Genomic DNA, 54,774 nt, shown 5'->3' with positions numbered 1-54,774 from the left:
GGACTTCCGAAAAGACGATCCGTGACACCTACGGGCACCATTCACCGCATCACTTGGAAACCGCCAAACGGCGATTTCATGGGCGAAACCTGGGCAAATAAAATAAGGGAGGACAATGGGTTATGTCGTCAACCTCATAAACGCCTGCACGGGCAGGGGATCCGGATGGTGGGCGTGACAGGGATTGAACCTGTGACCCCTACGATGTCAACGTAGTGCTCTCCCGCTGAGCTACACGCCCATCCGTGGCGGCGCATAGACCATAGACTGGTCGGGCCGTCAACAGGTTTTTGCCATGAAATGCGAAGGTTTTTTGAAGGCCTTGCAGATCAGGGCTTTCGGGGCCTCAGGCCGCGAGCAGCTTGTTCACTTCATCCACCAGATCGCGCAGGTGGAAGGGCTTCGACAGGACCTTCGCGTCCTTCGGAGCCTTGGAATCAGAATTCAGCGCGACGGCCGCAAAGCCGGTGATGAACATCACCTTGAGATCCGGGTCGAGTTCGGTCGCCCGGCGGGCAAGCTCGATCCCGTCCATTTCCGGCATGACGATGTCGGTCAGGAGCAGCGAGAAGGGCTCTTCGCGCAGGCGGTCATAGGCGCTCGCGCCGTTGTCGAAGGACGCGACCTTGTAGCCCGCCTTTTCAAGCGCCTTCACCAGGAAACGACGCATGTCGTTATCGTCTTCGGCGAGAAGGATTTTCTGAATCATCTCCAGGACCGTTATCCAATGCAAAATTTTAGAGTTGTCGGTATCTCTTACACTGCCAACGCGCGGTAAACATCCGTTTAATGGGGGTGGAAGAGGATTTGGTAGGGTATAGATAGTATGGACTTCGCGTCGGGCAACTGGCAACATGAGTTCCTGAACAAGTTCGTGACATGGTAAAGGCAGGATGGATTGCAACGCAGGTGATTTTGCACAGTTCGAAGTGATGGAGCCCGTCACGCAGACCATCCCCTTCGTCTTCAATTCGCCTCACAGCGGCAGCTTCTATCCGCCTGAATTTCTCGCCGAGAGCGGGCTCGATTCACTCTCCATCCGCCGCTCCGCAGACCATTATGTCGACGAGCTTTTCGCCGATGCGCCGGAGCTCGGTGCGCCGCTGCTTCGAGCCCATTTCCCGCGTGCCTATCTCGATGTCAACCGCGAACCCTACGAGCTCGATCCGCGCATGTTCGACGGGCCTTTGCCGCCTTTCGTCAATATCGGTTCGATGCGGGTCGCGGGCGGGCTCGGCACGATCCCGCGCATCGTTGCGGAAAACATGGAAATCTATCGCCGCCGCTTGCCGGTCGACGAGGCGATGTCGCGTATCGAGACGATCTACAAGCCCTATCATGCCTGCCTGCGCAAGCTGATCGCCCGCACCCACGCCCGTTTCGGGCTCGCCATCCTGATCGACTGCCATTCGATGCCGGGCAATATCCGGCTCTCCGGTTCGGACGTGCGGCCGGACTTCATCATCGGCGACCGCTACGGCACCAGCGCGTCTGCCGAACTCTCTCGGGCGGCGATGCAGTTCCTCGACGGCATGGGGTTCTCGGCGGTGCGCAACAAGCCCTATGCCGGCGGCTTCATCACCGAACATTACGGGCGGCCGGTGCGCGGCCTGCACGCGCTGCAGATCGAGATCAACCGGGCGCTCTACGTGGATGAGGCGACGCTCGACAGGCGACCGGAATTTCCGGTGATCGCGGCCTCGCTTTCCACCTTCATGCGGCAGATGGCCGACTTCGTCGCCGATTTTGCCGGCGGCGACAGCGCGCTCGCGGCCGAATAACTCCTCCGAAGTTTTCCACAGGTTTGGTCTGTCGCCGGCATTATGGCCGGCTGCCGGCTCGATCGCGGGCAAAAAAAACCGCGCTTGTGGGCGCGGCTAAGTCTAGGGAGGAAACACCCAAGGAGGGTATTTACAGTCAAAGACTGTGCATCAAAGCTACGAGTGCGATGCACAAATGTCAAGCAACTTTTTCAACTGATTAAATATGCGCCATTTTTAGGCGGATTGATGAGTTTTTCGGCGGCGGCAGGTTGTTTTTTGATTTTCTGGCCGTGGGCGCGCGAATCCGGTTTTCAGGTTTCGGCGAGTATCCTAGAAAGGATCACCCTCCATCAGCGGACCTTTCCCATGCTTCCCGATCGCGATTTCTTCCATGCGCTTGCCGATGCCGCCAAGGCCGAGACCCTGCCGCGCTTCCGGACCGGACTTTCCGTCGTCAACAAGGAGCAGGGCGGGTTCGACCCGGTGACGGAAGGCGATCGCGCCGCCGAAACGGCGATCCGGGCGCTGATCACCGAGACGTTTCCGCAGCACGGCATTCTCGGCGAAGAGCACGGCAATGTCGGCCTCGACCGCGAACATGTCTGGGTGATCGATCCGATCGATGGCACGCGTGCCTTCATTTCCGGCCTGCCGGTCTGGGGGACGCTGATCGGCTTCCAGTCGAACGGCCGCGCCGCGATGGGCCTGATGGACCAGCCGTTCATCGGCGAGCGGTATTTCGCCGATGGCAGGAACGCCTGGTATTTCGGCCCGGACGGCGAGCGGCAGATTTCGGTGCGCGACTGCGGCAGCCTTGCCGACGCCACCCTGTTCACCACTTCGCCGCATATCTTCGGCGGCGAGGACCTGGCGAAATACCGCTCCGTCGAGGAAAAGGTGCGGCTGTTCCGCTACGGCTGCGACTGCTACGCCTATGTGCTGCTCGCCTCGGGGCATATCGACATCGTCGTCGAGAACAACCTGAAACCTTACGACGTCGGCGCGCTGATCCCGATCATCGAGCAAGCGGGCGGTATCATCACCACCTGGGACGGCGGGCGCCCGGAAAACGGCGGCAATATCCTGGCGGCCGGCAGCAAGGCCGTTCATGCGCAGGCGATGAAGCTGCTGTCCGGCCAATAGGTCGCAAGATAGGCCGGCGTCAAGCCGCGGTTTCGGAAAGCCCCAAGCCGCCGTCCTGGCCGGGCATGAAGGCCTCGATCGCCGCAAGCGCCTGGGCGCGGTAGATATCCCTGTCGTGGAAAAGCTCGTGGCGCGCGCCGTTGATGGTGATGAGCTGGCCGGCGCGGAAATTGCGCGACAGCTCCTCCTGCGCCGCATAGGGGACGATGGCGTCGAGGACGGGCGCGAGGATCAGGGTCGGGATGGTGATTTTCGTCAGGTGCGACTGGGAGGACACGCGGCGCGCGGCCTTGAAGGTCTCATGCAGCCAGCGGGCCGTCGGCGGGCCGATCGCGAGCTCCGGATGGGTGGCGGCGATCTCCATGTTGCGGGCGTAACGTTTCGGATCCGAGGTCAGCGGATTGCCTTCGAATGGGCGGTTGCTGCGGTTGGCGCCCATCGAGAGCCGGCCGAAGCCGGTCCAGCTTGCTAGGCCGGCGAGCGAGCGGATCAGCCCTTCCGGCAGGCCCTGGCCGGACAGCGCGACATAGGGGGCGGCGAGCGCCATCCGGTTGATGCGGTTGGACAGGCGCGGGGCGGCCGACAGCGCGATCAGGGCGCCGGTCGAGTGGGCGACCAGGAAAAAGGGCAGGCGGGCGTCCGGCAGCACGATGTGCTCGAGGAAGATTTCGAGATCCCGCTCATAGTCGAAAAAGCGCCGGACATGGCCCTTGCGCGGATTTTTCGTCAGCCGCTGCGAGCCGCCCTGGCCGCGCAGGTCGAAGGTCGCGACCCAGAGGCCCATGGCGTTCAGGTCGCGGATCGTCTCGAAATATTTCTCGATGGACTCGTTGCGGCCCTGCATGAGCACGATCGTGCCGATCGCCGGCGATATCTCGGAGCGAAACAGGCCGTAGCGCAATCTGGTGCCGCGATGGCCGGTGAAATAGCCGGCCGTGTGGTTGGCCGGGGCCGGATTGCCGGGCGTCGGGTGGAGAATGTCGTCGATGGAATCTGCCGCTTCGCTCATGCCGGTCAGCGTCAGGCAGAGGCGGCGGGACGTCAAGGGAAAAGCGCGGTGAGTGGCATTCAATGAGGCGCCGGGGCGATTTCGGAGAAACCGGAGGCTTGCACCCTGGCGGTCAAACATGTGTATTCAACCGTATTTACAGATTTCAGGATGTTTGTCGGTCCGCCTGGGCAATGAAGTGTGCGTGAGGAGGCCGGATCGGCGCCAGCCGATGGATCATGTGGGAGAGAAACCGATGTACTACGCAATCCTTGCCTATCACCAGGAGGGGGTGGTCGAATCCTGGACACAGGAGGAGGACGAGGCCCTGATGGTCGATCTGCTGCAGATCAACGACCGCCTGGTTGCGCAGAAGGCCTTGGGGCCAGCCGCACGGCTCGGCCCGACGGAGGGCGCCGTGACCCTGCGTGGCAAGGGCGAGGGCATGGTGATCGACGGTCCGTTTGCCGAGACCAAGGAACAGCTGCTTGGCTTCTACGTGGTGGATTTTCCGACCATCGACGGAGCTATTGCGGCGGCGCGGGAGCTTCGCCGCGCCAATCCTACGGCTATCTACGAGATCAGGCCGATCCTGCTCTATCTGCCGGGTGCTTCGCTGGAGACGCGGGACGAGAGCTGAAGGTTCTCTTTTGGGAGAGGGCGGTAAAAAGAAGCCGGAATCGCGGGTCTAGGGATACCCAAAGCGATTCCGGCAATTGATGACCGAAGCGAAGGGACGAATGGAGCTTCGGTCGCGAGAGACAGTCTGCCTTCCACGGTCTGTTCTATCAAAACGATCCTGAACCGGCCCGAAACGGGCTGTTCATGTCAGGTTCACGCGTAAAACCGCGTCGCGAACCGGGGTCTTGAAGCCGCGAAAACCAATCACCATCTGAACTCTGCGGGCGCCACAAAGGGCCTGCTGAACGCAACCGACATCGCCATTACGGGATGCGGGAGCATAGTTTAACCGCAACGTCGCTTCCCAAGGAGGACACCATGCGTCACGTCGATTTCTCTCCCCTTTACCGCTCCACCGTCGGTTTCGACCGCCTTTTCAACCTGCTCGACAGCCGTGGCCCGGCCGACCAGACCCCGAGCTATCCGCCCTACAATATCGAGCGGACCGGCGACAACACCTATCGCATCACCATGGCCGTTGCCGGTTTCGACGAAAAGGAACTGAGCCTCGAAGCCCATGCGAACGTGCTGACGGTGAAGGGTGAAAAGAGCGAAGACGAAGCCGCTGCCGACCAGAGCGAATACCTCTATCGCGGCATCGCCAAGCGCGCCTTCGAGCGCCGCTTCCAGCTCGCCGATCATGTCGAAGTGCAGTCCGCTTCGCTGAAGAACGGCCTGCTCCATATCGACCTCCTCCGGAACATTCCGGAAGCCATGAAGCCCCGTCGCATCGCGATTGCCGCAGACGCAGTCGCTCCGAAGACGATCGAGGCTCAGGTCACCCCGCAGCAGGTCAACTGACCCGCTGCCGGGTTGCCGGCCGATATACTGAGCACGCCCAATGCGGCCCTTCCTCTTGGGGGAAGGGCCGTTTTTCGTTCTGGGGGTTAATTTGCGGCGATTTTTCGCGGGCGTCCGCCCTTGCGGCCATTTTCTCGGGCCGCCGCCGTTTTGGTCGCCGAGCGGACCTTGCCTCCGGCGGCACCCAGTTGAGAGGCCATCCAGCGTTTCGATCCGAAAATGCCTTGCAGGAGGCCGGGGACGTACACGTCGGCGTCGAGTTTCGGCCAGTGAAGACCCAGGCCCGTAGCGCTGATCTCGATCTCAGAAAGCTCTTCCTCCGAAGCTTCGGAAAGCCCTTCGATCTTCCTTGCCGGGATTGCCACCTGGACATCGGTGTTGAGACCGATGACGATGCGGGACGAGCGTCGATCGTAGCGGGCAGAGACGGCATAACCCGCTTCGCGCTGAGCCTGCATGCGTTCCTCGGCTGCTCTCAGTTCCTGTTCAGAAATCGCCATGATGGGCACTCCATGCCGCACAAAGAGCGGCTATTTCTTCTGCGACTGTTTCCTCGATGTGGCGGAGTTCCGCGAGCTTGAAACCGTAGCTCTCCCGCAACTCCAGTGGTCCGCCGGGACAATTCAGGATGAAGACCGCTTCTCCGCCGGCTCCCTTGACGTGGACATGCGCGGGGCGGTGATCGTTCGGATAGATTACGACGCGCAGGCCAGCGAAACGTAGAATGGTCGGCATGACCCAATATAGTAAAACCCAAGCGCTTTGGAAAGCGCCTGGGTTTCAATCTCGTGTCAGGAAAAGGTGAGCAATGCCAGGCCCTCAGGCGGCAGCCGGTGCCGCAACCGTATCCTTCTTCACCTTCAGGCGGTTGGCGTATTTCTGGGCGATGACGGCGCAGGCCATGAGCTGGATCTGGTGGAAAAGCATCAGCGGCAGAACGATGGCACCGATCGAGGCGGACTGGCCGGCGAAGATGGCGTTGGCCATCGGCACGCCGCTTGCCAGCGACTTCTTCGAGCCGGCGAAGGTAATGGTGATCTCGTCTTCCTTGTTGAAGCCGAGCGCCCGGCTGCCGAACATGGTGATACACAGTACGACCGCCAGAAGCGCCATGTCGACCACGATGACAACGCCGATATCGAGCGCCGAGAAGGTGTGCCACAGGCCTTCCATCACCGCTTCCGAAAAGGCGAGGTAGACGACCATCAGGATCGAGCCGCGGTCGACGGGCGCGAGGATCTTCTTCTTCGAGCGGATCCAGTTGCCGATCCAGGGCTGCAGGATCTGGCCGACGACGAAGGGGGCGAGAAGCTGCAACAGGATGCTTTCCAGCGCATCCCAGGAAAAGCCGGCGTCACCAGTGGTCGACAGCAGGAGGCCGGCGAGCAGCGGCGTCAGGAACATGCCGAAGATGTTGGAACCGGAGGCCGCGCAGATCGCCGCCGGCACGTTGCCGCCCGCCATCGAGGTGAAGGCGATCGAGGACTGCACCGTCGAGGGCAGCACGCAGAGGAAGAGGATGCCGGCATAGAGCGGCGGGGCAAGAATATCCGACGGAATGAAGCCGATCATCAGTCCGAGGATCGGGAAGATCGCGAATGTCGTCAGCAGGATCGTCAGGTGCAGGCGCCAGTGCAGGATGCCCGCCACCACGACATCGCGCGACAGGCGCGCGCCGTGCAGGAAGAACAACAGGCCGATGGCGATGTCGGTCGCGATGTTGAACCAGTCGGCATAGACGCCGTGGATCGGCAGGACCGAGGCGAGGATGACGGTGCAGACGAGAAGGACCGTAAAACGGTCCGGCAGAAAACGGCTCATGGGGCAGGTTCCTCGAATTTGAGGATTTACCTCTCCCTTATCATGAAGCAGGATGCAAACACTAACAGTTATCACGATATCGGATAGCCATGCTGAACCTTCATCACCTGAATAGTTTCGTCATGCTGCAGCAGACCGGCAGTTTTACCGAAGCGGCGGCGCGTCTGCGCATCGGCCAGTCCACCGTGACCCAGCATATCCAGCGGCTGGAAAAGTCGCTCGGGCGACAGCTGGTGTTTCGCGATACGCATCAGGTGAAGCTGACGGCGGAGGGCGAGGCGCTGCTCGGTTACGCGCGGGGGATGCTGGACATGAACGGCAAGGTGGCCTCGCTTTTCGGCGAAAGCCGGTTGCGCGGGCGGCTGCGGCTCGGCGTTTCGGAGGACGTGGTGGCGAGCCGGCTGACTTCGATCCTCGAAGATTTCATCCGGCTATATCCTCTGGTGGATCTGGAGCTGACGGTGGCGCTCTCTGCGGTGCTCTACCAGATGCAGGATATCGGCGATCTCGACCTGGTGCTCGCCAAGCGGCATATCGGGGAGACGCATGGCCGGCTGCTTTACCGCGAACCGCTGGTGTGGCTGGCACGTGATCCCGATCTGGTGCTGACGCGCGGCGATGCCCTGCCGCTGATCGCCTTTCCGCCACCGAGCATCACCAGGCGGGTGGCGCAGGAGGCGCTCGACCGGGAAAAGATGGCATGGCGGATCGTCTGCACCTGCGGCAGCCTGAGCGGGCTGACGGCGGCGGCGCGGGCCGGCATGGGCGTGCTCGTCCAGCCGCGCAGCATGGCGCCTTCGGGGCTGAAGGAAATCCCGGGGGATCGGCTGCCGGTGCTCGAAGACGTGGAATTCGTGCTGGTTCCGCGGCGCGGCGCCGATGCCGCGCTCACGGAGGCGCTGTCGAGCCTGATCGTGGCGCAGATCGCGCCGCAGAATTTGGCTTGAGGGTTGTTGGGGGAGGCGCTTGGCTCGCGGGGCAGGGCAAGCGAGGCAGCGTGGAACCCCTCCCCCTTGTGGGGAGGGGTTGGGGAGGGGGCTTCACTCCGTGTGAAAACCCCTCCTGCCTGCCGGCCACCAACCGGGGACGGGTCGCTTGCCCCGTCCCGTCCTCCGGACCCCCACAAGGGGGAGGGTTAGGGATGCCGAACCGCCTCACTTCCCCTAGGCGATAGCGCTGACCCCATTGGGAGATCGAAACGCGGCGCCGTTCAGCCCGCCCTGCAGATCGACAGGAACTGGTCGATATCCTCTTCGGTGGTGGCAAACGAGGTGACGAGGCGGATCAGGGTTTCGTCGTTCCTGACCGGCTCCGGCATGTTGGTCGGCGCCGGCCAGCCGTAGAATTTGGCGCCCTGCGCTTCCGCAGCCTCGGCGGACGCCTTGTTGAGCACGGCGAAGACCTCGTTGGAGGTCGTCTCCCAGGCAAGCCTGGTGCTGTTCAGCGAGGCGATCCCGGCGCGCAGGCGATCGGCCATGCTGTTGGCGTGGCTTGCCATGTTGAGCCACAGGCCGTCCTGCAGATAGGCGTCGAACTGGGCTGAGATGAAGCGGGTCTTCGAGAACAGCTGGGCGGCGCGCTTGCGGATGAAGGCGAAGTCTTTCGCGAGATCCGGATTGAAAAAGACGATCGCTTCCGCACACCAGCAGCCGTTCTTGGTGCCACCGAAGGAGAGGATGTCGATACCGCGCTTCCAGGTCATTTCGGCGGGCGTGCAGCCGAGCGAGACCAGGGCGTTGGCGAAACGGGCGCCGTCCATATGGACCGGCAGGCCGTTCGCCCTGGCGATGGCGGTGAGCGCGTCGATCTCGGCGAGCGTATAGATGGTGCCGGTCTCGGTCGCCTGGGTGAGGGTTACGGCGGCGGCGCGGCCATGATGCAGCGAATCCTGCGGGAAGCCGGCGATGCGGGCGCTGAGCTTTTCCGGGTCCATCTTGCCGTCTTCGCCTTCGACCGGAACCATGCGCATGCCGGAAAAGAAGTCTGGCGCGCCGCATTCGTCCTCGATCACATGCGCTTCCGTATGGGAGAAGGCGACGCCTCCGACGCGCGCGATGCTGGCAAGCGACAGCGAATTGGCGGCTGTGCCGGTCGAGACGAAATAGACGGAGACGTCGCGCTCGAAGATCTCGTTGAACCGGGCCTCGACCGCCTTGTCGAGGTCGCTATTGCCATACGCGGCGGCAAACCGGGTCGACTCTCTGGAAAGGCGTTCATTGATGGACGGATGGGCGCCGGCCCAGTTGTCGGAAGCGAAAAACATTCTGAAAAACACCCTGGAAACTTTGGCTTGGAAGGCGGGCGGAGATTAATCCTTTTGAACCGGTAATCAATCGGCCAGCGCGCTCAAAGGCCCAAAACGGTTAGGTCAGCAAGCAGCACGCTTTAAAAGCCTGACTGGCGTAATTAAATTTCGACATCTACGGCATTCGGCGTAATCTTCTGTCGCCTAATGCGGCGGATTTTTATGAAGCGCTCTTGTGGCCGGTTAACTTATATGGCATAGATTTTGAGAATTAGGACAGAAGTGCTGTCCTAATTTCGGGAAATGAAGCGCCAAGTCGCTCCTCTTTCCCGCTGACGCTTACGCCGATCCGGGTTATGCTGCGCTGCGAAGCTGCATCTGGTGCCGGAGCGGCGCCATTGCATGAATCACGGGATGGAGCCTGGTCTGTCATCCCCAAGAGACAATTGAGAGCCACTTTGCCGGCTGCCGAAGGCGGCCAACAGGAGGAATGACGATGACGAAGACCATCTCCGAGATATCAGGCGTTGAAGCCCCGATGTCCGCCGAGACGAAAGCTCGCATTCCGTTTGTCCCGACCGGCATTCCGGCCGGTCAGGGCCTTTATGATCCGCGCAACGAACACGATGCCTGTGGCGTCGGCTTTATCGCTCATATGAAGGGCAAGAAGTCGCACCAGATCGTCAAGGACGGCCTGTTCATCCTCGAAAACCTGACGCATCGCGGTGCCGTCGGCGCCGATCCGCTGATGGGCGACGGCGCGGGCATCCTGGTGCAGATCCCCGACCGTTTCTTCCGCGAGGAGATGGCCGCTCAGGGCGTGACCCTGCCGAAGGCGGGCGAATATGCCGTCGGTCACATCTTCATGCCGCGCAAGGCCGACGAGATCGAGCACTACAAGAAGGTGATCGAGGACGTCATCGCGGAGGAGGGGCAGCAGTTCCTCGGTTTCCGCGACGTGCCGGTCGACAATTCTTCGCTCTCGAAGGCGCCGGATATCGCCGCTACCGAGCCGCATCACGTCCAGGTCTTCATCGGCGCCGGCAAGGACGCCGCGACCAACCACGATTTCGAGCGCAAGCTGTTCCTGATCCGCAAGGTGATCTCCAACCGCATCTACGACGCCTTCGGCGGCGTCGACATGGGCTTCTATCCGGTGTCCCTGTCGTCCTCGACGATCGTCTACAAGGGCATGTTCCTCGCCTACCAGGTCGGAGCCTATTACAAGGACCTGTCGGACCCGCGGTTCGAGACGGCGGTGGCGCTCGTCCACCAGCGGTTCTCGACCAACACCTTCCCGTCTTGGAAGCTCGCGCATCCCTACCGCATGGTCGCCCATAACGGCGAAATCAACACGCTGCGCGGCAACGTCAACTGGATGGCGGCGCGCCAGGCGTCAGTCTCGTCACCGCTGTTCGGCGAAGACATTTCCAAGCTCTGGCCGATCTCCTACGAAGGCCAGTCGGATACGGCCTGTTTCGACAACGCGCTCGAATTCCTCGTGCGCGGCGGTTATTCCATGGCGCATGCCGTGATGATGCTGATCCCGGAAGCCTGGGCCGGCAACCAGTCGATGGCGCCGGAACGCAAGGCCTTCTACGAATACCATGCGGCCCTGATGGAGCCTTGGGACGGCCCGGCGGCGGTTGCCTTCACAGACGGCAAGCAGATCGGCGCGACGCTCGACCGCAACGGCCTGCGTCCGGCCCGCTACATGGTGACCGACGATGACCGCATCATCATGGCGTCGGAATCCGGCGTTCTGCCGGTGCCGGAAGAGAGCATCATCAAGAAGTGGCGCCTGCAGCCCGGCAAGATGCTGCTGATCGACATGGAAAAGGGGCAGATTATCTCGGATGACGAGCTGAAGTCCGAGCTTGCGACCAAGCATCCCTACAGCAAGTGGCTGGACAAGACCCAGCTCATCCTCGAAGACCTGAAGCCGGTGGAGCCGCGGGCGCTGCGCCGCGACGTGTCGCTGCTCGACCGCCAGCAGGCCTTTGGCTACACATCGGAAGACACCAAGATCCTGATGTCGCCGATGGCGACGACCGGCCAGGAAGCTGTGGGTTCGATGGGCACCGACACGCCGATCTCAGCCATGTCGGAAAAGTCGAAGCTGCTCTACACCTATTTCAAGCAGAACTTCGCGCAGGTCACCAACCCGCCGATCGACCCGATCCGCGAAGAGCTAGTGATGAGCCTGGTGTCGTTCATCGGCCCGCGTCCGAACATCCTCGACCACGAGGGTGCGGCGAACGCCAAGCGGCTGGAAGTGCGCCAGCCGATCCTCACCAACGGCGATCTCGAAAAGATCCGCTCGATCGGCCACACCGAAGACCGGTTCGACACCAAGACGCTCGATTTCACCTATGACATCGAGCGCGGCGCCGAAGGCATGCCGGAAATGCTCGACCGGCTCTGCGAGCGGGCGGAAGCGGCGGTCAAGGGCGGCTACAACATCATCGTATTGTCCGACCGCCAGATCGGCCCGGACCGCATCGCGATCCCGGCGCTGCTGGCGACGGCCGCCGTGCACCATCACCTGATTCGCAAGGGCCTGCGCACCTCGGTCGGCCTCGTCGTCGAATCCGGCGAACCGCGTGAAATCCATCACTTCTGCTGTCTTGCCGGTTACGGCGCCGAGGCGATCAACCCCTATCTCGCGTTCGACACGCTGACCGACATGCACATGCGCGGCGAGTTCCCGAAGGAAGTCGACGCCCAGGAAGTCGTCTACCGTTACATCAAAGCGGTCGGCAAGGGCATGCTCAAGGTCATGTCCAAGATGGGCATCTCGACCTACCAGTCCTATTGCGGCGCGCAGATTTTTGACGCGATCGGGCTGTCTTCGGGTCTGGTCGAGAAGTATTTCTTCGGCACGGCTTCGAACATCGAAGGCGTCGGGCTCGAAGAGATCGCGGAGGAAACCGTCACCCGCCATCATGCGGCCTTCGGCAAGGACCCGGTTCTGGCAACCACGCTCGATATCGGCGGCGAATATGCCTATCGCATGCGTGGAGAAAGCCACGCCTGGACGCCTGACGTCGTCGCGACCCTACAGCATGCCGTGCGCGGCAACAGCCAGGACCGCTACCGCGAATTCGCCGAGATGGTGAACGAAAGCGCGGTTCGGATGAACACGATCCGCGGCCTGTTCAAGATCAAGTCGGCGGAGACGATCGGCCGCAAGCCGGTGTCGATCGACGAGGTGGAACCGGCGGTCGATATCGTCAAGCGCTTCTCGACCGGCGCCATGTCGTTCGGCTCGATTTCCCGTGAGGCGCATACGACGCTCGCCATCGCCATGAACCGGATCGGCGGCAAGTCGAACACCGGCGAAGGCGGCGAGGAGAGCGACCGCTACATGCCGCTTCCGGACGGCAGCCAGAACCCCGAACGTTCGGCGATCAAGCAGGTCGCGTCCGGCCGCTTCGGGGTGACGACCGAATACCTGGTCAACGCGGACATGCTGCAGATCAAGGTGGCGCAAGGGGCCAAGCCCGGCGAAGGCGGCCAGCTGCCCGGCCACAAGGTGGATGCGACGGTCGCCAAGACCCGTCATTCGACGCCGGGCGTCGGCCTCATCTCGCCGCCGCCGCATCATGACATCTATTCGATCGAAGACCTGGCGCAGCTGATCTACGACCTGAAGAACGTCAACCCGACCTCGGATATTTCCGTCAAGCTCGTCTCGGAAGTGGGTGTCGGCACGGTTGCGGCCGGCGTCGCCAAGGCGCGCGCCGACCATATCACGGTCGCCGGCTTCGACGGCGGTACGGGCGCTTCGCCGCTGACCTCGCTGAAGCATGCGGGCAGCCCATGGGAAATCGGCCTTGCCGAAACCCAGCAGACGCTGGTGCTGAACGGGCTCCGCTCGCGCATCGCACTTCAGGTGGACGGTGGTCTTAAGACCGGCCGCGACGTCATCATCGGCGCACTGCTGGGTGCCGACGAATTCGGTTTCGCGACGGCTCCGGTCATCGCCGCCGGCTGCATCATGATGCGCAAGTGCCATCTGAACACCTGTCCGGTCGGCGTCGCCACCCAGGATCCGGTGCTGCGCAAGCGCTTCAAGGGCACGCCGGAGCACGTGATCAACTACTTCTTCTTCGTCGCCGAAGAAGTGCGCGAGATCCTCGCCTCGCTCGGCTTTACGAAGTTCGACGAGATCATCGGCATGGTCGAGCTTCTGGAAAAGGACGAGATGATCGCCCACTGGAAGTCCAAGGGCCTCGATTTCTCAAAAATCTTCCACAAGGTCGAGGCTCCAAAGAACGCGACCTTCTGGACCGAACGGCAGAAGCATCCGATCGACGATATCCTCGACCGCAAGCTGATCGAGAAGTCGCAGCCCGCCCTTGAAAACAAGGAGCCGGTGGTCTTCGAAGTGCCGATCAGGAACGTCGATCGGTCCGCCGGAGCGATGCTGTCCGGCGCGCTTGCAAAGCGCTGGCGCCACAAGGGCCTCAAGGACGACACGATCCATGTGACGCTGCGCGGCACGGCCGGTCAGTCGTTCGGCGCGTTCCTTGCGCATGGCATCACGTTCGATCTCGTCGGCGACGGCAACGACTATGTCGGCAAGGGGCTTTCGGGCGGCCGCATCATCGTGCGCCCGCCGGAAAACTCCAAGATCGTCGCGGAGAACTCGATCATCGTCGGCAATACGGTTCTATACGGCGCTATCACCGGCGAGTGCTATTTCCGCGGCGTGGCCGGCGAGCGTTTTGCCGTGCGCAACTCCGGCGCCATCGCGGTCGTCGAGGGGGTCGGTGACCACGGTTGCGAATACATGACCGGCGGTATCGTCGTCGTGCTCGGCGAGACGGGACGCAACTTCGCGGCCGGCATGTCCGGCGGTGTCGCCTACGTGCTCGACGAGAGCGGCGATTTCGCCAAGCGCTGCAACATGGCGATGGTCGAGCTCGAGCCGGTTCCGGAAGAGGACGACATGCTGGAGAAGCTGCACCATCATGGCGGCGACCTCATGCACAAGGGACGCGTCGACGTTTCCGAGGACATGACGCGCCACGACGAGGAGCGGCTCTACCAGCTCATCTCCAACCACCTTCACTACACCGGCTCGACCCGCGCCAAGGAAATTCTCGACCGCTGGAGCGAATACCGGCCGAAGTTCCGCAAGGTCATGCCGGTCGAATACCGCCGCGCGCTGGTGGAGATGGAGCGGATGCGGATGGGAGTGGCTGCGGAATGAGCGGGATCATCGTCACCACGACGTCGACGATCGAAGGCAAGGCGATCGCCGAATACCGGGGCATCGTCACCGGCGAGGCCATTCTCGGGACCAACATCTTCCGCGACCTTTTCGCGGGGATCCGGGATCTCGTCGGCGGCCGCTCGGCCTCCTACGAGCAGGTTCTGAAAGAGGCGCGCGAGACGGCGCTCGGAGAGCTTGAAGAACGGGCTCGCGCCATGGGTGCCAACGCCGTCGTCGGCGTCGACATCGATTATGAAAACATTTCCACCGGTTCCAGCGGTTCGATGCTGATGGTTTCAGTATCCGGAACGGCCGTGGTCGTACGGTAAAGGGGTTTAGATATGGGCAAGGTAACAGGTTTCCTGGAAATCGACCGGCAGGTGGGCAAGTATCAGCCTGCTTCCGACCGCATCCGCCATTTCCGCGAGTTCACGATCCCGATGTCGGATGCGGAAGTGACCAAGCAGGCGGCGCGTTGCATGGACTGTGGCATTCCCTATTGCCACGGCCCGACCGGCTGTCCGGTTCACAACCAGATCCCGGACTGGAACGACCTCGTCTATAACAACAAGTGGGAGGAGGCGATCCGCAACCTCCATTCCACCAACAATTTTCCGGAATTCACGGGCCGCGTCTGCCCTGCGCCCTGCGAGGAGGCCTGCACGCTGAACCTCGAGGATGCGCCGGTCGCCATCAAGACCGTCGAGCAGGCGATTGCCGACAAGGCCTATGAACTCGGCTTCATCGCGCCGCAGCCGGCGACCATCCATACCGGCAAGAAGGTTGCGATCATCGGGTCCGGCCCCGCCGGCATGGCGGCCGCCCAGCAGCTGGGCCGCGCCGGCCATGAGGTGCATGTCTACGAGCGCGAGTCGAAGGCCGGCGGCCTGCTGCGCTACGGCATCCCGGACTTCAAGATGGAGAAGAATTTCATCGACCGCCGCGTCGAGCAGATGACCGGCGAAGGGGTTACCTTCCATTACGGCGCCAATATCGGCGTCGATATCCCGGTCGAGAAGCTTCTCGCCGAACATGACGCCGTGCTCTACTGCGGCGGTTCGGAAACTCCGCGCCCGGCCGGCATACCCGGCGTCGAGCTGCATGGCGTCTACGACGCGATGCCTTACCTCGTGCAGCAGAACCGCCGCCTCGGCCGCGAAAACATCGACAGCGTCGCCTGGCCGGCCGATCCGATCCTGGCCGGCGCCAAGCATGTGGTCGTCGTTGGCGGTGGCGATACGGCCTCCGACTGCGTCGGCACGGCCTTCCGCCAGGGCGCCGTCAAGGTGACCCAGCTCGACATCCGCCCGCAGCCGCCCGAGAAGGAGGACAAGCTCGCCGTCTGGCCGTTCTGGGCCACCAAGATGCGCACCTCGTCTTCGCAGGCCGAAGGTGCGGTCCGCGAGTTCCAGGTGGCGACGCTCGAGTTCGTCGGCGAAGACGGTCAGCTCACCGGCGTGCGCTGCTGCGAAGTCGATGAACGCCGCAAGCCGATCGCCGGCACGGATTTCATCATCAAGGCCGATCTCGCCTTCATCGCCATCGGTTTCTCCGGTCCGCTGACGGACGGGGTTCTCACCGAACTCGAAGGCAAGCTGACGCTGAATGTCGACCGCCGCGGCTCGACCAACGTGGTTGCCAACGAAAAGGACTACAAGACCTCGGTTGACAAGCTCTGGAGCGCTGGCGACGTGCGCCGCGGCCAGTCGCTGGTCGTCTGGGCGATCCGCGAAGGCCGCCAGGCGGCGCGTGCCATCGACGAGGCGCTGATGGGAAGCTCGGTTCTGCCGCGGTAAGCGGTGGCGGTTATTGGTATGCGAGGCGGCGCGGCAGTCTCCCTCTGATCTCCCCCCTTGAGGGGGAGATGTCACCGGAGGTGACAGAGGGGGGTGGCGCCGCGCACTCAAACTCTGAAGAGTATGCCGCAGCACCCCCCTCTGCCCTGCCGGGCATCTCCCCCTCAAGGGGGGAGATTGGATGTGGCGCGGTTTCGCTCCCTCTCCGACATCGTGCGTGACCCGTCCCTCGCTAATGCGTATCGCTAACGTGTCGCCGCGCTCACGGCCGGTACCCCATAATCGTCAATCCGTCCTGCCGGGGCAGGCGCCAGTTCGCCGCGCCTGACCAGTTTGTCGCGCGGCGTCTCGATGAGGACGGAGGGGAGCGGGCCGGCGCCGAGCAGGTCCTTGCCGCCGTCGAGTTCGGGGTCGGAGAGGCTGATCGGATGGGTCGGCACGGCCTGACCGGGCGAGGCCGGAAGGGCCGATAGCGCCGGCAGGTTTGAGCCGTCGAGCTTGACGACGTCGGGGCTCGCCATTTCGCCGAGATGCCGGCGAACCAGTTTTTCCACGTAGAAGGCGAGCTTCTGCTTGCCGGCCTTGGTGAAGGTGATGCCGTCGGAGCCGCGCAGGCGCACCTGCTGGCCGTTGACGTCGGAACCGGTGACGACGAACTTGCCGTCCTCGTCGACGAAACCTTCCCAGATATCGACGAATTCGCCGCCCGCCTTTTCCACCTGGTTGCGGTAGATGGCGTTGAGCGTCACCGCATCGGCGGTCGCCAGCGGCGACTGGAAGGAGGGCAGGCCCACCCAGAGAAGCGGCAGCTTGCGGGTGGCGACGATGCCGACCAGCTCGGTCACCCGATGCTCGTACTCCTTGAACCAGGCGTCGCTGCGGAACTTTTCCTTGATGCTGCCGCCGATCGTCATCTGCTGCCGGTCGTTGGCGCCGATCATGACGACGACGACGGCGGGCTTCACCTCGTCGAGCATGGCGGGAAGCGCAGCCGGCCAATCGAAGTGATCCTCGCGCACGAGGCCGGAGGAGCCGTCGCTGCGTTCGGTGATCGCAACGCCCGGTGCCGCCGCGAAGGTGGTTTCCAGCTCGCTGCCGATATTGCCCGCCATGAAATCGCCGACCACCAGGATCTGCTTGGCATTTTCAAGCTTGGCGACCGGTTCCGGTGCCGGCGGGACGATCGGCTGCACCGGGCGGGGTGCTGCCGCCCGTCCCGGGCTGCGGCGCGGGCGTGGCCTCATGTCGATGATCGAGCCGTCCCGCTCGTAACGGCGCCGGCCATAGGGGGCGGGCTGCTCATAGCGGTCGTCGCGCTCATAACGCGGTCCGCCGAACAGGTAGTCCAGGAGATTGCGGCGGGGCGGAGGCTCCTGAGCGGCAGCCGGCACTGTCGACACCGGCAGGGCAAGCACGACCGCGAGGAAAAGAAGGGGCAAGCGCGCCGATCCCTTGTTCCGCGACACCGTGTTCCGCCTGGCGCCGTTGCCGCCGGCTTCGTTTCGCCCGGATTTATGCAAAGCCTTCATGTCTCCGCCATCCCGCATGCCTTGCGGGAGATTCTCTCGAACGATGGGGCGCGAAGCACCTGGTTGTCAACGCAAAGCTTCGAGAAGCGACCTCGACGGCTCGCCGTTCTGCTGCATGCCGAGCCGCTTCTGGATCGCGGAAATCGCGGCCTTCGAGCCGGAGCCGAAATTGCCGTCGACTTCGCCCTCGTAATATCCCAGCTGCTTCATGCGGTTCTGCAGCTCGAATTTCTGCTTGATGTCGAGCGTGCCCTCGGGGCGAGGCCAGCTCTGCTGGACGCCGCCGAAACCGGCGATCTCGTCGGCGAGCAGGCCGACCGCGAGCGCGTAGCTGTCGGCCGCATTGTATTTCTTCACGGTGAAGAAGTTGCCGAGCATCAGGAAGGCGGGGCCGCCGTCGCCGGCCATCAGCTTCAGCGTCGCCCGGTCGTTGCCGCGCGGAAAACCCTTGCCGTTCGGGCGGGCGAAACCGAGCTTTGCCCATTCGCCGAGCGTCTTGGTCTGGCCCTCGTGGCGGGCGCCCTCCGCCGGCAGCGCGGTTTCATAACCCCAGGTCTTGCCGCTCTGCCAGCCGTTCTTGGCGAGAAGGTTGGCAGAGGTGGCGAGCGCATCCGGCACCGAGTGCCAGATGTCGCGCTTGCCGTTGCCGTCCGCATCGATCGCGTAGAGCAAGTAGCTGGTCGGGATGAACTGGGTATGGCCCATGGCGCCGGCCCACGAGCCGGTGAGCTGCTTGGGCGTGATGTCGCCCGACTGCAGGATCTTCAGCGCCGCGATCAGCTGCGTGCGGGCGAATTTTGCGCGCTTTGGATCACCCCAGGCGAGCGTCGCCAGCGCCTGCGGCACGTGGTGCAGGCGGTCGGGATTTTCGAGCGCTGCCCCATAATTGGACTCCATCGACCAGATGGCGAGCAGGATGTTCTTGTCGACGCCGAAATGGCGCTCCAGGGCGGCCAGCGTCGAGCCGTGCTTGGCTGCCATCTCGCGGCCGATCTTGACGGTATAGGGATTGACGCGGCTGTCGAGGTAATCCCAGATCTTCGACTTGAATTCCGGCTGATAATTGGCCTTTTCAAGCACGTCCTGGTCCGGTTCGGTCACGCCCGCGAACGCTCTCTCGTAGGTGGAGCGGGTGATCCCGCTCTTGGCTGCGGTATCGTAGAATTTTGCGATCCACGTCTTGAAACCGGCGTCTGCCTGAGCATCTATCGGCATGGCCGCGGCGGCGAGCCCGGCGATCAGGGAGAAGGCAAACCCGCGAAACAGGTTGGTGCGAAGCGTCTTCATCGGCAGTCGGTCCATTCTTCTTTTACCAAGCCTTACGGCAAGAGTGGCATGCGGCTTAACGATGTAATAACAGAATTCGGTCAACAAATTCTTTACCATAGAAACCCGACCCGCGGCAGTCTTTGCGAAACGGTAGCAATTCGTCATTAGATGCCAAGAATCGAATATTCGCACAATGACGTGCTTTCAGGAGGCATGAGTGGCACAACAACAAAAGATCCGTAAGGCAGTGTTTCCGGTAGCAGGTCTGGGCACGCGCTTCCTGCCCGCCACCAAGGCGGTGCCGAAGGAAATGCTGACCGTCGTCGACAAGCCGGTCATCCAGTATGTGGTGGATGAGGCCGCCGAAGCGGGGATCGAGCATTTCGTCTTCGTGACGGGGCGCGGCAAAGGCGTGATCGAAGATTATTTCGACATCCAGTACGAACTGGAGCAGATGCTGCGCGAGCGCAATAAGAACGCCGAGCTGACGCTGCTCGCCGGCCTTCTGCCGGTTGCCGGTACCGCCAGCTTCACGCGCCAGCAGGTGCCGCTCGGGCTTGGCCATGCGGTGTGGTGCGCCCGCGACATCGTCGGCAACGAGCCCTTCGCGGTGCTGCTGCCCGACATGATCATGGCCGGCGGCAAGGGTTGCCTCAAGGGCATGGTCGATCTCTATGCCGAAAGCGGCGGCAACGTGATTGCGGTGCAGGAATGCGATCCGGAACAGGCGCATAAATACGGCATCGTCGGCATCGGCGCGCCGGTCGGCGAAGGTTTCAAGATCACCCAGATGGTCGAAAAGCCGGCCAAGGGCACGGCCCCGTCCAACCTCTACATCAACGGCCGCTACATCCTGCAGCCGGAGATCTTCAAGATCCTGGAAACCCAGGAGCGCGGCGCGGGCAACGAGATCCAGCTCACCGACGGCATGCTGACGCTTGCCAAGGCCCAGGAATTCGCAGCCTATCCGTTCAAGGGCGATACGTTCGACTGCGGCGCCAAGGATGGCTTCATCCTGGCCAACCTGGCGTTTGCCCTGCAGCGCGCCGATATCCGCCCGGCGATCGAAGAGCCGCTGAAGGCGCTGATCGCCTCGCTGAAATAAGCTTCGGCCGGCGGCCTGCCGGTCCGATGTGACATAACCCCTCATGGTCCTGCTATGAGGGGTTTTCTTTTTCATGGGTGCCGGGTGCCATGACCATCTCCGCAAATCGCGATTTCCTGGAATTTCATGACCTGCCGGCGGACGCGGTACTGGCAATCATCGAACGCGCCCGTGCCCTTGGCGAAGCGTGGCGGGAAAGGCGGATGCCGCGAAGCCTCGAAGGCAGGCGGATCGCCCTGATCGTCGACGATGGCGGCTGGCGTAATACGACGGCCTTCGATCTCGGGATCCAGGCGATGGGCGGCATCTGTGTGCACGCGCCGGTCAGTCTCGGGGGACGGGAGGCGATTGCCGATCTGGCCGGTTACCTCGACAACTGGTTCGACACGATCGTCGTCCGCACGCCGGAACTCGCCTCGCTCCGGGAGCTGGCGGCACATGCCCGGGCGCCGGTCATCAACGCCCGGACCCGATCGAACCATCCGTGCGAGACGCTCGGCGACCTCTCCTATGTCCACAGCCGGAGGGGTGGAGTCGAGAGACTGAAGATCGTCGGCGTGGCGCCGGACGCCAATATCCTGCGATCCTGGGTGGAGGCGTCGATCGCGCTGCCGATCGAGGTGGTGCAGGTCTATCCGGACGATTGGCACGTCAGCGATCCGGCGCTTCTCAATCCCAATTTCCGGCTGAGCACGGATATGCGCGAGCTTGAGGACGCGGATGTCATCTTCACCGACAGTTGGGCAAGCGAACAGGCTGCAAGCCAGCTTTTGGCCTACCGGATTTCGGCTGAAATCCTCAACAAATGCCGCCCCGATGCGATCTTCATTCCTTGTCCACCGGTGGTTCGCGGCCAAGAAGTGACCGCGGATGCGATGGCGCATCCGGCCTGCCAGAGTGCGGCGGCGAAGGCCTTTTTGCTGCATGCGCAGAATGCGCTGATGGAATGGATTGCCGCGAAAGCGGAAATCAGCGCTTCAAGGTGAGGCCGACGCCGGCCCGGACGATCTTGTCGTTGGTGCCGCCGCCTTCCGCCTGTTCGTATTCGACATCGCCGGTCAGATCGAGATAGCGGTTGATCGCCCAGGTGAGACCGGCGCCGCCGATCCAGACCGTTTCGTCGCTCGGGCCGCCGCTCGGGAAATCGCGAAGCGTCGAACTGCCGGTCAAGCGGGCGATGAGGTTGTCGCGCATCTCGTGGGTCAAGGCCGCGGTCGCCCGGTATTCCACCCAGCCGCTCTGGCCGGGCGTGGTCGAATCCTGCACCGTGGTGCGCAGGCCGAGATCGACATTGGTGCCGCGCTGCGGCGACCAGGTCGCACTGCCGTTGAAGGTGACCGCGCCGACCGATTTCAGGCGGTCGTCCTCGTAATCGACCACTTCGTAACCGGTGCCGATCTCGCCTCGCAGTTTTTCGCCGAGATCGAATTCGACGCCGGTGCGTGCCGCATAGCTCTGCGACGAACGGGCATAACCGGAATTGTCGCGCCTCAGATCATAGAAGGTGTGGCCGGTCGCCACTTCAACATAGGGGATAAGCGCCGGCGACAGTTCGTAGCCGAGCCGCAGGCGGCCGTCGATGCCGGTGCGGTTGCGATCCTTCATGCTGACGACCGTGCCGTCGGAGAGTTTCGCATCCGTGTAGGTGGCGCGGGAAAGATCGATTGCGGCAGTACCGCGGATCTTGCCGAAGTCGCGCTGGACCGAAGCGCCGCCGGTGAATTCGTGGACGCCCGACTGGGTCGACGCGCCGCCGAGCGCATTCGGATCGTAGTCGTCCTCGCGGGAGAACCGGTAGCCGCCGGTGATATGGGCGACCGTGCTCTCGGAGAGATCGAGCCGCAGGTCGGCATTGATGTTGGCGTTCGGCTGCTCGCCCGTCTTGGTGCTGCCGATATTGCGTTCCAGCGTGCCTTCGCCGGTCACCGTCAGCGAATGGCGCGACCAGTCGGAGGTCAGCGTGCCGCGCATCGTCGTCGACAGGTAATCGCGGCGGATCTTGGTGCCGTTCGAGCGGCGGGTCTCGGTGTCGATGCTCTGGTTGATCGAGGGGCGCAGCAGGAAACTGCCCATCCGGATGCCGGTCGGATCGCCCTGTTCGCGGGGCTGTTCCTGGGTCTCGATCGGCTCTGCGCCGCGGTCGAGCGGCTCCTCGCGGGGCTGGTTCAGGTCGTCCTCGTAGGGAGGTTCCTGATTGGCGGTCTGGTTGCGGCCGGGCGTGGTGCCGGTCGCGACATTGGGATCGTCCTGGTTCTGGCCGTCGGCGGCATTGGCGGCCGCCTGTGTCGAGGTGCCGGTGCTGCCCCTCAAGGCCGTATTCGCAGTCGTGCTCGAGGCCGATGACGTGGTGTTCGCCACGGAAGGAAGCGAGCCGTTCTGGGGTGGAAACACACTGCGGGTCTGGGCGGCCGCGGGGGAAACAAGCGCCGAACAGGCCAGCAGCAGGCCAAGTGCCGCCCGGCGCCTCTGACGCGTCCCGCCTGTCGTTGTGGTGATCTTCATAAGGCCTGCCCGGGCAATCGCAAATGCTTACCCAAACGTAAAGCCATGTGGTTAACGTTTGGTTGCGACACTATGGGCGGCGGCTAACTTCGTTGCCCCGCAGCAAAGCCGATAGACTTGGAAGGCGAAAAGGATTAAGCCTTGGCCATGATCAAGAGAGCTTTGCAACTGGTCGAGAACGACGTCGTCGATTCCGCTTTGAGGACGATTTCCTTTGGGAAACAAGGGCTTAATGCGCTAGAGCTGGCGCTTCAAAACGGCCTGGGAGACGCGTTCCGCAAGGCTGCCGAACTGATCGGAAACATCGAGGGCCGGGTCGTCGTGACCGGCGTCGGCAAGAGCGGTCATATAGGCCGCAAGATCGCAGCGAGCCTTGCCTCGACGGGTACGCCCGCCTTTTTCGTCCATCCCGTGGAAGCCAATCATGGCGATCTCGGCATGATCGCCCCGAGCGACGTGGTGCTGGCGCTCTCCTGGGGCGGCGAAACCGCCGAACTGCAGGGGATCGTTTCCTTCACCCGCCGGTTCTCCATTCCGCTGATCGCGATGACGTCTGGCGCGGTTTCGACGCTGGCCCGTGAAGCCGATATCGTGCTGCTCTTGCCCAAGGAACAGGAAGCCTGCCCGCACGGCCTGGCGCCGACCACGTCGACGCTGATGCAGCTTGCCATGGGCGATGCGCTCGCCGTGGCGATGCTCGAGGCGCGCGGGTTCTCGGCGACGGATTTCCGCGTCTACCATCCGGGCGGCAAGCTCGGCGCCATGCTGAGCCATGTCAGCGACCTGATGCATACCGGCGAGCGGATACCGCTGGTGAAAACGGGCGTTCTCATGCCCGAGGCGATCCAGGAACTGTCGCGCAAGCGTTTCGGCTGCGTCGGCGTGCTCGATGATGACGGCTGCCTCTGCGGCGTGATCACCGATGGCGATATCTCCCGCCACCTGGACCTCGACCTGCGCCAGGCGCGGGTCGAAGACGTGATGACCCGCAATCCGAAGACGGTCGACAAGGAAACCCTCGCGACCAAGGCGATGGCCATCCTCAACAAGCACAGCATCGGCGCGCTGCTCGTCGTCGATGCGGAGCGCAAGCCGGTCGGAATCGTCCATTTCCATGACCTGCTGCGCGTCGGCGTGGCCTGATGTCCAGGCGGTCACGGAGCGGCTGGCCGGCAAAAGGTTTTAGGCCGCTTCGACCTTGAGGTCGCGGCCGCTTGCCGCCACTACCTTTACCTGCGTGCCGGCCGGCAGGTCCGGTCCCATCACCGACCACCACGTATCGTCGAGCCTTATGCGGCCGCGCCCCTCAGCGATCGGCTCGTGCAGCGTTGCGGTGCGGCCGACCAGGCTTTCGCCGCGGCGGTTGAGGTTGGGTTCGTCGCTCGCCTGATTGCGGCTGGAATAGAAGCGGCGGCCGGCCAGCGCGAAGGCGCCGGACAGGACTGCGAAGAGCAGGAGCTGGACCTGCCAGCCCCAGAAGGCTGCGTTCCACAGCGCCAGAGACAGCGCGCCGACCACGATTGCGGCGGCGCCGATCCAGATCAGGAAGACGCCCGGTGCGGCAAGTTCTGCCGCCAGGAGGATGACGCCCAATATCCACCAGCTCCAGGGACCGAGATTGACCACGGCATCGTGCAGCATGGCTCAGGTCTCTGAGGAATTCGGGTTGAACGGGTTGAGGACCGGCGTCGTGCGCGGGGCGCTCTGTGGGCGGGGGCCTGCCGGCGGGCGCGGCGGTGCGGCGGGACCCGAGCCATCGCCGAACACTTCCTTGGCGATGGCACCGATGCCGCCGAGCGAACCGATGATCGACGACGCCTCCAGCGGCATCAGGACGATCTTCGAGTTCGGCGCCTTGCCGATCGCAACCAGCGCTTCCGTGTATTTCTGGGCCACGAAGTAATTGATCGCCTGCACGTCGCCGGCGGCGATTGCCTGGGAGACCGACTGGGTGGCGCGGGCTTCGGCTTCCGCCAGGCGCTCGCGGGCTTCCGCTTCCCGGAAGGCGGCTTCGCGCTTGCCTTCGGCCTCCAGCACGGCTGCCTGCTTGGCGCCCTCGGCGCGCAGGATTTGGGCGCTGCGCGAACCTTCGGCCTCGAGGATCTGGGCGCGCTTCTCACGCTCGGCCTTCATCTGCCGGCCCATGGATTCGACGAGGTCGGCGGGCGGCTGGATGTCCTTGATCTCGACGCGGGTGACCTTGATGCCCCAGGGGCCGACGGCCTCGTCGACGACGCGCAGCAGCCGCTCATTGATCACTTCGCGGTTGGAGAGCAGTTCGTCGAGATCCATCGAGCCCATGACCGAGCGGATGTTGGTCATGGTGAGGTTCTGGATGGCATTTTCGAGATTGGAAATCTGGTAGGCGGCCTGGGCCGGATTGAGCACCTGGTAAAAGGATACCGCATCCGCCGAGACGCTGGCATTGTCCTTGGTGATGACCTCCTGGGTCGGGATGTTGAGGACCTGTTCCATGACGTTCATGCGTGTGCCGACGCGTTCGATGAAGGGCGTCAGGATGTTGAGGCCGGGGTCCAAGGTGCGGGTGTAGCGGCCGAAGCGCTCCACCGTGTAGCGATACCCCTGCGGCACGGTCTTGATCCCGGCAAACAGAACCAGGATGATCAGCACCACGATGCCGATCACGACATAATCGAAGCCGCCCAAGTTCATGACATTCCTCCATCTTGGCGCGTGTGCACCTGATCCTCAAGGTGATGAGGTAGCACGTTCTTTGCAGGGAAGAAATGACAGCTCGACCGTCGCCGATGGCCTCCGGGTTATTCACAAGGGCGTGGCGGCGGTCTAGAGAACGGGTTCGCATGCCCGGTCGCAGCCTACCCGGTCAAAACAAGGATGAATGCCCATGAAAACCATCGTCGTCTGCTCCGGCGGACTGGATTCCGTTTCGCTTGCTCACAGGATCGCAACCGAACAGGAACTGCTCGGCCTGATTTCGTTCGACTACGGCCAGCGGCATCGCAAGGAGCTCGATTTCGCCGCAGCCTGCGCCGTGCGGCTGGGTGTCTTCCACGAGATCATCGACATGCGCGGGATCGGCAGCAAACTCACCGGATCGGCCTTGACCGATGATGTGGACGTGCCGGATGGGCACTATGCCGAGGAAACCATGCGGGTGACCGTGGTGCCGAACCGCAATGCGATCATGCTGTCGGTCGCCTTCGGGGTGGCGGCGGCGCGCGGCGCCGATGCGGTGGCGATCGCCGTGCATGGTGGCGACCATTTCATCTACCCCGATTGCCGGCCGGGCTTCATCGACGCTTTCCAGGTCATGCAGGATCACGCGCTGGAGGGTTACGCCTCGGTGAGGCTGCTTGCGCCTTATGTAAACGGCTCGAAGGCGGATATCGTGACGGACGGCGCCCGGCATGGAACGCCGTTCGGCGAAACCTGGTCCTGCTACAAGGGCGGTGACCGCCATTGCGGCCGCTGCGGCACCTGCGTCGAGCGGCGCGAGGCATTCCATCTCGCCGGTATCGAGGATCCGACGGAATACGAGGACCCGGATTTCTGGAAGGCCGCGACTGAAGGCTTCAAGGCCGAAGAGGCCTGCTGACCGACAGGATCGGGCATCCGGGGGCCGCGAGTGCCATGGGCTTCCAGGCAGTGCCCACGGTCGCGGCCATGCAGAACCTTGATTGGACCATCAGCACCCGCCGTTTTAGGTTCCCGATCCTGAGAGCAGAAAAGGAATGCCGATGAAGATCCAATTGATTCGCAACGCGACGCTCAGGCTTTCCTATGCGGGTTGCACCATTTTGATCGATCCCTATCTTGCGCCTGCGCATAGCTTGCCTTCCTACACGGGAAAATCTCCCAATCCGCTGGCGGAGCTGCCTCTTTCGGTGGAGGACATCCTGCGGGACGTCGAGCTCGTTATCGTCTCGCATCTTCATTCGGACCATTTCGATTCCGTGGCGAAGCGGGTCGTTGCGAAAGATCTGCCGGTTCTCTGCCAGCCGGGGGATGAACCGGCGATCAGCGGCGAAGGATTTGCCGACGTCACGGCGCTTGAGGATAGCATTGTCTGGCAGGGAATAACGATCACCCGCCGCCAGGGCAGTCATGGGCTTGGCCCGGTGCAAGAGAAGATGGGCTCCGTCATGGGGCTGACGCTTGCGGCTCCCGGCGAGCCGGTGGTTTATTGGGCGGGCGATACGGTCCTCTATCCGCCGGTCACGGAAACGGTGAAGCAGGCGGTGCCGGATGTCATTGTCAGCCATTCCTGCGGTGCGCTTTGGGACGGCGATCTCATCGTCATGGATGCCACGCAGACGATCGACCTTTGTCGAGCCGCCCCGAAGGCGACCGTGGTCGCGGTGCATATGGAGGCGCTCGATCATGCCACGGTCTCCCGCGCCGACCTGCGCGCGGCGGCGGGGTCTGCGGGAATTGGCTCTTCGCAGCTGTTGATCCCGGCGGACGGCGAGACGATCGAACTGGCTGTCCGCCAGGCCCGATGAACGTCTGAGATCATCGGGCCGCGGTCTCGCGACCTGGCGGGAACGGCCTAAACCCAGCCCTGAAGTTCGCGTCGGACCACATTCTCCAGGACGGTCATGCCGCCGGGGCTGTCGTTCAGGCAGGGGACATGCGCGAACTTTTCGCCGCCGTGATGCAGGAAGATCTCGCCCGCTTCCTCGGCGATCTCTTCGAGCGTTTCCAGACAGTCGGAGACGAAGCCGGGGTTCATCACCGCGATGCGCTTCACGCCGTCATGGGCGAGCTTTTCGACCGTCTTGTCGGTATAGGGCTGCAACCACTCTTCCGGTCCAAAACGGGACTGGAAGGTGATCATGAAGTTCTTGTCCGTCAGGCCAAGCGCCTCCTTCAGGAGCCGCGCGGTCTTCTGGCAATGACAGTAATAGGGATCGCCCGCCTTGAAATAGGATTGCGGGATGCCGTGGAAGGAGGCGATCAGCATTTCCGGCTCCCAGTCGAGAGCGGCGTATTTCGCCCTGACGGAGTTCGCCAGCGCCTCGATATAGGCCGGCTCGTCGTGATAGGGCGGCACGGTGCGCACGGCCGGCTGCCAGCGCAGCTTCATCAGGTGTTCGAAGGCCTTGTCGTTGACGGTCGCGGTGGTTGAGGCCGCATATTGCGGATAAAGCGGGAAGAGGACGATCTTCTCGCAGCCCTTTTCCTTCAGCGCGTCGATGCGCTCGGCGATCGACGGCTTGCCGTAGCGCATCGCCCAGTCGACGACGACGTTCGGCAGATCCTTCAGTCGTTCGGCCATCAGCTCGCCCTGGCTGCGCGTATAGGTGCGCAGGAAGCTTTCGTTCCGATCCTTGTTCCAGATCGCCTCATAGGCCTTGCCGACCTTCTGCGGCCGCTTGTTCAGGACGATGCCGTAGAGGATCGGATACCAGTAGAGCCGCGACCACTCGATCACCCGCCTGTCGGAGAGGAATTCGGCGAGATAACGCCGCATCGACCAGTAGTCCGTGCCGTCGGGCGTACCCAGATTGACAAGCAGCACGCCGACCTTGCCGAAACTCACCTTCGGATGATCGGAGGGCATGGAGGCGGAATGGGAGGTCATGCGGGCACTTTCGGTTGAATCTGACGCGGGCAACTGCGTTCTTCTTTGTCTTGCAGCTTACTTAGAAACAAAAATCGGCCCGGGAAAGCCCGGGCCGATATGCGGATCGGGACAAATCGTCCCAATCCATTGTCCAGGTCACCGTCCCGGACCTTGATCCGGGTCAAGCGGCATCACTTCGCCGGCAGTTCCAGCTCGGCGCCGACCTGGATGACGTTCGGGTGGCGCAGCGCGTTGAGCTTGGCGATCTCGGTCCACTTCTCGCCGTTGCCATAGGTGGCTTCGGCAATCTTCCAGAGCGAGTCGCCCTTGAGGACCTTGTACTTGGTCGGACCGGCCGGCTTTGCAGCGGTTGCCGCAGGAGCAGCGGGCGCAGCCGCCATCGTGTTCGGGGCAGGCGCTGCCGGGGCGGGCGTCGCCGGCTTCGGAGCGGCCGGTGCCGCTGCCATTGTGTTCGGTGCAGGGGCTGCGGGTGCTGCCGGAGCCGCCGCCGTGGGGGCCGGAGCGGCAGGTGCCGGGGCTGCAGGAGCCGCCGCCGTCGGTGCCGGCGCTGCTGCCGGGGCGGGAGCAGCCGGAGCGGCGGCTGTCGGAGCCGGTGCCGGAGGCGCGGCCGGCGCAGGCTTGGCCGGCGGCGTGTAGCTTGCCGGAGTCAGGTCGGTGATACGGCCATCCGTGTAGGGCTTGTAGGGGTTGTGGGCGGCGATGAACTCGGCGGTGACGTCCGCGAGGTCCGGACCGTAGTCATAGGCATTCTTGCCGCCGCTCTTGAAGACGGCGTAGCCGTCACCGCCGGCGCGCATGAAGTTGTTGGTGGCGACGCCATAGGATTTCGCCGGGTCGATGGCGACGAACTTGTCGCCGTCCTTGACCTGCACGTCCGAGACCTTGGAACCGGCCGGCTTCGACTTGTCGAAGGAATATTTGAGGCCCGCGACCTGCGGGAAGCGGCCGGCGCCGTCGTCGATCTGGCTGACGCCGCTTTCCAGCGCCTTGACGATGTCCGCGCCGGTGAGTTCGAAGGTGGCGAGCGTGTTCTGGAAGGGCAGGACGCTGACGACCTCGCCCTGGGTGACTTCGCCGGCGTCGATCGAGGCACGCAGGCCGCCGCCGTTCTGGATGGCGATGGTGATGCCCTGGCCCTTGGTGCGGGCGAGCATGGCGTCGGCGACGAGGTTGCCCATCGAGCATTCCTTGGCGCGGCAGACGCGGCGGTCGCCGTCGATGACGGCGTCAGAGGCGCCGACGATCTTTTTCTTCATGTCTTCGATCGGCTTCTTCAGCTCCGCGACGCGGGCGAGGAAGGCCGGGTCCGGGGTGATCGACTTGTCCATGAGGATCGGCTCGCCCTCGGCCGACTTCACGACGCCGTTGTCGTCGAAGACGATTTTGATGTCGCCGAGATATTTAGAATACTGATACGCCTGTACGACCGGGACCTTGTAGCCGCCCGGGTTGTCCGACCAGGTCGGATAGGGGCCTTCGGCGCCCTTGGCGGTGTTCGACAGCAGCGTGTGGGTGTGGCCGCCGACGACGACGTCGACATCCGGGATCTTGGCGATCATGGCGAGGTCGCGCGGATAACCGACATGGGTCAGCGCGATGATCTTGTCGACGCCCTGAGCCTTCAGGCCCTGGACGGCTTCGGTGATCTTGGCGACGTCGTCGGCAATCGTGATGTTCGGGCCGGGATTGGCGATTTCGGCCGTGTCGTTGGTGACGGCGCCGACGATGCCGATCTTCTGGCCGCCGACGGTCAGAACCAGCGACGGCTTGATGCGGTTGCCGATCTTGGCGGCGGCGCTCGGCACGACGTTGGCGGTGACGACAGGGAACTGGATCTTGTCGAGGAATGTGGCGAGCACGTCGTCGCTGTCGTCGAATTCATGGTTGCCGACGGTCATGGCGTCGAACTTCATGGCATTCAGCGCTTCGGCTTCGGCCGCACCCTTGTAGGTCGTGTAGAAGAGCGAGCCCTGGAAGTTGTCGCCGCCGTTCAGGAGAATGACGTTCTTGTTCTGGGCCTTCAGCGCGTCGCGGGTCTGGTTGATGGCGGTCAGGAGGCGGGCAGCGCCGCCGAAGCAGACGCCCTTGCCTTCATCTTCGGCCGAGCAGGTGGAATCGGTCGCGTTGATGGATTCGAGACGCGAATGGAAGTCATTGATGTGCAGGATATTGAGCTCGAAATCGGCAAATGCCGCGCCGCTTGAAAGAGCCATGACCGAAGCGGTCAAAAGCCCGAGCCCCAATGTCTTCTTCATCTGATCTCTCCTCTTTCTATCCGGCCGGCTGAGCCGCCCTTTTTATCTGTTCTAGTTTTTGAATGTGACAACCGTTCCGGCGGGCATGTTTTCATCAACCGATGGTGGGTTCAAGGGAAATGTGACAGTCATGTATTGGGAAGTTGATGCCCGTAAAACGCGAAAACCCCGCCGGGGCGGGGTCGCGATGATCGGGACGGGATGTGCGTTCAGCCGCGGCGGGCGAGCGAGAACTGGGCGCCGCTATCCTGCGTGCAGTTGAGCTGGTTGGGGGTGACCAGCGAGCAGTTGACGCGCGACTGGGTCTTGCGCACCAGCGAAGTCATGTTGATCTCGACCAGCGTCGGCGACAAGCTGGTATAGGTGCCCGAAGCGAGCAGCGTGTTGCTGTCGCTGGAGCGGGTGTTGAACGTGCCGGCCTGGAACGAGGAGACGATGCCGTTCGGATCGACCCAGCTGCCTTCGACGCCCTGGGGCTGCACGGCCGCCATCTGCTGCGGCGGCGGAGAGGAAACGCAGGCGGTCAGGCCGGCTGCGGCGATGAGCGCAAAGCTCACTTTGAATTTCATGATCTGTCTCCCGCGATTCGGTCCGGCTTCGGTTGGCAAACCTTGCCGCCATCGCCCTATGTAACGCAAGATGTGGCCTTGAAAAGGCAGAAGCTTTCAACATGCAAAAAACCGCCTGCGGCAAGGCAGGCGGTTTCTATTGTGTCTTATCGGACCAGCGAGCCCGTTCGCGAATTAGCGAACCAGGATGTTCTTGAACTGCCACGGATCCTTCTCGTCGATGTCTTCCGGGAAGAGGCCCGGGCGGCCATCGAGCGGGGTCCAGTCGGTATAGTGACCTTCGACCGGGCCGAGATAGGGCAGCTGCACTTCGAGGCAGCGCTTGTAGTCGATCTCGTCGGCCTCGACGATGCCGGCGGTCGGGTTTTCGAGCGCCCAGACCATGCCGGAAAGGACAGCCGAGGTCACCTGCAGGCCGGTGGCGTTCTGGTAAGGCGCGATGCGGCGGGTTTCTTCGAGCGACAGGCGAGAGCCGAACCAGTAGGCGTTCTTCTCGTGGCCGTAGAGCAGCACGCCGAGTTCGTCGATGCCGTCCTCCAGCTCGTCCTCGTCGAGAACGTGGTGGACCGGCTGCGGGGTGCCGCCATTGCCGAACATTTCATGCAGCGAAAGAACCGCGTCGTTTGCCGGATGGTATGCGTAATGGCAGGTCGGGCGGAAGGTCACTTCGCCGTCCTTGTCACGCACCGTGAAATAGTCGGCGATCGAGATCGATTCGTTGTGGGTGACGAGGAAGCCGTACTGCGGACCCGGGGTCGGGCACCAGGAGCGGACGCGGGTATTGGCGCCCGGCTGTTCCAGATAGATGGCGGCCTGGCAGCCCTTCTTGTGCTTCTTGCCGTTCTTCGGCATCCATTCCTCATGGGTGCCCCAGCCGAGTTCCGCCGGCTGCATGCCTTCGGAGATGAAGCCTTCGACCGACCAGGTGTTCCAGAACACGTTGAGCGGCTTCGGGTGCTTGGTGCGCTGGGTGTCGCGCTCGGCGATGTGGACTCCCTTGACGCCGAGCTTCTTCATCAGCTTGGCCCAGCCTTCGCGGTCATGCTGGTCCGGCTCGTCGAATTTCAGGCCGGTGTCGTTGGCGAGGTTGACCAGCGCCTGCTTGACGAACCAGGAAACCATGCCCGGATTGGCGCCGCAGGTGGACACGGCGGTCGCGCCGCCCGGGTTCTTGGCCTTTTCCTTGCGCACGGTTTCGCGCAGCGCATAGTTGGTGCGGTCGGCATTCTTCATGTTCTTGTCGAAATAGAAGCCGAGCCAGGGCTCGACGACTGTGTCGATGTAGAGAACGTCGAGCTTGCGGCAGAGCTTCATCAGGTCGAGCGAGCCGGTGTCGACCGAGAGGTTGACGCAGAAGCCCTGGCCCTTGCCTTCGGTCAGCAGGGGTTTAAGGAGATCCTTGTAGTTCTCCTTGGTCACATATTCCTTGATGTGGCGGACGCCGTGCTTCTTGAGGATCTCCATGTCGGAGGGTTCTTCGCGCGGGTCGATGACCACCATCCGGCTCTTGTCGAACTTGAAATGGCGTTCGATCAGCGGCAGCGTGCCGTGGCCGATCGAGCCGAAACCGATCATCACGATCGGACCGGTGATTTCGCCATAAACCGGATAGGTCGTCTCTGACATGTCTTTCTCCTTGATCGCGGCCTTCTCGGGCCGCTGCCCCGCTTATTCGGCAGTGAGTGGAAATTAGATGCTGCACTTGGGCAATTCGCGGCGCTCTAGATCATAAAACTTCGTCACAATAAAGAGCCTGTCTATTTTCGGGGGAGGAATCCGCGTTTATGCGACGACGGCACTGGCCGCCCTGGATCTTCGGAAGCGTGAAGGCCGGCTGGTCGGCAGACGCCTTTTCGCAATGATCACCCCGTCGCCGTGCCTTGGTGGAAAACCATACGCCATTTGCCGTCCGGGTCCAGCCGCCAGATGGAGCTGCGGTTGGTGAGGAGCCTGCTGCCGTCTTGGTTGATGCGAATGCCGCGATAGGTGGCGAGCGCGATCGTCTCGCTCAACATCTCGGCGCTGAAATCCGAGATCGTGGTGTTGTTGTTCGGGTCGGTCTCGGCGACGAGGCGTGTGACGATGTCGTCGAACGTGTAGGCGAGGCCGGAGCGGCCGAACTCACGGAACTCCGGCGACAGCAGTTCGCGCAGTTTCTCGTCGGAACTGCGGACCTCTCTTGTCTGCAGCGCGGTTTCGAGCGCGAGCAGCTGGTTCGCGAGAGGGCCGGGCGCGGTCATCAGCGACCGGCGCGGGCCATCTTGGCGCGGGGGGCGGGACGAGGGGCTTCCGCCTGCGTTCCGGCTCGGGGCTCCACGGGTGCTTCCGATTGAGCGCTTTGGGCGACGAGTTCCGCCGCGATCAGGCCGCGCAGCGAATTGCCCATGAAGAAGCGGCGGTTTTCGAGGTCGGCAAGGCGGAGGATCTGGCTTTTCGCTTTTCCCTCGCGGATCAGGTCGGCGCGCAGGATGCCGGGCAGGAGGCCGCTCGACAGCGCCGGGGTGAGGAGCGAACCGTCCTTGGCTTCGACGAAGACATTGGTGATCGTGCCTTCGCACACCTCGCCGCGCTCGTTGAGGAGAAGGACCTCATCGGCTTCTTCGGGCGTGAATTCTGCGCGGGCGGCCTCGTAGAGTTCACGGCGGGACGTCTTGTGGCGGTAGGTCGGGTCATCAGAGGGGAGCACGGTCTTCGCCACCCGCACCCGCCACACGGTGTCGGCCGCAAGCGGCACGAAGGGTGTGGCAGTGATCTCGATCTTGCCGCGATAGGTCATCACCAGGCGGACGCGCAGCGGCGTCTCGCCGCCGGCGGTCGCAGCCTGAAGCTGCTTCAGCGTATCGGGTGGCGGCTGGCGGAAACCCAACGCGTCCGCCGAGCGGCTGAGCCGGCGCAGATGCTGGTCCACCCGGAGCAGGCCATTGCCCGGTTCCCAGCGCATTGTTTCGATCAGCGAGAAATCCATTGGTCGCCCACCGCAAAGCGTGCCTTCAACAGGCACTCGTCATACTCGGCATCCGCCTTCGAGTCGAATACGATGCCACCGCCCGCATTGAAGACGGCCTTTTTGTCATTGAAAAGGGTAATCGTGCGAATGGCCACCGAAAAACGCATCGGACCGGCCGGATCACACCAGCCGATCGCGCCGCAATAGGCGTCGCGGGGTTCCTTTTCGAGGTCGGCGAGGATGCGCATGGCCCACATTTTCGGGGCTCCGGTGATCGAGCCACAGGGGAAGAGCGCGGCAAGAATCTCGGGAAAGCTTATCCCGGGCAGCAGCTTCGCCCGCACGTGGCTCACCATCTGGTGGACGGTCGGATAGGTCTCGATCGCGAAGAGTTTCGGAACCGAGAGCGAACCCACTTCGCTGACGACGGAAATGTCGTTGCGCAGCAGGTCGACGATCATGCGGTTCTCGGCCAGCGTTTTTTCGTCGGCCAGCATTTCGGCGATGATCGCTTCGTCTTCTTCAGCCGTCGCGCCACGAGGGGCCGTGCCCTTCATCGGATGGGTCTCGATGATGCCGTCCGCATCGACCGAGAAGAACAGTTCCGGCGACCGCGACAGGATGAGCGGCGATCCCGACGCCGCCCCCAGGTCGATGAATGCGCCGTAACGTACCGGCTGGCGGGCGACGAGCGACCAGAAGGCGGAAAGCGGATCGCCATGCCAGCGGGCGGTGATCGGCATGGTCAGGTTGGCCTGATAGCAGTCGCCGTTGCGCAGATGCTGGTGGAGGCGGCTGAACCGTTCCTCATAGGTCGCGAAATCCCAGCCGGCCCGCGGCTCGCTGAGAAAGGAACCCGCGGAGGAGCCGTCGTCGACGACCGCGCCGGGTGGTTCGGCGAGCGGATGTTCGTTGCCGGAGGGCGCGTCGAATATGCCCATGGCGATCAGGGGCGTCGGCCGGTTATCGACGATCAGCGGCCGGAGCTTCTCTTCGAAGACGTAACCGGCCTCATAGGAAATATGGCCCGCCAGCCAGCAGCCGGCGAGGCGCGCGTCTTCCAGGCGCCGAAGTGCCGGCAGCACTTCGGCGGCAGTCCGCGCCGTGACGATTTCCCTCGGCCGGTCGAAGACGAGGCTCCGGCCGGCGGGGTCGTCGCGAAACAGCGCGAAGGGCGCTTTCTCACTCATGAGGGTGCATTAAGGGAATGGGTCAGGCCTTGTCCAGAGCCTCCAGCTCGTCGATCAGTCCTTCGATCATCGACAGGCCCTTGGACCAGAAGGACGGGTCGGTGGCGTCGAGGCCGAAGGGCTTCAGCAGCTCTGAATGATGCTTGGTGCCGCCCGCCTTCAGGAGCTCGAAATACTTCTGCTGGAAGCCCGGAGCGGCTTGACTGTAGACCGCGTAGAGCGAGTTCACCAGGCAGTCGCCGAAGGCATAGGCATACACATAGAAAGGCGAATGAATGAAGTGGGGGATGTAGGTCCACCAGCTTTCATAACCCTCCGAGATCTTGATCGCCGGGCCTAGGCTTTCGCCCTGGACGGAGAGCCATAGTTCGCCGATCTGCTCGGCGGTCAGTTCGCCCTCCTTGCGGGCGGTGTGGACCTTGCGCTCGAACTGGTAGAAGGCGATCTGGCGCACGACCGTGTTGATCATGTCCTCGACCTTCTGGGCGAGCATCGCCTTGCGCTCGCGTTTGTCGGTGGTCTTTTCCAGCAGCGCCCGGAAGGTCAGCATCTCGCCGAAGACGGAGGCCGTCTCGGCAAGCGTCAGCGGCGTCTGGCACATCAGCGCGCCCTGGTCGCCGGCGAGAACCTGGTGCACGCCGTGGCCAAGCTCGTGGGCGAGCGTCATCACGTCGCGCGGCTTGCCCATGTAGTTGACGAGAACGTAAGGGTGGGCGGAAGGCACGGTCGGGTGCGCGAAGGCGCCGGGCGCCTTGCCCGGGCGGACCGGCGCGTCGATCCATTGCTCGTCGAAAAAGCGGCCGGCGATATCCGCCATTTCGGGCGCAAAGCCGCGATAGGCGTTGAGCACGGTATCTTTCGCCTGTTCCCAGGAGATCAGCGCGTTCGGGGTTTCCGGCAGCGGCGCGTTGCGGTCCCAGAAATTCAGCTGCTCCATGCCGAGCCACTTCGCCTTCATCGCGTAGTAGCGATGCGACAGGCGCGGATAGGCTTGCTCGACGGCTTCGGCCAGCGCATCGACGACTTCTCGTTCGACGCGGTTGGCGAGATGCCGACTGTCGGCGATGTCCTCGAACCCGCGCCAGCGGTCGGAGATTTCCTTGTCCTTGGCGAGCGTATTGGTGATCAGGGTGAAGACGCGCAGGTTGTCGCCGAATGTTTTCGACAGCGCGGCCGCGGCCTTGGCGCGGATATCCGGCTGCGGCTCCTGCAGCATGTTGAGCGTGACTTCGAGCGGCAGCTGCTCGCCGTCGATCTCGAAGCGGAGCTCGGCCATGGTCTCGTCGAAGAGACGGTTGAAGGCGGCGGCCGACGTCATGGACTTTTCGAGGAAGAGCTGTTCCAGCTTGTCCTCGAGCTGGAAGGGCTTGTCTTTCCTCAGGTCCACGAGCCAGGGGCGGTAATGGCCGGCGGCCGGGTCGCGGTCCATGCAGGCGTCCACGACCACGTCGTCGATGCGGTTGAGCTCCAGCGCGAAGAACAAGAGGTGGGCGGAGAGATCGGTCAGCTTCGCCTGCACGTCGCCATAGAACTTGCCGTTGGCCGGGCTCGACGTATCGGAGAAATAGGTGAGGCCGGCAAACGAGCCGATCTTGCCGAGCAGATCGTCGAGCGCCTCGTATTCCTTCAGCGCCTCGCCGATGCCGCCGGCGCCGGTCTTCGTCGCGGCTTCGGTAAGCTTGCCCTTCCACTTTTCCTCGAAGGCGATCGAGAGCTTCTGAGCCTTCTCGAGGTCGGCGGTGAAGGCCGGCGCATCTTTGGCTTCATAGAGATCCGAGAGCTTCCAGACCGGCAGAAGGCCGAGCGCCGGGTCGGAGGCCGCAGCGCCCGCGGCGGTCGCGGCGACAATTTCGGGGAGGACGGGGGCGGACATTCTCATCGCTTTTTTCCTTCTCAACCTGTTGCGTCTGTTTTCCTCGCCGGCCGTTAAAATGCAAGCTTTTCTCAAAAGGGGATGTTCAAGGCTTTCTGACACAACCAGCGACATAACAGCCTAAAAGGGCCATGATGACCATTGCTGGGAGCCGAGCATGATTGCGCAAATCCTCGTTGTCGACGACGATCCTATCCAGCGTCGCCTGTTGAAGAATGCGGTTGAACGTTACGGCCATGCCGCCCATCTCGCCGAGAACGGACTGGTGGCGCTTGAGTTCCTGAAACGTACCGCGACCGACATTAATGTCATCGTGCTCGATCTGATGATGCCGGAAATGGACGGCCTCACCTTCCTCGCGGCGATCCGCGAACTCGGCATTGAAACGCCTGTCATCGTCCAGACGGGGCAGGGCAGCATCGAATACGTGGTGCAGGCGATGCGCGCCGGCGCCTTCGATTTCGTCGTCAAGCCGGTTTCGCCGGAGCGGATCGGCGCCTCGATCGCCAATGCCCTGAAGCTCGACCAGAAGGAATCGAAAGCCCGCGTCGGCCGCCGCCATCGCGCCGGTGCCGTCGGCTTCGGGGACATCATCTCGGCAAGTCCGGACATGCTGCGGGTCATCGACCTTGCCCAGCGCGCCGCCCATTCCAACATTCCCGTGGTGCTGGAGGGCGAATCGGGCGTCGGCAAGGAAATGATCGCCCGCGCCATCCAGTCGAACAGCGATCGGGCCGGCAAGCCGTTCATCACCGTCAATTGCGGCGCCATCCCGCACAATCTGGTGGAAAGCATTCTTTTCGGCCATGAGAAGGGCGCCTTTACCGGCGCTTCGGAAAAACATACCGGCAAGTTCGTCGAAGCCGACGGCGGCACGCTGTTCCTCGACGAGATCGGCGAACTGCCGCTCGACGTGCAGGTGAAGCTGTTGCGCGCGGTGCAGCAGGGCGAGGTCGAGACCGTCGGCGCCTCCAAGATCCAGAAGGTCAATGTCCGGCTGATTTCGGCTACCAACAAGGACCTGATCGAGGAAGTCCGCGCCGGCCGTTTCCGCGAGGATCTCTATTACCGCCTCAACGTCTTCCCGATCACCATCCCGGCGCTGCGTCGCCGCAAGGAAGACATTCCGCATCTCGCCCGGGTGTTCGCCGAACGGTTTTCGAGCGAGCAGAAGCTCAACAGGACGCTTGCGGTCGGCGCCGGCGCGCTGGCGCTTCTGACCGCCTATGACTGGCCGGGCAATATCCGCCAGCTCGAAAACGCCGTGTTCCGCGCAGTGGTGCTTGCCGAGGGCGACGAGCTGACCGAAGAGGACTTCCCGCAGATCGCCGCGCAGATCCCGGAATTCCGGCCTGCGGAACTGGCGGCAACCGCCGTCATGCCGTCACCGGGGGCGGTGTCGGACCAGGCCGTGCGCGAGGCGCTCGCCGATTCACCCGTTTTCATCAATAATGATAAGGCGCGGATCATCCGACCCGACGCGAAGGCGATGCTAGCCGCCGCTTATCCCCAGGAAAACGTCATCGTCAGCACCGACGAGACCGGCGAAGTCAGGAAACTGGCCGACGTCGAGGAGGAGCTGATCCGCTTCGCCTTGAAGTTCTATCGCGGCCAGATGAGCCAGGTCGCCCGCAAACTTGGTATCGGACGCTCGACGCTCTATCGTAAGCTCAAGGATTACGGCATCGATCCCGACGATCCGCTCAAGGAAGCCGCGTGATTACTGCCGCGTAATTGCTAATGTATTAGCTAGTGTTAACCTTCGCGCAAGGATGTCCTGTCAACGTCTGTCAATCTTCGATTAGTCAATTGTTGACTATACGGGAGAAGCTTGTACATGTGTGGCACATTTGCCATCGTGTCACCGCAATTGACAGTCATTTGGGCAACGTCGGACGTTGTCGACAGGACGGGGATCGTTTTGCCGGATCAGTATGCAAAAGAAACGCCTTCGGGTGAGAAGGGGCGCGGTGGCGAAGCCGGGCTTTTTGTCAAGCTCACCAAACGCGTTATGGCTCTCGCCCTGTTGATGTTGATGGCGCTGCCTGTGCTTTCTGTTTCGGCAGGCAATGCGGCCGCCCAGGACAAGAGCCTCAAGCTCTATTTCGTTCATACTGGCGAGAAGGCTGTCATCACCTTCAAGCGCAATGGCAAGTTCGATCCCAAGGGTCTTGCGCAGATCAACCAGTTCCTGCGCGACTGGCGCCGCAACGAGCCTGCCCGGATGGATCCGCGGCTCTTCGATCTCGTCTGGGAAGTCTATCGCCGGTCCGGCGCCAGCGATTACATCCACGTGGTTTCGGCCTATCGTTCTCCCACCACCAACAACATGCTGCGCACCCGTTCGCGCAATACCGGCGTGGCGAAGAACAGCCAGCACATGCTCGGCAAGGCCATGGACTTCTACATTCCGGGCGTGAAGCTCTCGACGCTGCGCGGCCTCGCCATGCAGATGCAGGTCGGCGGCGTCGGCTATTACCCGACCTCCGGCTCGCCCTTCGTGCATCTCGATGTCGGCGGCGTGCGCGCCTGGCCGCGGATGACGCGCCAGGAACTGGTGCAGATCTTCCCGAACGGCAACACGATCCATCTTCCTGCCGATGGCAAGCCGCTTCCCGGTTATGAAACGGCAATGGCCGACTACAAGCGGCGCGTCGGTGCCGATTCGATCCAGATCGCCAGCACTGCCGGTGCCGGTTTCCGCGGCGACTCGGAACGGAAGCGGCAGCCCAATCTCCTGGCATTCCTGTTCGGCGGCGGCGGTGCCGACGAGGAAGAGGACAACGTGGAAAGTGCTGCTCCGGTGGTGGCGCGGCGTGGGGCTCCGGCTGCAAAGCCTGCTGCGGAGGACGAGGACGAAGCTCCGGTCGCGGTTGCCTCGGCTTCGCCTTTGACCGGCCAGACCCAGACCCAGACCCCGGCACAAGCACAGCCGCAGACGATTGCAGCACCCGTACCGCTCTCGCGTCCGGCCTTCCGCTCGGATGCGGGCGGGCTTGCGACGGCGCTCTATTCCCCGGCGCGCAACCCGGCCCAGGAGGCGCTGGCCCTGCAGGCGTCCGCTCCCGCACAGGCCGGCGGCGAAAGCTTTGCCGATCTTTCCGCTTACAACATCCCGGTTCCGACCCTGCTTGGACCGCGCGGCTTCAAGGGCGATGCGGAAAGCGGCGTCATGACCGCGTCCGTCGGCCCGATGTCGGCGCCCGAAGAAATCGCGGCGGTGCCGCTTCCCGGCCAGCGCCCCACCATGGCTGCTGCCGCTCCGGCCCCTGCGGCTGCCAAGGCTGAAGAACAGCAGGAGCTGACGCCAGCCCTCGTTGCGGCTCTCGCCCAGAGCGTCGAGCCGCGTCCGGCAACGGCTCCCTCGGTTCCGGTTGCCTCGGCCCAGCCCGCGCCTTCCCAGCCTGCTTCGGTCCAGCCTGCGCTGGCCCTGCCGGCTCCTGTAGTGGCGGCGGCTCCGATGCCGGCCCAGAAGCCGATCGAGACCGCGTCGGCTTCCCCGAAGGTGATCCATTCCAACAAGAACGCCCAGTTCGGCGACGCTTTCGACGCGCCGCGGAATTCGGTCTCGGCTTCGACGAGCGCGCTACCGATCCCCTCCAAGGGCGGTCGTCCGAACCAAACGGCAAGCGGCGGCGCGCTGACGGGCGACGTCCTGGCGAAATGGGCTCTCAACAACAATCGCGCCAATGCGGCGGCGTCGATGAAGGCACCGCGCGTCGTCAGCCGGACCCTCAACAACGAATATTCGGCCGGTTATTCCGGTGGCGGCTTCAGGCCGGTTGCCGCGACGGTGGCGATCGACCCCAGCCGGTTCAGCGGCCCGAACAACTGATTGCCGGGCTGATCGAAGACCATAAAAAACCCGCCGAAACGGCGGGTTTTTTCATGCCTGCATGCCGGACAAGATCAGGCGGCGTCCTGGTCGGCGGGGCCTTCGATCATGCCGAGCGCCTGGAGGTAGGTGTCGAGGATGAGATCCTCTTCCATGCGCTCCTGGTCGTCCTTCTTGCGCAGGGCGATGACCTTTTTCATGATCTTGGTGTCGTAGCCCATGGCCTTTGCTTCGCCATAGACGTCCTTGATGTCGTCGGCGATGGTCTTCTTTTCTTCTTCGAGCCGTTCGATACGCTCGATAAATGCGCGAAGCTGGTCGCGGGCGACGCCATGAGCATCAGACATCGGGGCCTCCTGATCGTGTCAATTTCAATGAATGGTCGTCAACTGCCGAAAAGCCGCCGCAAGGTCAAGCCCAATCGGCAAATCGATCAGCCATGGTCCGGCTTGTTCACGGCGAATGCGGCTTTTTGTGCATCCGACGCTTCTGCCTGGTGCAGATTTTTCCAGTCCTCGTAGGGCATGCCGTAGACCACCTCGCGGGATGCGTCCTTGGAGAGGTCGATGCCGGCTTCATTCGCGGCATCGCGATACCAGTTCGACAGGCAGTTGCGGCAGAAGCCGGCAAGGTTCATCAGGTCGATGTTCTGTACGTCGGTGCGCTCGCGCAGATGCAGGACGAGGCGGCGGAAGGCGGCGGCCTCGAATTCGGTCTGCTGTTCCCTGGTCAGTCCGGTGGGGGTGAGTTCGCTCATCGCGTGCCTCCTTTTCGTCGCGTCAGATGTCGCGTCAGGCCGGGTAGGGGCCGGTCCGCGACGGAAAGATCCTGTATTCATGCAATGTGGGGTCGGCGTTGAGCGTCTTGAAGATCGGCGCCAGCCTTTCGGCCCAGGCGGCGATGCCGGCCTCGTCGCCGATCAGGTCCTGGCGAACCTCGAGCAGCGCGTGGGCGATGCCGGGTATCATGCAGTGCCTGTACATGGTGTCGCCCTTCAGCGCCCCGTCATAGGGTTCGTTGTCGCCTACGACGATGTCGCCGGGTTCGCCGAGCAGTTTCAGGAACGGGGTGACGGCGCGGTCGTCATTGTCCCAGAGCACTGCCGCATGCCAGGGGCGGGCGACACCTTTCCAGAACGGCGTGAAGGAATGCAGCGACAGGACGAGCGGCGCACGGCCCGCGGCACCCGATCTGGCGATGGTGCGCTCGACGGCGCGGTGATAGGGCCGATGATAGGTGTCGAGGCGGGAATCCCATTCCTCCGGGGTGATCGGATGGTTGCCGGGGATGATCGCGCCGTCGGAGATTTTCATGATCAGCGTCGGATCGTCCTCGCCGCGGTTCGGGTCGATCAGCAGGCGGGAGAAACAGCCGAGCACGGCGGGCACGTTCAGCATCGCGGCAAGCCGGCGGGTCAGGCCCTCGATGCCGATATCGAAGGCGATATGGCGATGGAAGGCGCTCTGCGGCAGGCCGAGGCTGCCGTAGGAAGCCGGCAGGCGGTTCATGGCGTGGTCGGCGATGAGCACCATGCCGCTGTCATATTCGCCTTCTATGATCTCGAAAGGAATGAAGTCCTGCATGGCCTTGGAAATGCGCTGTTTCGAAAGGTGGCTGGGAAGACGGGTGTTGATGGCATGGGGAAAGCCGCGGCGCAAGCCATGCGGGGTGATGATCAGCGTGGGTTGAGGCTGAGAGACGGACTAATCGATTAGAGTTACGTTGACTTTCCGACTCCGTCGCGCGAAGAAAGTGCTTCACGAATAACCATGGAGTCCTGACGGAAACCGTGTCGAAAAAATCCCCCAAAGCCACGCTTCGCTCTCTCGTTTCCGCCCCGGCGCTCGCCGCCATGGTCGCCTCCGGCGTTCCGCTTTTCGCGGCGACTGCAGCGCATGCGGATTTCCGCGTCTGCAACGCCACGCAGAACCTCGTCGGTGTGGCGATCGGCTACCGCGCCAAGGAAGGCTGGACGACGGAAGGCTGGTGGCAGGTCCCGGCTTCCACCTGCGCCACGCTGATCGAGGGCGAGTTGCAGTCGCGCTATTATTATCTTTATGCCGAGGACGCGGCCCGTGGCGGCCGCTGGACCGGCAATGTGAACATGTGCGTCGCGGAGAACGAGTTCAAGGTCGTCGGCGTCAACGATTGTTTTGCCCGTGGCTTCCAGCGCATGGGTTTCAAGGAATATGATACGGGCCGTCAGGGAAGTTGGATGGTCCAGCTTTCGGATACGCCTGGCACACAAGAAGGCCAGAACTGATGAGGCGCAACCGCAAAGTAAAGATCCTCGCCACCCTTGGACCGGCTTCGTCCGAAGAGGCGATGATCCAGAAGCTGCATGAGGCGGGGGCAGATCTCTTCCGCATCAACATGAGCCACGCGAGCCACGACCTGATGCGCACGCTGATCAAGCGCATCCGTTCCGTCGAAGAACGCAGCGGCCGTCCGATCGGCATTCTCGCAGACCTTCAGGGGCCGAAGCTGCGCGTCGGCAAGTTCGCGGCCGGCAAGGTGGCACTCACCCCCGGCCAGACCTTCACGCTCGACAACCGCGACGAACCGGGCGACGAGACCCGCGTATTCCTGCCGCATCCGGAAATCCTCGAAGCGGTGAAAGTGGGCCATCGCCTGCTCATCGATGACGGCAAGCTGGCGCTGAAGGCCGAGAAGGCCGACGGCAAGAGCATCGTCTGCAAGGTCATCGCCGGCACCAGCATTTCCGACCGCAAGGGCGTCAGCCTGCCCGACACGCTGCTCGGCGTCGGGGCGCTGACCGAGAAGGACCGTGTCGACCTCGACGCCGTGCTCGCGACCAACGATGTGGACTGGGTGGCGCTTTCCTTCGTCCAGCGTCCTGACGACCTTGCCGAAGTGCGCAAGATCGCCCGCGGCCGTGTCGGCATCATGTCGAAGATCGAGAAACCCCAGGCGCTGGAGCGGATCGACGAGATCATCGAGCTTTCCGACGCGGTCATGGTGGCGCGCGGCGATCTCGGCGTCGAAATGCCGATCGAAGCCGTTCCGGGCATCCAGAAGCAGCTGACGCGCTTGTGTCGGCGCGCCGGCAAGCCGGTCGTCGTCGCTACCCAGATGCTGGAATCGATGATCACCGCGCCGGTTCCGACCCGCGCCGAAGTATCGGACGTGTCGATCGCCGTTTTCGAAGGCGCCGATGCGATCATGCTTTCGGCCGAATCGGCCTCCGGCCAGTATCCGGTCGAGGCTGTCTCGATGATGGCGTCGATCGCCAGCACGGTGGAGCAGGATCCGCTTTATTCGAGCATCATCTACGCCCAGCGCGCGACGCCCGAAGCGACCGGCGCCGATGCCATCTCGCTTGCCGCCCGCCAGATCGCCGAGACGCTGCGTCTCTCCGCGATCGTCACCTATACCTCGTCGGGCACGACGGGCCTGCGCGCTTCCCGCGAGCGCCCGCAGGTGCCGATCATCGCGCTGTCGCCGATCGTCCAGACGGCGCGCCGGCTTTCGATCTGCTGGGGCATGCACTGCGTCGTGACCCATGACGCGACCGACCTCGACGACATGGTCAACCGCGCCTGCCGCATCGTCGTGTCGGAAGGTTTCGGCAAGCCGGGCGACCGGATCATCATCTCGGCCGGCGTGCCGCTCGGCACGCCCGGGGCCACCAACATGCTGCGCATCGCCTATATCGGCTCGGACGGCCAGAGCGGCATCTGAGACGCAACGCCACGCAAACGAAAACCGCCGGAGCGATCCGGCGGTTTTTTTGTTGCGCAATTTGGTCTGCCGGATGGGAAGTCAGATGGTGATGCTGACGGTCGGCATGGCGGAGACCGTGCCGGTCAGCGCGTTGACGGAGGCGTCGAGGCTCTGGTTGCCGGGCACCGTGGCTGCACTGTTTTGTTCGTGCAGCTTGCGGGCGGCCTCTTCCAGCAGGGCCTTGATCTGGCGGGCGACGGTGCTGAATTCCATCGCCGTCTTGATGTCGTCGAGCGAGAGTTTCGGTGCTTCCCGCGGAGCCTCTTCCATCTCGTCGAGATAGGCCTGTTCGGCATAGGAGACCGGCTTGTCATCCGCTACGGGCTCATCCGCCGAGCCGTCGCCTGCGGGATCGGCGGCTGCGGCCTCTCCGCTCGTATCGAGGATTGGATCGGCGGTCCCTGTTCCGGACGAGGCATTGGCGGGAGCGGAGGTGACGGCACCGCTGCCCCCGGTCAGGGCTTCGGTGAATTCGCGCGCGGCGGCGGCAACGATAACGCCGAGCTGGGCTGCCTGCTTGGCGATCACTTCCGGATCGAAACCCCAGCGGCGCATGAATTGGAGCTGCTGCTTGGCATCGTCGAGCTTCTGCTTGGCGCGGGCCTTTGCCTGTTCTTCCGCCTCGTCCGTCGCCTTGTTCAGCGAGGTCAGGCCATGGACGAGGCGATCGTAGCGCTCGTCCTTGGGGCTGGCTGTATCGGAGGCGACGTTTGTCGAAGCCGACGCATGATCCGCCTTTGCAGGCTGTGCCGAATAGTCCCTGCCAACGCCGCCGATTTCCATCTCGTCTCTCTCCGATTCCCTTTGGTCGGAGGTTGGGACGGGCGACTTGCTTGGGGCTGGCGTTATTCGAGCCGGGCTCAGGTTTTCTCGATCGAGAGATCCAGTTCGGGGGCGGAATCCTCCGCCGCCGGCGCGATCCGTGCTTCGGCGATACGGGCCGCGGCCTTCAGGTCGCGGGGGAGGCCGGCGAGCTTCTCGATTGCCGCAATCACCACGTCGGTCGTCACGTAATCCGGCTTGTGGCCGAGATGGCGGATGGAGACGAGTTCGGACCCGGCGATATCGCGGGAAAGTCCGCGCGAATGGATCTCCTCGGCGACGATCGCGTCGCTGTCGCCGGTGATGATCACCGTCGGTGCTGCGATCTTCTTGTAACGCGGTGCGACGCGCGTCACGTAGCTGTTGAGATTGGCGACGTCGATCGCGTTGCTGCGGAACGATTTCGGGCGCAGCACGAGCGATGGCGCGCCATCCTTCATGTATGTCTCGGGGCAGGGGTTGGGGTGAAAGACCGAGCGGGTCGCAGTCTTCATGACCACGAGGCCGGCCGGCAGGGCGAGGAGATGGCTAAACAGCCGGCCGAAGATGGGGCGGGCGGTGAGGTTGTAGTACCAGTCGATCCTGCCGGGCCAGGGATGGGTGGCGGGGGCGAGGAACAGCAGGCCGGCGGTCTTTTCCGGATGGTAAAGGGCGAAGCTCGCAGCGATCGCGCCGCCGAAGGAATGGCCCGATATGATCGCCTTGTCGATGCCGCGCTTTTCCATCAGTCTTGCGATCGCAGCCGCCTGGCCGTCCGGGAAGCCGTTTTCGGGCCCGCCGCGCTCGGAATAACCATGGCCGGGCCGGTCGACGAAGAGCATTTCGGCGCGGCCTTCGAGCGCCTTGCGGAAGGCGGCCTCCTGATCGCGAAAATTGCCGCTGGCGCCATGGATGAAGATGATCGCCGGCAGGTCGGCGCCTTCAGGCCTGGGCACATGCAGCGAATTCATGGAAAAGCCGCCGACATCGATCAGTTCGCCGGTATTCCGGAATTCGGCCTCGATCGCCTTCGCCTTCCAGGCGGTGAAGCAGAACGCGGTGGCAACAATGCCGGCGATGGCAAGGGGCAGGATCAGCATGAACGGGCTGCCGGAAGGCTCAGGTCCGGTTGCCGGCAAGCTTCTCGGAAAGCTTGGTCACGGCTTCCTGGGCGTCGCGGTCGGCGGGGTAGACGGCGAGATAATCCTGCCATGCCTTCAGCGCCAGCTCGTCCTTGCCGGCTTCCGTCAGGATGCCGGCCATGCCGGCCAGCGCACCAAAATGGCGCGGCTCGCGCTTCAGCACCTCGGCGATGTCGGCCATGGATTTGCGGGGATTGCCCATCGTGTAATGCAGCGTCGCGCGGCGGTTCCAACCCTCGGCGAAGGCCGGATCGAGCACGGTCACCTGATCGAGGAAATCGAGTGCCGCGGCGTTGCGCTTTTCCTTGATGGCGGTCGCCGACCACTGCATCAGCAAGTTGACGGTGGCGCTGCCCGAATCGTTGAGGTCGGCGATGATCTGGCTGGCGATGCCGCGTGCCTTGTCCGGATTGCGCTCGCGTTTCAAGGCGTCGAACAACGTGTCCACGGGCCGGCCCGTTTTCTGGGCGACGGCCGGGGTGACCGGAGCGGCGGCGGGCGGGGCTGCTGGCGGCTTTGGCGTCGCGGTCTGGGCGAGAGCGGACGAAGCGGTAAGACTCGCGGCGAGAATCAGGGTGCTGAAACGAAAATAGCGCATGCGGATAAGGTAATCCGCCTGCGCCTAAGGTCAAACCCGATTTGTCGTGTTATCGACAATTTGATCGGCTGCGGCCGAGACCGGAGCCGAATGCGCGTATCAGCCCTGACGAGCCTTGAAGCGCGGGTTCTGCTTGTTGATGATGTAAACGCGGCCCTTGCGGCGAACCAGACGGTTATCGCGGTGACGAGCCTTCAGCGCCTTGAGCGAGTTCTTGATCTTCATTTTCCTGGTCCAGCAGTCTGTGGGCTTAAAGCCGCATGTCTATCAATCAAAAGCGCGCCGCCAGGATTCTTCGAGGGGCGCGCTCTCAGTTGGGCGTGCAGATAACCCGAGCCAGTCTGCATGTCAACCTTGTGACGCCGTTTTCAGGCCTTTCAATTCGGTCACATGGCCCATTTTCCGGCCCGGCCGGGATTCCGTCTTGCCGTAGAGATGTACCAGAACCTCATTGCGGGCGAGCCAGGCCGGTACGTCCAGAATATCGTCGCCGATGAGATTGGTCATCACGCAGTCGGAGTGACGGAGAGGGCTGCCGAGGACCAGGCCCGCGACGGCGCGGATATGCTGCTCGAACTGCGAGACGACGCAGGCAGCCTCCGTCCAGTGGCCGGAATTGTGGACGCGCGGGGCGATCTCGTTGGCGATCAGCGTTCCGTCCGCCATGACGAAGAACTCCATGCCGATGACGCCGACATAATCGAGCGCGGCGAGCAGTTTTTCGGCCGATTCGCGAGCGGTCTTCGCCGTCGCGTCGGAAATCCGGGCGGGCAGGGTCGAGGTATGGAGAATGCCGTTGCGGTGGACGTTCTCGGCCGGATCGTAGCAGGCAACGGTGCCGTCCTCGGCGCGGGCGGCGATGATCGATACCTCGCGTTCGAAGGGCACGAAGCTCTCGAGGATGAGCGGCACGCCACCAAGCGCGTCATAGGCGCCGGCGGAACTGTCCCCGGCGGAGCGGAAAACGCGCTGGCCCTTGCCGTCATAACCCATCCGGCGGGTCTTCAGCACGCCCTTAGCCCCGAAATCGGCGAGCGCCGTTTCGAGGTCGGACTGGCTGTCGACGGCATGGAACCTGGCAGTCTCGATGCCGCAGGAATTCAGGAAGCGCTTTTCGGTCAGCCGGTCCTGCGACATGTCGAGGGCCTTGGCCGGCGGATGGACCGGGACCGAGCGCTGCAGCGTCTCGGCGGCGGCAACCGGTACGTTCTCGAATTCGTAGGTGACGACGTCGCAGCGGCTGGCGAGCTCGGCAAGCGCTGCCGGATCGTCGTAGGCTGCGGTGATCTGGGCGTTGGCGACCTGGGCTGCCGGGCAGTCGGCCTGCGGTTCGAGCACGATGGTGCGGAAATTCAGCCGGGCCGCGGCCATGGCCAGCATGCGGCCGAGCTGACCGCCGCCGATAATGCCGATCGTCTGGACGGTCATGGAGCCTCGTCGATTGGGTAGTCGGCGACGGCGGCGCTCTGGCGGGCGCGCCATTCGTCGAGCCGGTCGGCGATCTCGTCGTCGTTGAGGGCAAGGACGGCGGCGGCGAGAAGGGCGGCGTTAATGGCGCCGGCCCGGCCGATCGCCAGTGTCCCGACCGGAATGCCGGCCGGCATCTGCACGATCGAGAGCAGGCTGTCCTGGCCGGATAGCGCCTTCGACTGAACCGGCACGCCGAACACCGGCAGCGGCGTCATGGCGGCGGTCATGCCGGGCAGGTGCGCAGCACCGCCGGCACCGGCGATGATCACCTGGAAACCTTCGGCACGGGCGCCCTTGGCGAACTGCATCATCCGCTCCGGCGTGCGATGCGCCGAGATGATACGGGCCTCGTAGCCGATATCCAGCGCTTCCAGCGTATCGGCGGCGTTCTTCATGGTCTCCCAGTCGGACTGGCTGCCCATGATGATGGCGACGGCAGGTCTTTCAGACATGGCGGCCCTCTCTTTAAGCGATGATGTCCGGAACGATCTGATCTTCGAACTGCGTGATCTTGTCCTTCAGCGACAGTTTCTTCTTCTTCATGCGCTGCACGCGCAGGGCATCGCAGCCGACCTGGATCATGGCGTTGATTGCCGCGTCGTAATCCTCGTGTTCCTGCCGAAGTTTCGCGAGCGCCAGCCGGATATCCGCCTGTTCCTGATCTGCCATATTCCAGTCCCCATTCTCACGTCCGCATTTTCAGCGACGGTCGGCCATGTCCGCAAGCCTCTACCACCAAACCGCGTTAACGGGAAGTTAGACACGGTCACGAATTTGCCCACTTGAAACCACGATTTCACCTTCGACAAACCCTGCCGATCGTGTCACACTTCCTTCGTAAACCTGAAGCCTCGGCATTAGGGAATGCCGTGGTAGGTACCAAGGAAGGAACATGCCACATGACCGTCCAGGCTCATATCGCATCGCTTGAAAAGAAGCACGGCGCTTTGGAGGAGGAGCTCCAGGCAATTCTCGCGTCCCCCTCCGCCGACGATCGTGAAATAGCCGAGCTCAAGCGGCGCAAGCTGCGCATCAAGGACCAAATGCAGCGCCTAAAGGCAACCACGCGTCATTAGTTCCTCAGTTAGGAGAACCCGCCGCTCGCCCGGTGTTTAATCAGTCAGAGGCGCATATTTTAAAGCGGCAAAAAATCCAGAAATATCAATGACAAACTTCTGGTCGTGGCAAGGGCGCTTAAACCTTGCGGTTCGAACGCCCGAACGTCACGACCAGAACTGATCAAGCCACAGGTTCAGCCTGTCGAAACCCTTGCTGTTGACGGAATAGATGCGCCGCGTGCCTTCCGCCGTCACATTCACCAGATTGCTATCCAGAAGCGCCTTCAGATGCTGCGACACCGCCGGCCGACTGATCGGCAGGCCCTGCGCCAGCTCGTTCACGGTTCGCGGAGCGCGCCGCAATTCCTCCAGCAGATACCGCCGGTTAGGATCAGCTATGGCTGCGAAGGGATCCAGGGTCGTCATGTTTCGAACTTACGGGAATCGTCCGCACACGGCAAGATTTATTGTGCGTCGCAACAATCCCTTTTGCCTTATTTTGCGTTGCTTTTTTAGACGCGCCGCACCCGCGTTGCCGGATCAGAACGAAAGGCCGTCCCACAGCAGTTTCAATCCGGCGCAGAATGCCAGGCCGTAGGTCATCGGATAGAAGGTTTCCGCCTTGAGGTGCTTGACGATCGCCGCGCCGATCATGGTCGCGACCAGTGCCACCGGCAGCAGGGTTGCGGATATGGTCAGGTTTTCCCTGTCGAGGGCGCCGAGAAGGAAATAGGGGATGACCTTGACCGCGTTGACGATCGCAAAGAAGCGGATGCTGGCCCCGGTATAGGATTTCGGGTCGAGCCGCATCGGCAGGACGTAGATCTGGAAGGGCGGTCCGCCCGCATGGGCGACGAAGCTCGCGTAACCGGAGAGCGCGCCCCAGAAGGTGGCGGCGACCGGACGGTGCGGCAGGGGAGCCCGCGGGTGGCCGGAGCGGGGGCCGTAGACCTGCCAGAAATAGCGCATGGTAAACAGGATCGTCGCGACCGCGATGACGAGGCGCAGCGCATTGTCCGAGACATAGGCCGAGGTCGCCCAGCCGAGCGCGATGCCGATAATGCCGCCGGGCAGGATCATCAGCAGCGTCTTGCGGTCGTTGAAGTTCCGCCACGACCACAGCGCGACGATGTCCATGACGATCAGGATCGGCAGGAAGATCGCCGCCGCCTTGACCGGGTCCACGGCGAGCGACATCAGTGGCACGCCGAGCAGCCCGATGGCGCCGCCTATGCCGCCCTTCGAGAGGCCGACAACCAGAACAGCGGGGATGGCGAAGGTGAAGAATGCGAGGCTGAGCGTATCGGGCATGAAGACTCGGGGTCGGGGAGGAGTGAAGCGAGGGAATGGTTGATCCTGCAGTCTGTCCGGTCTATCGAATTTGCGGACAGAAAACGAGTGCGGATTTTCGCAAGCCGATATCCGCCGAACGGGAAGAAACATGACCGGACAGGAAGACCGCTGCCGCCTCGTGCTGATCGTGCCGCACCAGGACGACGCCGATCGCCAAGCCAAGGATCTCGAAGCAGCACTTGCCGGCGGCGACGTCGCCTCGGTGATCCTGCCGCAATACGGCCTTGACGACCAGGCGTTCCAGAAGCGCGCGGAAGCACTGGTCGAACTGATCCAGGCGGCGGGTGCCGCAGCATTGATCTCCGGCGACAGCCGGGTGGCCGGCCGGATCAAGGCGGATGGCCTGCATCTCGGCGGGGACCTGACGGAGCTGGAGGAAACGATCGAGAAATTCGTGCCGAAAATGATCGTCGGTTCCGGCGGTGCGGCTGACCGGCACCAGGCGCTGGCGATCGGCGAACTTCGCCCCGACTACATCTTCTTCGGCAAGCTCGACGGCGACATCAAGCTCGAAGCGCATCCGAAAAATCTTGCGCTCGGCGAATGGTGGGCCTCGATGATCGAGATTCCTTGCATCGTCATGGGCGGCACCGATCCGGCCTCGGCGCTGGCCGTTGCGCAGACCGGCGCCGAATTCGTGGCGCTGAAGGGAGCTGTCTTTTCCAACCCGAAGGGACCCGCCGCCGCGGTCGCCGAAGTCAACGCCATTCTGGACGAAAAAGCGCCACGGTTTGAGGCTTGATGGAGCCCATGCCGTCGAACCGCCTTTCCCGCGTGATTCTGAAAGGGCTGCTGGCGACGCTCGTCGCTTCGGCGGCGATGCCTTCACTTGCGCTGGCGCAGGCGAACTCCAGGGCGGTCACGCGGCCGGTGGAGCCCGATCTGCAGCCGATGAAAAAGGGCCGGGTCGAGATCCAGCCGGTACCGGGCGCGGCGCAGGGGAGCAAGGAGCCCGAGGGCCAGCCGAATGGCATCGTTCCTTCGGGCGGCGTCGAACTTTACCAGCGCATGGGGGCGACCCTGCCGCCCGCGCCGGCCGAAAAGGCCTATGCCGGCACCGTCGACGATGCCTATGGTGCCTATCAGCGCGGCATGTACGTGACGGCGCTCGACAAGGCGCTGACCAGGGCCGGGGCCGGCGATGCGGCGGCGCAGACGCTGGTCGCCGAAATGATGACCAAGGGGCTCGGCATCAAGCGCGACGCCAAGACCGCGGCGTTCTGGTACCAGAAGGCGGCCGAGGGCGGCGATCCGGCGGCGATGTTCCAATATGCGCTGCTGCTGATGACGGGGCGCGACGTGCCTCGCGATAAGCGACAAGCCGACGATTTCATGCGCAGGGCCGCCGAAGCCGGCAACGGGTCGGCCCAGTTCAACTGGGCGCAGATCCTGGTTTCCGAAAATCCGGGCGACAAGGGCCTGCATCTGGCACTGCCCTTCTACGAAAAATCCGCAAGGCAGGGGGTGGCCGATAGCCAATATGCGGTGGCGCAGCTCTATGCGACGCTGAAGGACCTGCCGCCCGAGAAGAAGGCACGGGCCCGCGAGTGGCTTGAGCGCGCCGCCGACGCCGGTTTCGACACCGCCCAGCTCGACATGGGCCTCTGGATGGTCAACGGCGTCGCCGGAGACCGAAATTACGAAAAAGGTTTCGAGTGGCTGCGGATCGCCGCCCATCGCGGCAACGTGGTGGCCCAGAACAAGCTCGCCCATCTCTATATCAACGCGCTCGGCACCCGGCCGGACCCGGTCGAGGCCGCGAAATGGTATGTGCTGTCGCGCCGTGCAGGCCTGCAAGATCCGGAGCTCGAGGACTTCTATCTCGGCATCAACGAACAGACCCAGAAACAGGCGATCGAGGCAGCGAACAAGTTTCGCCGAGGGTGAGGCGCGACGGCTTGCCGTCAAAACGCTCCAGTGGAGCGTTTTGAGCGCCGAACGCGCTGAGCCAAAGCGAAGCGCGGGAGACGGCGCGGCAAACTCCCTTCCACTTCACCGGGGAGGCCGGTCCACTCAGTTCGCCGACAATGCGTGCCCGACGATCAAGGCGTGGCCTGCCGCCAGCACGACGATCACGAAGAGCCAGAGCACTGCATAGAGGACCGGCTTATCGGAAGTCCTGCGGTCGAAGCGCGGGCCAAGCGCGAAGATGATGGTCGAGACGAGTGCGACTGCTGGAACGATCGACAGCGCAAAGGGTGCCGGTGCATAACGGTTCAGCGTGCCGTCGAAGCCGAAATGCACGGCCAAGTCGGCGCCCGGCATTATCGTGGACCACACGGCAATGGATGCCGTGGCCATGGTGGCAAGCAGCGCGAGGCTCAAAGTCAGCGGCAGCGCGGTCTTCATTTTGCATTCCCCCGCGTCGATATGGAAGCAAGAGCACCAATTTTACAGAAGCGGCCGGCGGCGGCAATGCCCGCATTCCGGCGGACGGCTTGAATTTCGCGCTGTTTTATGGTCTTGAAGCCGCCAATCAAAAAATCGCTCATAAAACGCCGTCCCGTCCAGACGATAAGTCGGGACAACCCCAAGGATTTCCCGCATGGCCCGCTCCGCCCTTCTCAATGTCATGGTTCAGGCTGCCCTCAAGGCAGGCAAGTCGCTTTCGCGAGATTTCGGCGAGGTGCAGAACCTGCAGGTTTCGGTGAAGGGCCCGGGCGATTTCGTGTCCCAGGCGGATATGAAGGCGGAGAAGATCGTCCGCGACGAGCTGATGAAGGCGCGTCCGACCTACGGTTTCCTCGGCGAGGAGAGCGATGAACTGAAGGGTACCGACGGCGCGCATCGCTGGATCGTCGATCCGCTCGACGGCACCACCAACTTCCTGCACGGCATTCCGCAGTTCGCGGTGTCGATCGCGCTCGAGCGCAATGGCGAAGTCGTTGCCGGCGTGGTGTTCAACCCGGCGACGGACGAGCTGTTCACCGCCGAAAAAGGCGGCGGCGCCTTCATGAACGACCGCCGCATCCGGGTCGCCGCGCGCCGCGTGCTGTCGGATTGCGTTATCGGCTGCGGCCTGCCGCATCTTGGCCGCGGCAACCACGGCAAGTTCCTGGTCGAACTGCGCCATGTGATGGGCGAAGTGGCCGGCATGCGCAGTTTCGGCGCCGCCGCTCTCGACCTTGCCTATGTGGCCGCCGGCCGTCTCGACGGTTTCTGGGAAACCGACCTTATGCCGTGGGACATGGCCGCCGGCCTGATCCTGATCCGCGAGGCAGGCGGCTTCGTTTCGGACATGAAGGGCACGACCGACATCTTCGGCAGCGCCAATCTCGTCGCAGGCAACGAGCTTATCCAGAAGGCGCTGGTCGAAGTCGCCAACCGGCCCATTCCGACCCGTTGAACAACCCGTCGACCGGCCCGCTGAGGTATTTTTGCGCCACCGGGCGGCTTAGATCTTCCGTACTCGATAGCTGACTGTTTTCCGAAGCTTCCGCACTTCAATTCGTCGCAATTTTCAACTAGCCTCCGGCGCGCAGACTACCGGAGGCGAAGCATATTAT

The 54,774-nt window shown here is 63.2% G+C and carries 53 protein-coding genes, 1 tRNA gene and 4 pseudogenes (2 of these 58 running past the window's edge); 24 read left to right on the top strand and 34 right to left on the bottom strand.

What is annotated here, in order from left to right; all coding sequences use genetic code 11:
• Positions 1-101: the 3' end of a site-specific integrase gene (locus tag J2X76_RS10885; RefSeq protein ID WP_310215844.1), read on the top strand. Its footprint begins 826 nt before the window's first position; 101 of the gene's 927 nt are visible here — the last part of the coding sequence; its start codon lies off the left edge, out of view; its stop codon occupies positions 99-101.
• Between the two features lie 65 nt (positions 102-166).
• Here the strand turns inward: J2X76_RS10885 and J2X76_RS10880 are convergent.
• A tRNA-Val gene (locus tag J2X76_RS10880) sits at positions 167-241 on the bottom strand.
• A 105-nt stretch (positions 242-346) separates the two neighbouring features.
• A complete protein-coding gene (gene cpdR1, locus J2X76_RS10875) occupies positions 347-709 on the bottom strand; it encodes a response regulator CpdR1 (RefSeq protein WP_037077221.1) in 363 nt (120 codons plus the stop codon).
• A gap of 184 nt (positions 710-893) precedes the next feature.
• Between cpdR1 and J2X76_RS10870 the strand changes: the two genes are divergently transcribed.
• Positions 894-1,781, top strand: coding sequence for an N-formylglutamate amidohydrolase (locus tag J2X76_RS10870; protein ID WP_113129491.1), 888 nt, complete (start codon positions 894-896; stop codon positions 1,779-1,781).
• 348 nt (positions 1,782-2,129) lie between these two features.
• Complete coding sequence (gene hisN / locus J2X76_RS10865) at positions 2,130-2,906, top strand: histidinol-phosphatase (protein ID WP_113129500.1); 777 nt, start codon at positions 2,130-2,132, stop codon at positions 2,904-2,906.
• Between the two features lie 19 nt (positions 2,907-2,925).
• Here hisN and J2X76_RS10860 read toward each other — a convergent pair whose 3' ends face one another.
• Complete coding sequence (locus tag J2X76_RS10860; protein ID WP_310216545.1) at positions 2,926-3,915, bottom strand: alpha/beta hydrolase; 990 nt, start codon at positions 3,913-3,915, stop codon at positions 2,926-2,928.
• A gap of 235 nt (positions 3,916-4,150) precedes the next feature.
• Here J2X76_RS10860 and J2X76_RS10855 point away from each other — a divergent pair, with 235 nt between their 5' ends.
• Together J2X76_RS10855 and J2X76_RS10850 are read left to right on the top strand one after the other, a co-directional pair.
• Positions 4,151-4,534, top strand: a complete 384-nt coding sequence (locus J2X76_RS10855; protein WP_310215836.1) for a YciI family protein — start codon at positions 4,151-4,153, stop codon at positions 4,532-4,534.
• Between the two features lie 359 nt (positions 4,535-4,893).
• The gene (locus J2X76_RS10850; protein ID WP_113129488.1) at positions 4,894-5,376 is read left to right on the top strand and encodes an Hsp20 family protein; all 483 of its coding nucleotides are present in this window, start codon (positions 4,894-4,896) and stop codon (positions 5,374-5,376) included.
• An 86-nt stretch (positions 5,377-5,462) separates the two neighbouring features.
• Here J2X76_RS10850 and J2X76_RS10845 read toward each other — a convergent pair whose 3' ends face one another.
• The 3 genes from J2X76_RS10845 to J2X76_RS10835 form a co-directional block, all read right to left on the bottom strand.
• Positions 5,463-5,876 (bottom strand): DUF2442 domain-containing protein, encoded by a 414-nt coding sequence (locus J2X76_RS10845; RefSeq protein ID WP_113286658.1) that lies wholly within the window; start codon positions 5,874-5,876, stop codon positions 5,463-5,465.
• The gene (locus J2X76_RS10840; RefSeq protein WP_310215831.1) at positions 5,863-6,111 is read right to left on the bottom strand and encodes a DUF4160 domain-containing protein; all 249 of its coding nucleotides are present in this window, start codon (positions 6,109-6,111) and stop codon (positions 5,863-5,865) included. The genes J2X76_RS10845 and J2X76_RS10840 overlap by 14 nt, the downstream gene beginning before the upstream one ends.
• Before the next feature lie 84 nt (positions 6,112-6,195).
• The gene (locus tag J2X76_RS10835) at positions 6,196-7,197 is read right to left on the bottom strand and encodes a bile acid:sodium symporter family protein (protein WP_310215827.1); all 1,002 of its coding nucleotides are present in this window, start codon (positions 7,195-7,197) and stop codon (positions 6,196-6,198) included.
• A gap of 89 nt (positions 7,198-7,286) precedes the next feature.
• On the opposite strand from J2X76_RS10835, the gene J2X76_RS10830 reads away from it, so the two are divergent.
• Positions 7,287-8,144: a LysR family transcriptional regulator gene (locus tag J2X76_RS10830; RefSeq protein WP_310215825.1), complete on the top strand. Its 858-nt coding sequence runs from the start codon at positions 7,287-7,289 to the stop codon at positions 8,142-8,144.
• A 263-nt stretch (positions 8,145-8,407) separates the two neighbouring features.
• On the opposite strand, the gene J2X76_RS10825 is transcribed toward J2X76_RS10830, so the two are convergent.
• Entirely contained in the window at positions 8,408-9,460 is a 1,053-nt protein-coding gene (locus tag J2X76_RS10825; RefSeq protein ID WP_310215823.1) for a low specificity L-threonine aldolase, read from the bottom strand.
• Between the two features lie 520 nt (positions 9,461-9,980).
• Here J2X76_RS10825 and gltB point away from each other — a divergent pair.
• From gltB to J2X76_RS10810, 3 genes are read left to right on the top strand one after another with little or no spacing between them, the layout of a single operon-like run.
• Positions 9,981-14,660 carry a glutamate synthase large subunit gene (gene gltB / locus J2X76_RS10820; protein ID WP_310216542.1) on the top strand — a complete coding sequence of 1,560 codons (4,680 nt, stop codon included), beginning with the start codon at positions 9,981-9,983 and terminating at the stop codon, positions 14,658-14,660.
• A gap of 5 nt (positions 14,661-14,665) precedes the next feature.
• Positions 14,666-14,992, top strand: a complete 327-nt coding sequence (locus J2X76_RS10815) for a heavy metal-binding domain-containing protein (RefSeq protein WP_310216540.1) — start codon at positions 14,666-14,668, stop codon at positions 14,990-14,992.
• A 12-nt stretch (positions 14,993-15,004) separates the two neighbouring features.
• The gene (locus tag J2X76_RS10810; RefSeq protein ID WP_310215821.1) at positions 15,005-16,459 is read left to right on the top strand and encodes a glutamate synthase subunit beta; all 1,455 of its coding nucleotides are present in this window, start codon (positions 15,005-15,007) and stop codon (positions 16,457-16,459) included.
• 245 nt (positions 16,460-16,704) lie between these two features.
• Here the strand turns inward: J2X76_RS10810 and J2X76_RS10805 are convergent, their stop codons facing one another.
• Positions 16,705-17,988, bottom strand: a complete 1,284-nt coding sequence (locus J2X76_RS10805) for a DUF459 domain-containing protein (RefSeq protein ID WP_310215819.1) — start codon at positions 17,986-17,988, stop codon at positions 16,705-16,707.
• Positions 17,989-18,054: 66 nt separating this feature from the next.
• Complete coding sequence (locus tag J2X76_RS10800; RefSeq protein WP_310215816.1) at positions 18,055-19,275, bottom strand: lytic murein transglycosylase; 1,221 nt, start codon at positions 19,273-19,275, stop codon at positions 18,055-18,057.
• Between the two features lie 199 nt (positions 19,276-19,474).
• On the opposite strand from J2X76_RS10800, the gene galU reads away from it, so the two are divergent.
• Positions 19,475-20,362 carry a UTP--glucose-1-phosphate uridylyltransferase GalU gene (gene galU, locus J2X76_RS10795; protein ID WP_113129479.1) on the top strand — a complete coding sequence of 296 codons (888 nt, stop codon included), beginning with the start codon at positions 19,475-19,477 and terminating at the stop codon, positions 20,360-20,362.
• An 89-nt stretch (positions 20,363-20,451) separates the two neighbouring features.
• Positions 20,452-21,348, top strand: coding sequence for an ornithine carbamoyltransferase (locus tag J2X76_RS10790; protein WP_310215811.1), 897 nt, complete (start codon positions 20,452-20,454; stop codon positions 21,346-21,348).
• On the opposite strand, the gene J2X76_RS10785 is transcribed toward J2X76_RS10790, so the two are convergent.
• The gene (locus J2X76_RS10785; protein WP_310215808.1) at positions 21,332-22,864 is read right to left on the bottom strand and encodes an outer membrane beta-barrel protein; all 1,533 of its coding nucleotides are present in this window, start codon (positions 22,862-22,864) and stop codon (positions 21,332-21,334) included. The genes J2X76_RS10790 and J2X76_RS10785 overlap by 17 nt on opposite strands.
• A 147-nt stretch (positions 22,865-23,011) precedes the next feature.
• Here J2X76_RS10785 and J2X76_RS10780 point away from each other — a divergent pair, with 147 nt between their 5' ends.
• Positions 23,012-24,007 (top strand): SIS domain-containing protein, encoded by a 996-nt coding sequence (locus J2X76_RS10780; protein ID WP_113129476.1) that lies wholly within the window; start codon positions 23,012-23,014, stop codon positions 24,005-24,007.
• A gap of 39 nt (positions 24,008-24,046) precedes the next feature.
• Here J2X76_RS10780 and J2X76_RS10775 read toward each other — a convergent pair whose 3' ends face one another.
• Both J2X76_RS10775 and J2X76_RS10770 read right to left on the bottom strand, forming a co-directional pair.
• On the bottom strand, positions 24,047-24,505 hold the full coding sequence (locus J2X76_RS10775; protein WP_113286650.1) for an NfeD family protein: 459 nt from the start codon (positions 24,503-24,505) through the stop codon (positions 24,047-24,049).
• Positions 24,506-24,508: 3 nt separating this feature from the next.
• Positions 24,509-25,537, bottom strand: coding sequence for an SPFH domain-containing protein (locus J2X76_RS10770; RefSeq protein ID WP_113129474.1), 1,029 nt, complete (start codon positions 25,535-25,537; stop codon positions 24,509-24,511).
• Between the two features lie 193 nt (positions 25,538-25,730).
• Here J2X76_RS10770 and queC point away from each other — a divergent pair, with 193 nt between their 5' ends.
• Both queC and J2X76_RS10760 read left to right on the top strand, forming a co-directional pair.
• Positions 25,731-26,441 (top strand): 7-cyano-7-deazaguanine synthase QueC, encoded by a 711-nt coding sequence (queC, locus tag J2X76_RS10765; RefSeq protein WP_113129473.1) that lies wholly within the window; start codon positions 25,731-25,733, stop codon positions 26,439-26,441.
• A gap of 142 nt (positions 26,442-26,583) precedes the next feature.
• Entirely contained in the window at positions 26,584-27,348 is a 765-nt protein-coding gene (locus J2X76_RS10760; protein ID WP_310215801.1) for an MBL fold metallo-hydrolase, read from the top strand.
• Between the two features lie 47 nt (positions 27,349-27,395).
• Here the strand turns inward: J2X76_RS10760 and hemH are convergent, their stop codons facing one another.
• The 8 genes and pseudogenes from hemH to J2X76_RS10720 form a co-directional block, all read right to left on the bottom strand.
• Entirely contained in the window at positions 27,396-28,430 is a 1,035-nt protein-coding gene (gene hemH / locus J2X76_RS10755) for a ferrochelatase (RefSeq protein WP_310215799.1), read from the bottom strand.
• Positions 28,431-28,603: 173 nt separating this feature from the next.
• On the bottom strand, positions 28,604-30,688 hold the full coding sequence (locus tag J2X76_RS10750; protein ID WP_310215797.1) for a 5'-nucleotidase C-terminal domain-containing protein: 2,085 nt from the start codon (positions 30,686-30,688) through the stop codon (positions 28,604-28,606).
• A gap of 209 nt (positions 30,689-30,897) precedes the next feature.
• The gene (omp10, locus tag J2X76_RS10745; protein ID WP_113126384.1) at positions 30,898-31,257 is read right to left on the bottom strand and encodes an outer membrane lipoprotein Omp10; all 360 of its coding nucleotides are present in this window, start codon (positions 31,255-31,257) and stop codon (positions 30,898-30,900) included.
• A 174-nt stretch (positions 31,258-31,431) separates the two neighbouring features.
• Positions 31,432-32,883, bottom strand: a complete 1,452-nt coding sequence (locus tag J2X76_RS10740) for a homospermidine synthase (RefSeq protein WP_310215795.1) — start codon at positions 32,881-32,883, stop codon at positions 31,432-31,434.
• A 236-nt stretch (positions 32,884-33,119) separates the two neighbouring features.
• On the bottom strand, positions 33,120-33,497 hold the full coding sequence (locus J2X76_RS10735; protein ID WP_310215793.1) for a DUF4440 domain-containing protein: 378 nt from the start codon (positions 33,495-33,497) through the stop codon (positions 33,120-33,122).
• Between the two features lie 104 nt (positions 33,498-33,601).
• Positions 33,602-34,222, bottom strand: a pseudogene (locus tag J2X76_RS10730) (aminotransferase class IV family protein); the annotation flags it as partial.
• Entirely contained in the window at positions 34,207-35,394 is a 1,188-nt protein-coding gene (locus J2X76_RS10725) for an aminodeoxychorismate synthase component I (RefSeq protein ID WP_310215787.1), read from the bottom strand. The gene J2X76_RS10725 and the pseudogene J2X76_RS10730, both read right to left, overlap by 16 nt.
• Positions 35,395-35,416: 22 nt before the next feature.
• Positions 35,417-37,273, bottom strand: a complete 1,857-nt coding sequence (locus J2X76_RS10720; RefSeq protein WP_310215785.1) for a M3 family oligoendopeptidase — start codon at positions 37,271-37,273, stop codon at positions 35,417-35,419.
• Between the two features lie 151 nt (positions 37,274-37,424).
• Between J2X76_RS10720 and J2X76_RS10715 the strand changes: the two are divergent.
• The 3 genes and pseudogenes from J2X76_RS10715 to J2X76_RS10710 all read left to right on the top strand — a co-directional run.
• Positions 37,425-38,613 (top strand): annotated as a pseudogene (locus tag J2X76_RS10715) (sigma-54-dependent transcriptional regulator); the annotation flags it as partial.
• Between the two features lie 170 nt (positions 38,614-38,783).
• A pseudogene (locus tag J2X76_RS31600) lies at positions 38,784-38,987 on the top strand (helix-turn-helix domain-containing protein); the annotation flags it as partial.
• Positions 38,988-39,278: 291 nt separating this feature from the next.
• Positions 39,279-41,102, top strand: coding sequence for a DUF882 domain-containing protein (locus J2X76_RS10710; protein WP_310215781.1), 1,824 nt, complete (start codon positions 39,279-39,281; stop codon positions 41,100-41,102).
• Between the two features lie 74 nt (positions 41,103-41,176).
• Here the strand turns inward: J2X76_RS10710 and J2X76_RS10705 are convergent, their stop codons facing one another.
• The 3 genes from J2X76_RS10705 to J2X76_RS10695 all read right to left on the bottom strand — a co-directional run bounded on the left by J2X76_RS10705 (position 41,177) and on the right by J2X76_RS10695 (position 42,685).
• On the bottom strand, positions 41,177-41,449 hold the full coding sequence (locus J2X76_RS10705; RefSeq protein WP_113126393.1) for a DUF2312 domain-containing protein: 273 nt from the start codon (positions 41,447-41,449) through the stop codon (positions 41,177-41,179).
• Between the two features lie 86 nt (positions 41,450-41,535).
• On the bottom strand, positions 41,536-41,859 hold the full coding sequence (locus J2X76_RS10700) for a DUF1244 domain-containing protein (protein WP_310215777.1): 324 nt from the start codon (positions 41,857-41,859) through the stop codon (positions 41,536-41,538).
• Positions 41,860-41,893: 34 nt separating this feature from the next.
• Positions 41,894-42,685, bottom strand: coding sequence for an N-formylglutamate amidohydrolase (locus J2X76_RS10695; protein WP_310215776.1), 792 nt, complete (start codon positions 42,683-42,685; stop codon positions 41,894-41,896).
• 287 nt (positions 42,686-42,972) lie between these two features.
• Between J2X76_RS10695 and J2X76_RS10690 the strand changes: the two are divergent.
• Positions 42,973-43,365, top strand: a pseudogene (locus tag J2X76_RS10690) (DUF1036 domain-containing protein); the annotation flags it as partial.
• On the top strand, positions 43,365-44,804 hold the full coding sequence (pyk, locus tag J2X76_RS10685; protein WP_113126395.1) for a pyruvate kinase: 1,440 nt from the start codon (positions 43,365-43,367) through the stop codon (positions 44,802-44,804). The pseudogene J2X76_RS10690 and the gene pyk, both read left to right, overlap by 1 nt.
• 81 nt (positions 44,805-44,885) lie before the next feature.
• Here the strand turns inward: pyk and J2X76_RS10680 are convergent, their stop codons facing one another.
• The 7 genes from J2X76_RS10680 to J2X76_RS10650 form a co-directional block, all read right to left on the bottom strand.
• A complete protein-coding gene (locus J2X76_RS10680) occupies positions 44,886-45,629 on the bottom strand; it encodes a hypothetical protein (RefSeq protein WP_310215771.1) in 744 nt (247 codons plus the stop codon).
• Between the two features lie 77 nt (positions 45,630-45,706).
• Entirely contained in the window at positions 45,707-46,747 is a 1,041-nt protein-coding gene (locus J2X76_RS10675) for an alpha/beta hydrolase (RefSeq protein WP_310215768.1), read from the bottom strand.
• Positions 46,748-46,766: 19 nt separating this feature from the next.
• Entirely contained in the window at positions 46,767-47,387 is a 621-nt protein-coding gene (locus tag J2X76_RS10670; RefSeq protein WP_113286640.1) for a hypothetical protein, read from the bottom strand.
• Between the two features lie 99 nt (positions 47,388-47,486).
• Entirely contained in the window at positions 47,487-47,612 is a 126-nt protein-coding gene (ykgO, locus tag J2X76_RS10665) for a type B 50S ribosomal protein L36 (protein ID WP_003497670.1), read from the bottom strand.
• Positions 47,613-47,735: 123 nt separating this feature from the next.
• On the bottom strand, positions 47,736-48,815 hold the full coding sequence (locus J2X76_RS10660; RefSeq protein ID WP_310215765.1) for a 5-(carboxyamino)imidazole ribonucleotide synthase: 1,080 nt from the start codon (positions 48,813-48,815) through the stop codon (positions 47,736-47,738).
• Positions 48,812-49,309, bottom strand: a complete 498-nt coding sequence (gene purE / locus J2X76_RS10655) for a 5-(carboxyamino)imidazole ribonucleotide mutase (RefSeq protein ID WP_007757842.1) — start codon at positions 49,307-49,309, stop codon at positions 48,812-48,814. The genes J2X76_RS10660 and purE overlap by 4 nt, the downstream gene beginning before the upstream one ends.
• 13 nt (positions 49,310-49,322) lie before the next feature.
• Positions 49,323-49,526 (bottom strand): YdcH family protein, encoded by a 204-nt coding sequence (locus tag J2X76_RS10650; protein ID WP_113126400.1) that lies wholly within the window; start codon positions 49,524-49,526, stop codon positions 49,323-49,325.
• A gap of 230 nt (positions 49,527-49,756) precedes the next feature.
• Between J2X76_RS10650 and J2X76_RS10645 the strand changes: the two genes are divergently transcribed.
• Entirely contained in the window at positions 49,757-49,933 is a 177-nt protein-coding gene (locus J2X76_RS10645; protein WP_007757839.1) for a YdcH family protein, read from the top strand.
• Positions 49,934-50,080: 147 nt separating this feature from the next.
• Here the strand turns inward: J2X76_RS10645 and J2X76_RS10640 are convergent, their stop codons facing one another.
• Entirely contained in the window at positions 50,081-50,341 is a 261-nt protein-coding gene (locus tag J2X76_RS10640; protein ID WP_113126401.1) for a helix-turn-helix transcriptional regulator, read from the bottom strand.
• Between the two features lie 114 nt (positions 50,342-50,455).
• Positions 50,456-51,226, bottom strand: coding sequence for a sulfite exporter TauE/SafE family protein (locus J2X76_RS10635; RefSeq protein WP_113286638.1), 771 nt, complete (start codon positions 51,224-51,226; stop codon positions 50,456-50,458).
• A 130-nt stretch (positions 51,227-51,356) separates the two neighbouring features.
• Between J2X76_RS10635 and J2X76_RS10630 the strand changes: the two genes are divergently transcribed.
• Positions 51,357-52,010, top strand: a complete 654-nt coding sequence (locus J2X76_RS10630; RefSeq protein ID WP_310215753.1) for a thiamine phosphate synthase — start codon at positions 51,357-51,359, stop codon at positions 52,008-52,010.
• Positions 52,010-53,155: a tetratricopeptide repeat protein gene (locus tag J2X76_RS10625; protein WP_113126404.1), complete on the top strand. Its 1,146-nt coding sequence runs from the start codon at positions 52,010-52,012 to the stop codon at positions 53,153-53,155. The genes J2X76_RS10630 and J2X76_RS10625 overlap by 1 nt, the downstream gene beginning before the upstream one ends.
• A gap of 126 nt (positions 53,156-53,281) precedes the next feature.
• On the opposite strand, the gene J2X76_RS10620 is transcribed toward J2X76_RS10625, so the two are convergent.
• Both J2X76_RS10620 and J2X76_RS10615 read right to left on the bottom strand, forming a co-directional pair.
• Positions 53,282-53,617, bottom strand: coding sequence for a hypothetical protein (locus J2X76_RS10620; protein ID WP_310215750.1), 336 nt, complete (start codon positions 53,615-53,617; stop codon positions 53,282-53,284).
• Positions 53,614-53,760 (bottom strand): hypothetical protein, encoded by a 147-nt coding sequence (locus tag J2X76_RS10615; RefSeq protein ID WP_310215747.1) that lies wholly within the window; start codon positions 53,758-53,760, stop codon positions 53,614-53,616. Before J2X76_RS10615 ends, J2X76_RS10620 begins: the two co-directional genes overlap by 4 nt.
• A gap of 53 nt (positions 53,761-53,813) precedes the next feature.
• On the opposite strand from J2X76_RS10615, the gene J2X76_RS10610 reads away from it, so the two are divergent.
• Both J2X76_RS10610 and J2X76_RS10605 read left to right on the top strand, forming a co-directional pair.
• A complete protein-coding gene (locus J2X76_RS10610) occupies positions 53,814-54,614 on the top strand; it encodes an inositol monophosphatase family protein (RefSeq protein WP_113126406.1) in 801 nt (266 codons plus the stop codon).
• A gap of 158 nt (positions 54,615-54,772) precedes the next feature.
• Positions 54,773-54,774, top strand: partial view of a flagellar motor protein MotA gene (locus J2X76_RS10605; RefSeq protein ID WP_113126407.1) — a 2-nt sliver only. It continues 1,051 nt past the right edge of the window; only 2 of the gene's 1,053 nt are visible here; only part of the start codon is in view: it crosses the right edge, with 2 bases visible at positions 54,773-54,774; its stop codon lies off the right edge, out of view.

The sequence above is a fragment of the Neorhizobium sp. 2083 genome, from assembly GCF_031455615.1.
Taxonomy (GTDB): domain Bacteria; phylum Pseudomonadota; class Alphaproteobacteria; order Rhizobiales; family Rhizobiaceae; genus Neorhizobium.
Note: the sequence above shows the minus strand (reverse complement) of the source record. Positions and strands in the feature narration are given on the sequence as shown.

Excerpts from the sequence above, each read along its gene's own strand:
- J2X76_RS10735 (WP_310215793.1), bottom strand. The coding sequence starts at position 33,497 with ATGACCGCGCCCGGCCCTCTCGCGAACCAGCTGCTCGCGCTCGAAACC.
- J2X76_RS10660 (WP_310215765.1), bottom strand. The coding sequence starts at position 48,815 with ATGACCGTCCAGACGATCGGCATTATCGGCGGCGGTCAGCTCGGCCGC.
- J2X76_RS10810 (WP_310215821.1), top strand. The coding sequence starts at position 15,005 with ATGGGCAAGGTAACAGGTTTCCTGGAAATCGACCGGCAGGTGGGCAAG.
- gltB (WP_310216542.1), top strand. The coding sequence starts at position 9,981 with ATGTCCGCCGAGACGAAAGCTCGCATTCCGTTTGTCCCGACCGGCATT.
- J2X76_RS10615 (WP_310215747.1), bottom strand. The coding sequence starts at position 53,760 with ATGAGCGATTTTTTGATTGGCGGCTTCAAGACCATAAAACAGCGCGAA.
- J2X76_RS10775 (WP_113286650.1), bottom strand. The coding sequence starts at position 24,505 with ATGCTGCACGATGCCGTGGTCAATCTCGGTCCCTGGAGCTGGTGGATA.
- J2X76_RS10850 (WP_113129488.1), top strand. The coding sequence starts at position 4,894 with ATGCGTCACGTCGATTTCTCTCCCCTTTACCGCTCCACCGTCGGTTTC.
- J2X76_RS10750 (WP_310215797.1), bottom strand. The coding sequence starts at position 30,688 with ATGAAGAAGACATTGGGGCTCGGGCTTTTGACCGCTTCGGTCATGGCT.
- J2X76_RS10770 (WP_113129474.1), bottom strand. The coding sequence starts at position 25,537 with ATGAACTTGGGCGGCTTCGATTATGTCGTGATCGGCATCGTGGTGCTG.
- J2X76_RS10635 (WP_113286638.1), bottom strand. The coding sequence starts at position 51,226 with ATGCCCGATACGCTCAGCCTCGCATTCTTCACCTTCGCCATCCCCGCT.
- J2X76_RS10780 (WP_113129476.1), top strand. The coding sequence starts at position 23,012 with ATGATCAAGAGAGCTTTGCAACTGGTCGAGAACGACGTCGTCGATTCC.
- J2X76_RS10830 (WP_310215825.1), top strand. The coding sequence starts at position 7,287 with ATGCTGAACCTTCATCACCTGAATAGTTTCGTCATGCTGCAGCAGACC.
- J2X76_RS10670 (WP_113286640.1), bottom strand. The coding sequence starts at position 47,387 with ATGCGCTATTTTCGTTTCAGCACCCTGATTCTCGCCGCGAGTCTTACC.
- J2X76_RS10720 (WP_310215785.1), bottom strand. The coding sequence starts at position 37,273 with ATGAGAATGTCCGCCCCCGTCCTCCCCGAAATTGTCGCCGCGACCGCC.
- J2X76_RS10620 (WP_310215750.1), bottom strand. The coding sequence starts at position 53,617 with ATGAAGACCGCGCTGCCGCTGACTTTGAGCCTCGCGCTGCTTGCCACC.
- J2X76_RS10785 (WP_310215808.1), bottom strand. The coding sequence starts at position 22,864 with ATGAAGATCACCACAACGACAGGCGGGACGCGTCAGAGGCGCCGGGCG.
- queC (WP_113129473.1), top strand. The coding sequence starts at position 25,731 with ATGAAAACCATCGTCGTCTGCTCCGGCGGACTGGATTCCGTTTCGCTT.
- hemH (WP_310215799.1), bottom strand. The coding sequence starts at position 28,430 with ATGACCTCCCATTCCGCCTCCATGCCCTCCGATCATCCGAAGGTGAGT.
- J2X76_RS10710 (WP_310215781.1), top strand. The coding sequence starts at position 39,279 with ATGGCTCTCGCCCTGTTGATGTTGATGGCGCTGCCTGTGCTTTCTGTT.
- J2X76_RS10645 (WP_007757839.1), top strand. The coding sequence starts at position 49,757 with ATGACCGTCCAGGCTCATATCGCATCGCTTGAAAAGAAGCACGGCGCT.
- J2X76_RS10845 (WP_113286658.1), bottom strand. The coding sequence starts at position 5,876 with ATGGCGATTTCTGAACAGGAACTGAGAGCAGCCGAGGAACGCATGCAG.
- J2X76_RS10625 (WP_113126404.1), top strand. The coding sequence starts at position 52,010 with ATGGAGCCCATGCCGTCGAACCGCCTTTCCCGCGTGATTCTGAAAGGG.
- purE (WP_007757842.1), bottom strand. The coding sequence starts at position 49,309 with ATGTCTGAAAGACCTGCCGTCGCCATCATCATGGGCAGCCAGTCCGAC.
- ykgO (WP_003497670.1), bottom strand. The coding sequence starts at position 47,612 with ATGAAGATCAAGAACTCGCTCAAGGCGCTGAAGGCTCGTCACCGCGAT.
- J2X76_RS10695 (WP_310215776.1), bottom strand. The coding sequence starts at position 42,685 with ATGCAGGACTTCATTCCTTTCGAGATCATAGAAGGCGAATATGACAGC.
- omp10 (WP_113126384.1), bottom strand. The coding sequence starts at position 31,257 with ATGAAATTCAAAGTGAGCTTTGCGCTCATCGCCGCAGCCGGCCTGACC.
- J2X76_RS10680 (WP_310215771.1), bottom strand. The coding sequence starts at position 45,629 with ATGGAAATCGGCGGCGTTGGCAGGGACTATTCGGCACAGCCTGCAAAG.
- hisN (WP_113129500.1), top strand. The coding sequence starts at position 2,130 with ATGCTTCCCGATCGCGATTTCTTCCATGCGCTTGCCGATGCCGCCAAG.
- J2X76_RS10700 (WP_310215777.1), bottom strand. The coding sequence starts at position 41,859 with ATGAGCGAACTCACCCCCACCGGACTGACCAGGGAACAGCAGACCGAA.
- J2X76_RS10790 (WP_310215811.1), top strand. The coding sequence starts at position 20,452 with ATGACCATCTCCGCAAATCGCGATTTCCTGGAATTTCATGACCTGCCG.
- J2X76_RS10725 (WP_310215787.1), bottom strand. The coding sequence starts at position 35,394 with ATGAGTGAGAAAGCGCCCTTCGCGCTGTTTCGCGACGACCCCGCCGGC.
- J2X76_RS10705 (WP_113126393.1), bottom strand. The coding sequence starts at position 41,449 with ATGTCTGATGCTCATGGCGTCGCCCGCGACCAGCTTCGCGCATTTATC.
- cpdR1 (WP_037077221.1), bottom strand. The coding sequence starts at position 709 with ATGATTCAGAAAATCCTTCTCGCCGAAGACGATAACGACATGCGTCGT.
- J2X76_RS10835 (WP_310215827.1), bottom strand. The coding sequence starts at position 7,197 with ATGAGCCGTTTTCTGCCGGACCGTTTTACGGTCCTTCTCGTCTGCACC.
- J2X76_RS10640 (WP_113126401.1), bottom strand. The coding sequence starts at position 50,341 with ATGACGACCCTGGATCCCTTCGCAGCCATAGCTGATCCTAACCGGCGG.
- J2X76_RS10760 (WP_310215801.1), top strand. The coding sequence starts at position 26,584 with ATGAAGATCCAATTGATTCGCAACGCGACGCTCAGGCTTTCCTATGCG.
- J2X76_RS10740 (WP_310215795.1), bottom strand. The coding sequence starts at position 32,883 with ATGTCAGAGACGACCTATCCGGTTTATGGCGAAATCACCGGTCCGATC.
- J2X76_RS10630 (WP_310215753.1), top strand. The coding sequence starts at position 51,357 with ATGACCGGACAGGAAGACCGCTGCCGCCTCGTGCTGATCGTGCCGCAC.
- pyk (WP_113126395.1), top strand. The coding sequence starts at position 43,365 with ATGAGGCGCAACCGCAAAGTAAAGATCCTCGCCACCCTTGGACCGGCT.
- J2X76_RS10860 (WP_310216545.1), bottom strand. The coding sequence starts at position 3,915 with ATGAGCGAAGCGGCAGATTCCATCGACGACATTCTCCACCCGACGCCC.
- J2X76_RS10825 (WP_310215823.1), bottom strand. The coding sequence starts at position 9,460 with ATGTTTTTCGCTTCCGACAACTGGGCCGGCGCCCATCCGTCCATCAAT.
- J2X76_RS10610 (WP_113126406.1), top strand. The coding sequence starts at position 53,814 with ATGGCCCGCTCCGCCCTTCTCAATGTCATGGTTCAGGCTGCCCTCAAG.
- J2X76_RS10855 (WP_310215836.1), top strand. The coding sequence starts at position 4,151 with ATGTACTACGCAATCCTTGCCTATCACCAGGAGGGGGTGGTCGAATCC.
- J2X76_RS10805 (WP_310215819.1), bottom strand. The coding sequence starts at position 17,988 with ATGAAGGCTTTGCATAAATCCGGGCGAAACGAAGCCGGCGGCAACGGC.
- J2X76_RS10675 (WP_310215768.1), bottom strand. The coding sequence starts at position 46,747 with ATGCTGATCCTGCCCCTTGCCATCGCCGGCATTGTTGCCACCGCGTTC.
- J2X76_RS10870 (WP_113129491.1), top strand. The coding sequence starts at position 894 with ATGGATTGCAACGCAGGTGATTTTGCACAGTTCGAAGTGATGGAGCCC.
- J2X76_RS10650 (WP_113126400.1), bottom strand. The coding sequence starts at position 49,526 with ATGGCAGATCAGGAACAGGCGGATATCCGGCTGGCGCTCGCGAAACTT.
- J2X76_RS10800 (WP_310215816.1), bottom strand. The coding sequence starts at position 19,275 with ATGAAGACGCTTCGCACCAACCTGTTTCGCGGGTTTGCCTTCTCCCTG.
- J2X76_RS10840 (WP_310215831.1), bottom strand. The coding sequence starts at position 6,111 with ATGCCGACCATTCTACGTTTCGCTGGCCTGCGCGTCGTAATCTATCCG.